General features: G+C 47.3%; 34 protein-coding genes and 11 pseudogenes. 22 read left to right on the forward strand and 23 right to left on the reverse strand.

The annotated features are described in order from the left end of the window. Positions 1 to 620 precede the first annotated feature (620 nt). From SP99_RS22765 to SP99_RS24835, 14 genes and pseudogenes are all read right to left on the reverse strand, one after another. Positions 621 to 1,988: an ATP-binding protein gene (locus SP99_RS22765; protein ID WP_047959917.1), complete on the reverse strand. Its 1,368-nt coding sequence runs from the start codon at positions 1,986 to 1,988 to the stop codon at positions 621 to 623. Then, complete coding sequence (locus SP99_RS22770) at positions 1,964 to 2,632, reverse strand: response regulator (protein ID WP_047959918.1); 669 nt, start codon at positions 2,630 to 2,632, stop codon at positions 1,964 to 1,966. Before SP99_RS22770 ends, SP99_RS22765 begins: the two co-directional genes overlap by 25 nt. A gap of 85 nt (positions 2,633 to 2,717) precedes the next feature. Further along, positions 2,718 to 3,548: a COG4705 family protein gene (locus tag SP99_RS22775; RefSeq protein ID WP_231584341.1), complete on the reverse strand. Its 831-nt coding sequence runs from the start codon at positions 3,546 to 3,548 to the stop codon at positions 2,718 to 2,720. Between the two features lie 198 nt (positions 3,549 to 3,746). Then, positions 3,747 to 4,866 (reverse strand): annotated as a pseudogene (locus SP99_RS22780) (ISNCY family transposase). Between the two features lie 401 nt (positions 4,867 to 5,267). Continuing rightward, entirely contained in the window at positions 5,268 to 6,332 is a 1,065-nt protein-coding gene (locus SP99_RS24820; RefSeq protein ID WP_156167820.1) for a hypothetical protein, read from the reverse strand. Between the two features lie 72 nt (positions 6,333 to 6,404). Further along, positions 6,405 to 6,926 (reverse strand): type 1 fimbrial protein, encoded by a 522-nt coding sequence (locus SP99_RS24825; RefSeq protein WP_156167821.1) that lies wholly within the window; start codon positions 6,924 to 6,926, stop codon positions 6,405 to 6,407. Further along, positions 6,913 to 7,611, reverse strand: coding sequence for a fimbrial chaperone (locus tag SP99_RS22785; RefSeq protein ID WP_269431375.1), 699 nt, complete (start codon positions 7,609 to 7,611; stop codon positions 6,913 to 6,915). Before SP99_RS22785 ends, SP99_RS24825 begins: the two co-directional genes overlap by 14 nt. Next, positions 7,604 to 10,075, reverse strand: a complete 2,472-nt coding sequence (gene pefC / locus SP99_RS22790) for a PefC/AfrB family outer membrane usher protein (protein WP_231584339.1) — start codon at positions 10,073 to 10,075, stop codon at positions 7,604 to 7,606. Before pefC ends, SP99_RS22785 begins: the two co-directional genes overlap by 8 nt. Before the next feature lie 61 nt (positions 10,076 to 10,136). Further along, positions 10,137 to 10,667 carry a fimbrial protein gene (locus SP99_RS24830; RefSeq protein WP_156167822.1) on the reverse strand — a complete coding sequence of 177 codons (531 nt, stop codon included), beginning with the start codon at positions 10,665 to 10,667 and terminating at the stop codon, positions 10,137 to 10,139. Between the two features lie 1,177 nt (positions 10,668 to 11,844). Further along, a complete protein-coding gene (locus SP99_RS22795) occupies positions 11,845 to 12,252 on the reverse strand; it encodes a Spy/CpxP family protein refolding chaperone (protein ID WP_047959922.1) in 408 nt (135 codons plus the stop codon). Between the two features lie 1,094 nt (positions 12,253 to 13,346). Further along, positions 13,347 to 14,285: a LysR family transcriptional regulator gene (locus SP99_RS22805; protein WP_047959924.1), complete on the reverse strand. Its 939-nt coding sequence runs from the start codon at positions 14,283 to 14,285 to the stop codon at positions 13,347 to 13,349. Between the two features lie 884 nt (positions 14,286 to 15,169). Next, positions 15,170 to 15,657 (reverse strand): annotated as a pseudogene (locus SP99_RS23365) (IS3 family transposase); the annotation flags it as partial. A gap of 80 nt (positions 15,658 to 15,737) precedes the next feature. Further along, complete coding sequence (gene ltrA / locus SP99_RS22810) at positions 15,738 to 17,246, reverse strand: group II intron reverse transcriptase/maturase (protein ID WP_047959925.1); 1,509 nt, start codon at positions 17,244 to 17,246, stop codon at positions 15,738 to 15,740. Positions 17,247 to 17,918: 672 nt separating this feature from the next. Further along, a pseudogene (locus SP99_RS24835) lies at positions 17,919 to 18,604 on the reverse strand (transposase); the annotation flags it as partial. Between the two features lie 519 nt (positions 18,605 to 19,123). On the opposite strand from SP99_RS24835, the pseudogene SP99_RS24480 reads away from it, so the two are divergent. After that, positions 19,124 to 19,624: pseudogene (locus SP99_RS24480) on the forward strand (DDE-type integrase/transposase/recombinase); the annotation flags it as partial. Between the two features lie 283 nt (positions 19,625 to 19,907). Here the strand turns inward: SP99_RS24480 and SP99_RS24220 are convergent. From SP99_RS24220 to SP99_RS22825, 4 genes and pseudogenes are all read right to left on the reverse strand, one after another. Beyond that, a complete protein-coding gene (locus SP99_RS24220; RefSeq protein ID WP_072060304.1) occupies positions 19,908 to 20,180 on the reverse strand; it encodes a YdgH/BhsA/McbA family protein in 273 nt (90 codons plus the stop codon). A gap of 189 nt (positions 20,181 to 20,369) precedes the next feature. Then, on the reverse strand, positions 20,370 to 20,927 hold the full coding sequence (locus SP99_RS24225) for a helix-turn-helix transcriptional regulator (RefSeq protein ID WP_072060305.1): 558 nt from the start codon (positions 20,925 to 20,927) through the stop codon (positions 20,370 to 20,372). A gap of 745 nt (positions 20,928 to 21,672) precedes the next feature. Continuing rightward, positions 21,673 to 22,678: pseudogene (locus SP99_RS24945) on the reverse strand (transposase). Between the two features lie 399 nt (positions 22,679 to 23,077). Further along, the gene (locus SP99_RS22825; protein ID WP_047959928.1) at positions 23,078 to 24,088 is read right to left on the reverse strand and encodes a RepB family plasmid replication initiator protein; all 1,011 of its coding nucleotides are present in this window, start codon (positions 24,086 to 24,088) and stop codon (positions 23,078 to 23,080) included. 725 nt (positions 24,089 to 24,813) lie between these two features. Here SP99_RS22825 and sopA point away from each other — a divergent pair. Beyond that, positions 24,814 to 25,980, forward strand: coding sequence for a plasmid-partitioning protein SopA (gene sopA, locus SP99_RS22830; RefSeq protein WP_047959929.1), 1,167 nt, complete (start codon positions 24,814 to 24,816; stop codon positions 25,978 to 25,980). Beyond that, positions 25,980 to 26,945 carry a ParB/RepB/Spo0J family plasmid partition protein gene (locus tag SP99_RS22835; protein WP_047959930.1) on the forward strand — a complete coding sequence of 322 codons (966 nt, stop codon included), beginning with the start codon at positions 25,980 to 25,982 and terminating at the stop codon, positions 26,943 to 26,945. The genes sopA and SP99_RS22835 overlap by 1 nt, the downstream gene beginning before the upstream one ends. A gap of 591 nt (positions 26,946 to 27,536) precedes the next feature. Here the strand turns inward: SP99_RS22835 and SP99_RS22840 are convergent. The 5 genes and pseudogenes from SP99_RS22840 to SP99_RS24235 all read right to left on the reverse strand — a co-directional run. After that, positions 27,537 to 28,409, reverse strand: a pseudogene (locus SP99_RS22840) (DinB/UmuC family translesion DNA polymerase). Next, positions 28,409 to 28,525, reverse strand: a pseudogene (locus SP99_RS25190) (peptidase); the annotation flags it as partial. The pseudogenes SP99_RS22840 and SP99_RS25190, both read right to left, overlap by 1 nt. A gap of 157 nt (positions 28,526 to 28,682) precedes the next feature. Then, positions 28,683 to 28,952, reverse strand: a pseudogene (locus SP99_RS25415) (hypothetical protein); the annotation flags it as partial. A 2-nt stretch (positions 28,953 to 28,954) separates the two neighbouring features. Continuing rightward, on the reverse strand, positions 28,955 to 29,434 hold the full coding sequence (locus SP99_RS25420) for a reverse transcriptase N-terminal domain-containing protein (protein WP_053060186.1): 480 nt from the start codon (positions 29,432 to 29,434) through the stop codon (positions 28,955 to 28,957). Between the two features lie 584 nt (positions 29,435 to 30,018). Further along, a pseudogene (locus tag SP99_RS24235) lies at positions 30,019 to 30,132 on the reverse strand (peptidase); the annotation flags it as partial. A 136-nt stretch (positions 30,133 to 30,268) separates the two neighbouring features. On the opposite strand from SP99_RS24235, the gene SP99_RS22855 reads away from it, so the two are divergent. The 19 genes and pseudogenes from SP99_RS22855 to SP99_RS22945 all read left to right on the forward strand — a co-directional run bounded on the left by SP99_RS22855 (position 30,269) and on the right by SP99_RS22945 (position 42,760). Continuing rightward, entirely contained in the window at positions 30,269 to 30,652 is a 384-nt protein-coding gene (locus SP99_RS22855) for a YgiW/YdeI family stress tolerance OB fold protein (protein WP_047959931.1), read from the forward strand. A gap of 75 nt (positions 30,653 to 30,727) precedes the next feature. Beyond that, positions 30,728 to 31,947, forward strand: a pseudogene (locus SP99_RS24240) (ISL3 family transposase). A 190-nt stretch (positions 31,948 to 32,137) separates the two neighbouring features. After that, a complete protein-coding gene (gene parM / locus SP99_RS22870) occupies positions 32,138 to 33,109 on the forward strand; it encodes a plasmid segregation protein ParM domain-containing protein (protein WP_197086118.1) in 972 nt (323 codons plus the stop codon). 2 nt (positions 33,110 to 33,111) lie between these two features. Next, positions 33,112 to 33,774 carry a plasmid partitioning/stability family protein gene (locus tag SP99_RS22875; RefSeq protein WP_047959935.1) on the forward strand — a complete coding sequence of 221 codons (663 nt, stop codon included), beginning with the start codon at positions 33,112 to 33,114 and terminating at the stop codon, positions 33,772 to 33,774. Between the two features lie 3 nt (positions 33,775 to 33,777). Beyond that, the gene (locus SP99_RS22880; protein ID WP_047959936.1) at positions 33,778 to 34,041 is read left to right on the forward strand and encodes a hypothetical protein; all 264 of its coding nucleotides are present in this window, start codon (positions 33,778 to 33,780) and stop codon (positions 34,039 to 34,041) included. Between the two features lie 28 nt (positions 34,042 to 34,069). Further along, positions 34,070 to 34,270: a hypothetical protein gene (locus SP99_RS22885; protein ID WP_047959937.1), complete on the forward strand. Its 201-nt coding sequence runs from the start codon at positions 34,070 to 34,072 to the stop codon at positions 34,268 to 34,270. Between the two features lie 90 nt (positions 34,271 to 34,360). Then, on the forward strand, positions 34,361 to 34,708 hold the full coding sequence (locus SP99_RS22890; RefSeq protein WP_047959938.1) for a hypothetical protein: 348 nt from the start codon (positions 34,361 to 34,363) through the stop codon (positions 34,706 to 34,708). Positions 34,709 to 35,228: 520 nt separating this feature from the next. Next, the gene (locus SP99_RS22895; protein ID WP_047959939.1) at positions 35,229 to 35,921 is read left to right on the forward strand and encodes a DNA methylase; all 693 of its coding nucleotides are present in this window, start codon (positions 35,229 to 35,231) and stop codon (positions 35,919 to 35,921) included. Continuing rightward, entirely contained in the window at positions 35,918 to 36,139 is a 222-nt protein-coding gene (locus SP99_RS22900; protein ID WP_047959940.1) for a hypothetical protein, read from the forward strand. Before SP99_RS22895 ends, SP99_RS22900 begins: the two co-directional genes overlap by 4 nt. 53 nt (positions 36,140 to 36,192) lie before the next feature. Next, complete coding sequence (locus SP99_RS22905) at positions 36,193 to 36,615, forward strand: DUF1380 family protein (RefSeq protein WP_047959941.1); 423 nt, start codon at positions 36,193 to 36,195, stop codon at positions 36,613 to 36,615. A 354-nt stretch (positions 36,616 to 36,969) separates the two neighbouring features. After that, complete coding sequence (locus SP99_RS22910) at positions 36,970 to 37,398, forward strand: antirestriction protein (RefSeq protein WP_032656177.1); 429 nt, start codon at positions 36,970 to 36,972, stop codon at positions 37,396 to 37,398. A 41-nt stretch (positions 37,399 to 37,439) separates the two neighbouring features. Further along, positions 37,440 to 37,637 (forward strand): hypothetical protein, encoded by a 198-nt coding sequence (locus SP99_RS22915; RefSeq protein ID WP_023337955.1) that lies wholly within the window; start codon positions 37,440 to 37,442, stop codon positions 37,635 to 37,637. Between the two features lie 752 nt (positions 37,638 to 38,389). Then, positions 38,390 to 38,662, forward strand: coding sequence for a DUF905 family protein (locus SP99_RS22920; RefSeq protein ID WP_047959942.1), 273 nt, complete (start codon positions 38,390 to 38,392; stop codon positions 38,660 to 38,662). 43 nt (positions 38,663 to 38,705) lie between these two features. Next, positions 38,706 to 39,083 carry a hypothetical protein gene (locus SP99_RS22925; RefSeq protein ID WP_047959943.1) on the forward strand — a complete coding sequence of 126 codons (378 nt, stop codon included), beginning with the start codon at positions 38,706 to 38,708 and terminating at the stop codon, positions 39,081 to 39,083. A gap of 54 nt (positions 39,084 to 39,137) precedes the next feature. Then, positions 39,138 to 41,150 carry a ParB/RepB/Spo0J family partition protein gene (locus SP99_RS22930; RefSeq protein WP_047959944.1) on the forward strand — a complete coding sequence of 671 codons (2,013 nt, stop codon included), beginning with the start codon at positions 39,138 to 39,140 and terminating at the stop codon, positions 41,148 to 41,150. A gap of 37 nt (positions 41,151 to 41,187) precedes the next feature. Beyond that, on the forward strand, positions 41,188 to 41,622 hold the full coding sequence (gene psiB / locus SP99_RS22935) for a conjugation system SOS inhibitor PsiB (RefSeq protein ID WP_047959945.1): 435 nt from the start codon (positions 41,188 to 41,190) through the stop codon (positions 41,620 to 41,622). After that, positions 41,619 to 42,365 (forward strand): plasmid SOS inhibition protein A, encoded by a 747-nt coding sequence (locus SP99_RS22940; RefSeq protein WP_047959946.1) that lies wholly within the window; start codon positions 41,619 to 41,621, stop codon positions 42,363 to 42,365. Before psiB ends, SP99_RS22940 begins: the two co-directional genes overlap by 4 nt. A gap of 214 nt (positions 42,366 to 42,579) precedes the next feature. Then, a pseudogene (locus SP99_RS25195) lies at positions 42,580 to 42,693 on the forward strand (DUF5431 family protein); the annotation flags it as partial. Further along, entirely contained in the window at positions 42,638 to 42,760 is a 123-nt protein-coding gene (locus tag SP99_RS22945) for a type I toxin-antitoxin system Hok family toxin (protein ID WP_223256846.1), read from the forward strand. The pseudogene SP99_RS25195 and the gene SP99_RS22945, both read left to right, overlap by 56 nt. The last annotated feature ends 809 nt before the right edge of the window (positions 42,761 to 43,569 follow it).

Here is a 43,569-nt window from a genome sequence, read left to right on the forward strand (position 1 = left end):
TATAACATTACGCGTAAATACTTAGACCAAACTTAGCCATTAAAAATTATCACAACTATCTTTACAGGAGGCAGACATATCCAGTCCAGCACCAAATATTTACAGTCTGGTAAGCCTGTTCGTAGGTGTGTGCTGGCCATTAAATGAATGGGAATGAACTGCTTTCGATATAAAAATGACGAACGAGCTTTAAAAATGGAAAGAATAGGTTTTATATACCGTGAGTCCGGCTTTTAAAGCAACAGTTTGCGAAAACGCTCGTTCCCCAAGATTATTATGACCTGTAAAGCGATGTTTTCTTTTTAAGAGTTATTAAATTTAATATTACAAAGCGCAGACTAACACTACCATACTAAATAATAGCTTGATTAATAAATCACATCGGAAATTAACAGACACTCCGAGCGGTATATATCTCTCATTCTTTCGGTGTCTCAGACATTTGGATAAACATGTCTATTGATTTCCGATATACTTGCTTTACAATACAAAGCAGACATTCAGACAAAGCTGTCACCAATTTCATAGTATTACTTTTTAACGTATTTATGTTCTCTTTCATTGTTAAGGACAGTATAGCGGCATTAAGTTAGGTCACACTGAGCGAACTGAATAATCACTTATCCGGAGTGATTTTTAACCGGCAGAGTTATCCTTGCCAGCAACCCGGATGGAAAATGTGAGGATGGCGCCAGAGTGATGGTTCCTCCCAGCCGGCGTACGCATGCTTTTACAATGGACAACCCCAACCCAGAGCCGGGTTTCTCGGTGCCTGCGGGTCGGTAGAATGCATCAAATACCCGTTCTCGTTGTTCTGCAGCAATTCCCGGACCATTGTCCTCGACATCGATCACCGCACAGTTATCAATAAACTGTAACCGCAGGTCAATTTGCCCGTTTTCAGGGATATAGTGAATTGCGTTTTCGACCAGGTTTTTGAGCGCCGTGTACAGGCTGTATTTTTCCGTAAAAACCTTCGACCCTGCCGGGCAAGTGGTTTCCACCACACCGATATCTATACGCTTTTTAAGTGCCAGAGGGAGCAGTGTCTCTATAACCTGCCGAAACAGTTCAATGAGAGATACCGCTTCTGTCCCTCGCGTCTGAAGAAGCTGTTGCTCTCTGGCGAGAGATAATAGCTGTTCAAGCAATTTTTTTTCTCGCGTTAACCCCAGTCTCAGGGCTGCTAAACGCCCACGGGCTTCTGCCGACATGTCCGAAGCAGATAACCGCTCAGCCTGGAGAGACAGGGCCGTCAGGGGGGTGCGTAATTCGTGCGCGGCATCGGCAATGAAGCGTTTTTGTTCCTGTATTGCGTTGTCCACTTTGAGTAAAAGCCTGTTAATACCTTCCACGAAAGGGCGAATCTCGTCCGGTATGTTATCATCCACCAGTGGCGTTAAATCCCGTTCATCGCGTCGGTATATTCCGGCAGCTAGATACAGTACCGGCCGGAAGGATTTTTTTATCAGCTCTGTGGTGACCAACAACAGTAAGGGTAAAAGCAGGATAAAAGGGATCATCGTACGTAATGCGCTAGCAGAGGCGATTTCATCCCTGACCTCGGTCTGCTGACCAACAATCACAAACCGTTCCTTCGTCAGACGGTGAACAAGAACCCGATATTGTACATTGTTGATTGTGACGTTTTGAAAACCTTCTCTCACGGGAGTGGGCAAAGGGAAGGTGATGCCCAGGCCTTGTTTTTGCGTGTCAGCAACAGTGAGATATTCCACCAGTATTTTTGCATCGCTATCATCGTCGGCCCTGTTTTGCCCCTTTTTTTCGGGCAGTGCGTTATAATCGTGGGACTTTGTGAAGTAAGCTATCTGTCTTAAGGTATCGTCCTGAAGCTCCCTAGCTTCATCCTGCGCCAGATAAAAGGTAATCCCTCCGGAAATAATGGCGGTAAGTAGAATAGCGATCCCCAGCACCAGTGATAACCGTAACTGAACGGAGGTTTTCATCCGTTTTTTGATACCAGCCATCCGACACCTCTGACATTTTTAATGGCGTCCCGCCCGAGCTTTTTTCTTAATGCATGGATCAGAAATTCGATGGCATTACTTTCGACTTCTTCGCCCCAGCCATAGATTCTGTCTTCCAGTACACTGCGGGAAAGTATTCTCCCCGGACGCAGCATAAGAGCCTCCAGCAGGGCATATTCACGATTAGAAAGCAAAAATTTTTGTCGTGTTTCGAAAATACTGACTTCATGAGTGATCGGATCCAGAGTCAGTACACCATTACTCAGGACAGGGCTCCCATTGCTGGTATTTCTTCGAACAACTGCCCGGACCCTCGCCAGTAGCTCGCTCATATCAAATGGTTTGAGAATATAATCGTCCGCGCCGCTGTCAAGCCCTTTTAACCGGTCTTCGAGCGCGTCGCGAGCGGTCAGAATTAGCACCGGTACCGTGAGCTCTTTCTGGCGGATTTCGGCCAGCACGATCAGACCGTCTTTACCAGGTAGTCCTTGGTCAAGCAAAATAACATCATATTGCCAGGTACTGAACGCGACACAGGCATCGTTGCCGTTTTGAACCCAGTCAACTGCCCAAGCGTTGTCTTTCAGTGAACTGGTGACGACCTCTCCGACCATCGGGTCGTCCTCGACAAGGAGTATTCTCATAGAATTGATTTCTCAAGGATAAGCGAAATATACCGAAGAATATACACGGTACTGGTGATTACCAACCTGTACCGCACTGAATGTCTTATCTGTTGATTTCTTTGAGTTTCATTTTATAGGTGAGGTAAACGATAAGACATGTGATGGTCAGTAGGAACAAAATGCTGGTTCTTGTTGTGCCAAGTCCTAGACCACCGCTGGTAAAGGGCTGAGACAACAAGTCCCCGCAAGAGGCTCCCAGAGGACGGGTTAAAATATATGCAATCCAGAAACAAAGTACACTGTTCGCTTTGAACAAATAGTGGTAGGCAGCGGTTAGCGCAATCAGCGCACCAAAAACAATGACTGCGTTCAGATAGCCGAGACCAAGACCTTCCGCTGCCCAGTCTCCTGCGGCAGTTCCCAGCGAGAAGGTAAACAAAATGGCAACCCAATAGAAAGCTTCCCGCTTCAGGCTGTTAATGCTGTGAATGGATAATGTTTTTTCATTTGTATACCAGTTCCAATATGTCAGAACCAGTAATCCGCCAAATACCGATGTTGACAGCGCGAGCGACACTCCAAAGTGGTCGGTCATGTTGTCAGTGATCAGCGTTCCGAACACGCTGATTAATAGTACAGTTGACCAGTAAATAGCCGGAATATAGCGATTAGTACGTAACTGAAAGGCCAGGATCAAGGCAAACAATGTGCCGGCAAGCAGAGAGGTATTAGTCAGCCCCCAGTTGAGATCCATATTCAGAAAGTCTGCTGCTGTTTCACCCACGGTAGTGGACATCATTTTTATCACCCAGAAAAAGAGAGTGACTTCAGGAACCTTATTCATTGGGAAAGCCGGGAACTTATTTTGTTGTGGTCGCATTGTTTCCTGCCAGAGATGACTGCTGTCGTATTCATCGGGTGAGTTTGTTTCCATCACAGATTAATGAGCCATACTTAGGAGTGACTTAGCGGGGACAGACAATGAATGAATAATTATCATTTTATCGGGTTTGCTCCAGTCCATTCACGTACAGCCAAGCATTATAATTTTGCTATTATAAGCGTAATGTCTGGGCTGTTTTTAAAGGCCCGCTTTCCGGCTAAATTAAAATGTCCGCATGTGGTTTATGTTTCAGCTTTTGCCAAAGATTTCCTGGCTTCTTGTCTGGAATTGCTGCATGGCTTCCAGAATGTCGTCGTGATTCAGGCTTCTTTGTGATCTCTTTCCGAGCTGTTTCTTTCTGCGTGAGGTCTGGCCATCCAGTGATGGCAGGGCCTGTGAGCGGGTGTTGTCACGCTTGTTTTGAACCAGCTTTATCATTTCCAGTTCGCATCCCAGTCGCTTGTTGTCGACGATGGCACCATGGTCCAGCTCTCCCAGACGGTCGTAGGTTATGAAGGGCAGGGAAGTATCGTTAGCCCCTGAGCTCGATGGTGCCATCCGGATACTGCCAGACATCAATATATTTCACCTGAAAACGCCGGTTTTCTTCATTATCTTCAAGCAGATTAAGCTTCTTATCGTACTGTAATGTCAGGTTTTTAGCGGCCTTACGCTGTTCGCGCCAGGTGAATGTTGCCTCCAGATTTTCATTGTTATCAAGCGGACGGTGAACGTAGAAATCGTGACGAGGTGGCTTTGCAAACCGGCGGTTGTAGTCAGCCATAAACTCTTCGGCAAAGGCGTTTGCGGCCTCTGGTGTACTGATACCACGGAGCCGCAGCTCCTTGACCAGGCGGTCCTGTAACGTGAGGTGGGCCCGTTCAACACGGCCCTTGGCTGAACTGGTGTTGGCGCAGATGCCGGTGATGTTCAGCTCGTTCATGGCACGGCCAAACTGAGTCTGGCCATCTCCGCCGGTGGCATGCTTGTTGTTGATCCTGAAGACACTGGCCTTGTCGCTGTAGAACGCCAGAGGCTTATCGTAACGCTTCAGATAGCACCGGGTGGCTTCAAAATAGGCGAAAGTGGACTCAGAACTGACGAACAGAAGCTGCATCAGCCGGCTCGTTGCATCATCAACGTAAACGAGCAGCGTGGAGGACGGAGGACGGACCACGATCCTCGAACCAACAAGTGAAAGCGGCCCATGTTCACGATAGCGCTCCAGCAACCGACGGCAGTGTCTGTCAGATATTTCAAGCCGGGTTGCTGCAAGACATGTAGTAAAACGGCGGTCAATAACGTCCTGACGGATCCTGAGTCGGTTTACATCGTTCATTGAGAAAAACTCCGTTCCGTATGCCGTCATGAGTCCTATCCTTTGAAAGCAGTGATCACTGTGGGGAGACTGTAGCGCGGACACATTGGTCTGAGGCAGACATCTCAATTAATCTACTACATGCAAAGTACGCACAACAAAGATTATGTTAAATAACTAATGATTAATATGATAAACATCAGTGGGATACGATAAAAACGCACATCCAGTAAGTGCTTTATGCCAGACAGAAACCAATCACTCAGACACATCGAAGAAAACCTGACACACAATACTTATGTTTTACTGCTTTATACTGTCTTTTATAGATTAATTTTGGCCGTAAAGAAAAAGAACAACTATCGGTGCCTATTAGCTAGCAGTTGGTCACACCGAAAGCATAGAGTCGAACCAGTTTTGAATAATGCCCAAAACTGAGTTCGTCTTATATATTAAACAACACTTACAGTAATAGTAAGATACCCAGTATAGGTACCTGCTCCGTTATCCTGTGCAACAGTCAGTTGTAAAGCACCACTGCGTCTCGTACCGATATAAACCGATGTGTTAAGTAAGTCTTCACCTGTAACCGCGTCTTTGACGTTTATTAACGAACCTGGGACGGTGACCCAATCCAATGATGCACTGATAAAAAATGTCTGCGCTACATCATCAGTAGTAATTGCCCAGTTAGCAAGACCTGAAAGAGTTGTACCCACCTCTCCGCTTAATTGAAACTTATCTTGAAATACTCTAACAGAAAATGGACTGGCTTCCCGGGTACAAGTGATCACATGCGGACCTATTAAAGTATTACCATGATTTCCTACATATTGTACACCATTCGATGTGTCATGTAAGGTTGAAGATAGATTATCTATATATGGCAAAAGATTAACAGAAATAGGAGCACCACCTACACTATCACCTGTATCTGCAGTAATCTGACGCGTGCCACTAGTAACAGCGGTAGAAGCATTGCCCCAGCCAGCGATAATGTGGGGAACCCATAGCACGCTGGTTTTAGATCCACCAATTAAATGCGTACTATCACCATCTAAACTCCATGTTGCTCTAAAATCTGTAGAGGATGTATGCGTAAGCGAAACGTTGTGTATATAATATCCTGACGCAAAAGTTTGAGGGTAAGCATTATTATTAGTTATAGTGTTATTGTAAGCGTTCTCAATGTATATAGTATTCACTACTCCATTTGTAGCTGTTTCGACCCCAGCCTCTATAGACATGCCCAAGTTCTCTGTTATTTTTTGTACTAAACTTGACATATTATTCAAAGTATTGCCATTTTGTTGGACAACACCAACGTTCCATATGGCACGACCAGATAATTCAACAGTACCATTTTGGAATGGTGTAACGTTGACTTGAGGAGAGTACAAAGTGCCTCCATAGGAAACATATGGGGTACTACAAGTATAGTTTACGTCTGCAGAAAATGCAGATGCGGACAGGAAATACACACAAGACAATGGAATTGTAATAATTTTGTTTGACATTTGAGAATCCGTTAAGTATAAAATATATTCAGAGGAATGCAATATTTAAACTACAAACCCCGCCCTTTAAACTTAAGCATATACTATACTAAAGCGAAGCACAGCCTGAGTTTGACCTCGAGGAGTATCACTGGAAATCAGTGTAGAAGGTATTAATGAGCACTGCCTTGTTTCGGAACCCTCACAAAACTGATTTGCGGGATTAGTATTCCCAGAGCCATCAATACTTATAGGCTTCCCATCTGGATCAACTAACCAGAATTGTACCGGAGAACCTGTGCTTCCGACTGGACTGATCATATCCATACGATCAACATAACCAGAAGTTAATGTACCCTGAACTATCTCTGCGTATATAGCTGAGTTTTTTATTGATGTGCAATTGATTGTTATATAGAAAGGATCATAACTATGCGTACCAGTTAGCATAGTTCCTAGATTTACTGTATCAGGAACCACAATAGAACAAGGTGGATCAATAAAGGTTACTTCAACAGGGATCGTAGCTGATGCTGAATTTGCTGAAATGGATAGTTCACTCCATATGAGAAATCCTCCACCGATAATACATTTTAGTAGATTAGTGAATTTCATAAAACTGCTCCCCTCCCCAATCATTGATGGCACCAATAGTAACATTTCCAGCCTGAACTATGCCTGTATCAACTTCATCATTAGGTTTCAGAGTGGTTAACGATGATAGCTTTTGTTTTGGAATGGTCATAGTTTTGCCATTAACTTTAACCGACGTAATAGCAAAGTAGTATGGTGTTGGGTTTTTTAGCCATAAATGTCCATTTTTGTATTCAGGCATAACTTGGCTTTCCGCATTAAGACGCTCTTTCATTATAGATTTTGGCCTATAAAGTAGCTTTACACGTGTGTTCATAGCAATAGCAATGATACTGCCATCTACTTGTTTAGGCTTTGGCGGAATTTCTTGGACATTAATATAAAAAAGAGACTCCCTATCATTCGGAAGAGATGAGTTAACATTCATTAACCTCAACACTTGTTTCCGTCCTGCATCCAGCTTAAAAAAAGGAGGCGATGGAACCATGAACACCCCTGTATTGTCTGTTGCAGAGTTATCAATCCAAACTTGGCCACCATATGTATCTTTTGAGGTATTCGTTACCTCAATGGAAATATTTTTTTTACCTTCTTCATAAATAAAACGAGTACCACTTAAAATAAAAGCAGCATTTGCAGTAGTTACTCCTCCTGCAGTAATCACACACAACAGCACAGCATAACGAAACAAACGATTTTTATTCACAAACAATCTCCTGTACGGAATCAAGACCAGGCTTAAGGATTTTAGCATTAAAATCACATATCTTTAAACCATTCCTAGTGATAGAAATGACATTAGGAGCTGTAGATAGATTTATGAGTAATATTCCATTTCTATTAATGAATCCAGCATCTAACCCGCTCTCAGTGGTTGCATTACCACCATTTAAGGGTTTACCTTTGGCATCTTTGACTCTAAGAATATAGCGTTGTATATGCTCATAATTGAATTCTTTGTAAATAATTGCTTTCCCTGTAGGAACAACATCAAATGATGTATTAACTAATTCAACATCGTCAGGCACATTTTCTGGGTTAATTTTTATTGTAGTCGGGTTATACTCAGACATGTATATAACAGTATTACCACTCTTATCGGTAGGTAATGAGTTATTAAATGTAACATCTGGTGTATCCTTGATATTTAACACTGCTACAGTTCCTGAACCTTCTTTAGTAAGTAACACTCCTGTTTCTCTTGTTGCAATAGCAGAGCCAGATAGATTTCCTGATATGGTTGTAGCATATGAGCTTTGAGCTATAGACATATTAGTCTGAATTTTATCGAATGCATAACTTACAGTAGCTCCAGCAGTATTATTACTGTGCTCATCAGCTCCAGCATTAACACTATAGTTTAGCCTATCATTTACAGTACCTGATACTGTGTTGTTAAACGAAGTACCATTATATCTGTCATACCCTATTGAACTTGAACTGAAATGCTTCAAACCCCAAAGAGTGAAAGGAATACTGACACCAATGGATGCTGAATAATCATCTTCACTAGACCAAGAGTTTCTTGACCAATTACTGCTTGCAAATAATGAAATGCCATTCAAAATAGACGTATTAGCAGATAAAGTTGCACCATACGAATCACTATCCCGATTCCAGTATGTTTGCTGCCAAAATGATGCGTTTAGATTAGCTTTATCTAAACGTTGCGTCAAACGAGCTTCATACCGAGCCTTCTCTTGCCCGTCAAACCATATATATTGTTCTGTATTCCCATCATTATTAGGATCATAGATTTTACGGCCAAATTTTTGTTTTGGATCCCAAGAAGAAAACTCTGTATAACCAGGACTTTGGTATCGATATGTCAATAATTGCAAGTCTGTTTTACTTGTAAAAGTTTTCGCATACTTTAATGTAGTACTCACACCTTGTCGATGTGAACCATCATCATAATCAGCTGTAGAGCCATTAAAATCAAGAGAAACTACTCCCCAATAGCCGAGAGGTTGAGTAACTCCTAACCCTAAGGCTTGATATTGATTATGTAATATAGCAGCTATATTTATAGTGTTAGCTTCAAAGCCCCAGTCGAAACTTGACAGAATAAATGTACCATCACCATTAGAAAACGCGTCATCTAATGTATTTGAGTTATTGCGCTCCCCTATAGCGAAATCATAATTATACTCCCCTGGCCTTAACAAAGAGGGTAATGTTGCAACAGGGTATTGAGTAACAGTTTTATGTCCACTTTCATCCTCAACGGTAACGGATAAATTGCCATTTCCTGTTGATGGAATATCATCTAATTTCCAGGGCCCGGGAGGAACAACTCGAGAATATATTGTGTATCCACCCTGATCAATTGTTATACGTGAAGTTCCACTAGCAACACCGGTAATTACAGGTGCGTAACTACGAACCTGCAAGGGTTGCATGTTGTAATTAGATCTTAGGCTAACTCCATAAAACCCAAAATCATCAAAAAGTTCCATCCTGGTTTGTGAGTAACCGAACTGTAGATCCCCTTTAACTTTGGCAATTGCAGTTGATAAAGTTAAGTTATTTGTTGTGAAGTTACTCTCATCTTGATTTCGAGTCGCATTCATGTCACTCGACAATACCCAACGACCAAAATTAAGATCAGTTTTAAAATTACCAAATGCGTCTAAAGATTCATCGCCATAATCTGATTGTACTTTCTGATTAAAATTACCGTCATATCTTATTCTTAGACCATTTACCCCATAATCCCATAAGGCCTCATCATTACTTTCGAGTAACCACGCCTGAGGAATGTTAAAGTCTAAACTCTGGCTACTTACATCAAAGACAAGATTAGTACCGCCCTTTTTTCCAAGAATGTAACACCCTCTACCAGAATCAAAAGTTTCTGCATAAGCATTAAGATTTATGTGTATATTTGAATCTTTTAGCAAATCAGGACTTATGCACAGTTGTCCTTCTGATTCATCCCGCTTGGTTATGTTTAATGCTATCCTTCCTTTACGTTCTCCATTGAGCATAACATCAACATAGTATGTGCCTGCTGGATACTTAACTCCATCCTTAAGTATAGAAGGCACATCAGTAACACCTTTTAAAAAAGTTGTATTTAATTCAGATGAGTATGTGAATGGTGAAAAAAAGAACATGGTTGCAAAACATACAACACTAACTCGAGTACAAGTCATATTTTTATACAACCTCCCTACTAATAAAAATTATTCAAGGGAGTTACCCCCCCTTGAATAATAGAGATGATAATTAATTGTAATAAACAGTATATGTCATCGTTGACTCATATGAACCAGGAACAGTTCCGCCCATTAGCTGAGCAGTGAGGTTTAATCCATCTGAATTAAACAATGGCAATGAGATTTCTGCTGTGTTATTAGATTGATCGATCGGTTGAATTCCAGCATTAGCATTCAGTACGGTCAGAAGCATGTTTGAATCTGTAGCAGTTCCCGTACTGTTACCAATTCCATTGGCATTTAATGTGTTACTATAGAAGTTAAAAACTGCGTTGTTAAGTGATGCGTCTCCACAAGTCGCGCCATTAGCAACTTTTAAAAAGAATTGAGTAACCGGACCAGTAGAAGCTGAACCATTAATAGTTGTTGCAGAACCAATATTAACAATTGAATTAGGGGCTCCATTTACATAAGGTACGATATCGCATGTTGTATCAGTTACGACACCTACGAATTGTACATCACCAGTGTTATTACCTGCAAAAGCAGACCCTGAAACCATTGCAATGCTTAACGCAGAAACCGTTAAAATTTTCTTCATAAAATATATACCCTACTTATGCCTTTAAAATATCACGGTTTTAAATTTATTAAAACCGTACCAGAATAGCACCAAAGAAAATATTGGCACCCTACTCTACCTGTGAAATTTCTTTCAATAAAATAAATAATCCAATACGAATTTTTTATTGCAGATTTCTTTAAACATTGAAAATCAATTGTATTAATGCAAATCACAAAATTTTGTATTTAAGTAATTTACTCTTCAAGTATACTCCAAACCCGCACCCCAGCAAAGGAATGAAATAATTCCAATACGGAATCATCATCACTTATTCACTTATTCACTTATTCACTTATTTTAAGTATTAGCCTACACGTGTATTATTAATCTATTTTTTAGATTTTATTGCATTATAAACATACCATGGCAATATGATTTAACAATTAATAATACACTCAAAAATTTATCTGTTGCGCAACCGATCAATTAATAATTTATTGCCCCTGTCGGGAGGTATTAAGTTATGTAAATTAAATTCTATATTGAATTGCATATATCTTGATCAATCGAGCAATGCTTATTTTAGATATCCTCCTAAGGGGAACTCTATGTATAAAATTTATTTTACTGTGTATGGGCTCAACGACATGATTAAGCTTTAAGCTTATTGAATTCGAAAGTACAATTTAATATATCCACCAAGCAGCCAGCACCAACTTTAACTGAAACACCAGATATAGCGGCAATCTAGATTTTTTTATTAAAAGTCGAGTTTGCCAGAATACGATTAGCTGTATTAAATAGACCTTGGCCGAGGCATTCTTGTACCCACCGGTTACTGGATGAAGATATCGGGAAAATGTTGCAACCTTTAATAATTTATTATCATTTGAATCATCATATTCGATAATTCAGAGTTATTCTGTAGACATTATTTTCAAACATACAATTTAGTGGGTTATTTTAACCAAAAGGGACTGTTGATTGAGATCTTTTTGGCTCTACCATACCGTATGCACGACAGTTTCGAACAAACTTAACTATCCGGTTATACTGCAAAGTATAATAGCCCGAAATCCACCATCTGCTTCTGACTTGATATATTAAATAGTCTAGGTGAACAATTCAATTTAGAAAATTTTATTGAACATTTTACGATGTTTAAAGAAAAAACAGTGCAAATTATTGATATACAATTTGCACTGACATCATGTTAATTATTTAGAATAGATTCAATGTCTTTCTTTAGTGTGGCCTTTTGTTCTGCTGATAGAACCTTGCTCACTTCGAAATAATATTTCATACGATAATATCTTACTTCTTCTTGTATTTTAGAAATTGATGAAAGTTGTTTTTTAACGGCAGCATCATCCCATTTACCAGATTGAATCACCTCTACAAGAGCGCCTTCTTTAAAATCAGCCAATGGAATTTTATCAATATCACTCTGATATTTGTCATGTAAAGATTGAATTTTATCAATCTGATCATCACTTAAATTTAATTGCTTTATGATTGCTTCATCTACAGAATCAGTCGAAGTGTTCACATTTTCAGCCTGTGCAGTATAGCACCAAAATACCATTGAAATTACACTAATATACAAAGTTAACTTCTTCATTGAGGTCCTCAACCTAATAAAATTTAAAAACAATACAAGTTTATCTTAAATGTGTTTTTTTTGGCAGAAAAAAAATGAATACTATTGTTCTTAAAGGGAATGCGCAATTTTACCGAAACCAACTACTTTATTAATATAATGAGTTAGTGAAGTGGTTGTCGTGAATAGATATGTACTTATAATACATATTACTACAATCTTCTAGGTCAAATTTAAGTATTCCCCATTATTAATAATGTGTAAATGTTCCATTACACTAATTGTTTTGAGAAAAGTTATCCGCTTACATTTTACTTAGCTCCCCAAAGTGACCATGTTCACCCCCTGCATACACTTAACTTACAGACATAAGTAAGTAATAAAATAGCAATTTTAATTTTTTATTGTTCTTCCGATTACCTTAATGCCGTAAATACATGGCACGATAATGAGACTGGATATAATAAACACAATAAAAACAACGATTTCATAAGTTAATAAAAATAGAACCTCACCGTAAATGTAAAACGCCAAAACCAAATATGCTATTGAATATACTGACAATAAAGAACACAACACAACCATAAATTCCAAGATTGCAGAAATTCGGTGCTTCTTGATTTTCATAAAACGCCCTCTAGCCCATATGTAAAAAAAACAAAAATAATCGCCATTACAAAAATGCCAATGAATGGGAATATTTCTTTGTTTTTTTCGATTTAATGATCAGTGTTATTCTTAGATACTATTTGTTATTGTGCCTCGTATCGCCGCGCCATCACAAATAATTACAAATACCAATAGAACCCTTAATCCCTAATATTCTTAAAATAAATCATCCTTGATTTTTGTAGCAACTCCGAAACTAACGAAGCTTCAAGAATAACACTGCAAATAATGTTCACATGTCACTTGACAATCATTATTTAAGGTGAGTTAATAAACACCGAAAATTATTAGAGGATTGAAGTTACATGTTATTTAACTCAATCCATATACTGCTATTCGTAGTTAATAGAAATGTTTTTAAAATTCCATACTAGTATTCATGCAACATAAGAGAAGTAAAATACGTTATCTTAATCATAGACCTATAAAAATCATAACTTTATGCACTAATAATAGAATGTATTTGATTCATCATGCCCCCCCCATTTCTGTATGATTGTATCTAAAACTGCTCTAATCCTAACGGGATATTTTTCATAATATCTGTATATCATATATACATCTATATAGGCTGCAAATTCACTATCCAGACGAGGATGGATTTGATCTGTATCACAAACCATTCCCTCAGGAAGAAACATATAACCAAGTCCTGCTTTACAACACTCATAAGCTACAATAATATTATCAAAAATGTATTTCCCATGAAGCTCGATACTTTTGTTTTCATTTGTATTATTGCTACATATTTCTATCCTTGCTAAATTATCTTGTTCTATAATTGCACTCTGCAACAAAAAGTCATACTGGAATAGTTCTTGAATTGAAGTGAACTGATGGTTTTTGTAATACTCATCGGTACAATATACGTTAAATTTAATTCTGCCAAGTTTTCTAGCTATTAAATTATGGTTATTTGGTGGTGCGTATGAGATATAAATATCACAGTCATCAGGGAATACCACTCCTTTTCGCATATCAGAAAGTGATTGATTTTGCGTCATAATTGTTACATTCATATCAGGGTACCCCTTTGATATAACGGGCATTACCTGCTGAGCCAGTGCAATCTGAAGTCCCATAGGAGCAAATATTTTTACTTTACCCGTGCAGGTACCTTGCCAGAGACGTGCAAATTCAAGTAAGTTGTTATTCTCTCTAATACAACTCTCAATATGCGGTAAGAGTACGTTGCCAAAATCAGTTAACAATACGGGCCGCGTATCTCGCTCGAAAAGCCGACCTCCAAGCTTAGATTCAATGATTGCAATAGTTTTGCTAAGAGTTGCTTGTGTTACTCCATGCCTTTCGGCTGCACGACTAAAACTACGAAGTTCGGCCATAGAGGCCACCAGAGTTAACTCATGTATTTTTAATGTTTTCATGACGAGTCTCATTAATTATTGACAACTAATTGCATACAACTAAATAGTTAGGGAGATACAAACACAATGAGATCAAACCATCTTTAGGAAAGTAATATTAATGCTACTTACATACATGCCGAAAACAGTTGTGCTTGTTAACCTTAATCTACAAAAAGTTTATATCACAACACTTCAGTTATGGAATACTCATATTTTTGTTTTAGTGATTGTTCTGAAAGGTTTCAATTACTTTTAACGCATAATCACATTCTGTTAATGAATAATTTAAATGCAATATATCCAGCATGAAATGGCCACTGCATTTAAATTAAAGTAATTAAATCAGTAGGTTATATAAACAAACCTTTGAAAATTACCCTTTTATTTTTTGTGGTTTATTTAGGGTTGCGATTACAATAAGCACTATTATTTCGAGTTGTTTTATAAAATTCGCTATAGGAATTTTATAATTCGCATTCCATGTTGTTGACTTTTCTACCATCACATGCACCGAATTAGGCGCAACCTTCAGTTAGTAATACCGTTATTTGTTCTTCTTTTCCGTTTCGCCAGTCCGTTGCAAATTCAGCTGGCGTCTGGTAACACAGTTATTAAGGGGTAGAGCATTCCATATAATCCTGTCGCAAGGTCATTTTTCCTTTCTAAACATGAAGGATATAGTTGAATCACCAGTGCTCATTCAGACACTATTCATGAAAGCATTCATAAAAGTCCCCCCCTTCTCCGTTGGCTTACTTCGCTGAATACTACGCAACTCGATATGTAGTAGCACACTGAATTTGGTCACCTAAACAGAGTTGATATGCTCACCTCCGAACAACACTGGTGCTCCAATGAAATGAAGAAATTTCAGTCCTGAATTCAAGGTCTGTTTGTAGTGGTCAACTAAAACTGGCCACCGTGTTAGAGTTTTTCCAGTATCTGTTTTCCGATTCGTTTGGTGGTAATCCACCGTTATATTCATGCGGTCTGAGCGCGCTGTAATATCCAACGATATAGTTCGTTATGGCGTGAGCTGCATCGCTGAAGCTTACGTAACCCATCACGGGTACCCATTCGTTCTTCAGACTCCGGAAGAAGCGTTCCATTGGACTGTTATCCCAGCAGTTTCCACGCCGACTCATACTCTGTTTGGTCCGGTATCGCCACAGTAACTGCGGAACTGCCTGCTCGTATAATGACTGTCCTGGTCACTATGGAACATCACTCCAATGGGCTTACCGCGCGTTTCCCATGCCATTTCCAGCGCCTTCATGGTGAGTCTGCTGTCCGGTGAGAACGACATTGCCCAGCCCACTGGTTTTCTTGCGAATAAGTCGAGAACAACGGCGATGTACGCCCAGCGCTTACCTGTCCAGAGTAGAGTAAGAGGCAGGGCGTAGTCGGACTATTTCCCTGCCTCTCCTCTCCGAACCGGACGTGCACCTTTCAGCGCATCCGGCTCTCCATTTAAACGCTGGCGAACGCCATTGCCACTTCAGTGTAGCGCGATGTATACGTGTTTCTGGTTTCCGTCCTCAGGTAAGGGTTACCTTCGGGCAGTCGCCAGCGGAACAGCTTCTTGCCTTGCCCCACCAACCGGTACAGCACTTCACCGCAGAGCTTGCCGTTATTGGTTTTACCAAATAAAACCCACGTTTTGCTCTGACCTGGTTTCGGCGATTTACACCACCACCTCATCAGGGATGCAATACCGGTACGGTATTTGCGGGCCAGCCAGTGAGCCAGCTTCCAGAACACCACTCGGTCAATATAACTGAAGACTTTGGCCTTAAAATCAACGAACTGATAGAACATGGCCCAGCCCTTCAGTTTCCGGTTGAGGGTCTCAACCATATCGACTTTGCTTTCACTGTAATTGCCCGATAACAATGCCGTCAGCGATGCGGCGAAGTTTCTGGCTTTCTCCTTCGGGATCGTCGACACCACCCGCATATCGCAGTAACGACTGCGTTTGCGGATGATCTTGTGACCCAGAAAGATAAAACCGTCGTTTACATGGGTGATTCTGGTCTTGTCCATGTTCAGCCTGAGTTTCAAGCTGTCTTCAAGCACGCCACGACACTCCTCCCTGATGGCTTCCGCCTGTGCTCTGGTGCCTTTGACGATAAGTACAAAATCATCGGCATAGCGACAGTAAGCAACGGCAGGTTTCCATTGCCAGTTTTCCCTGACTGCAGTACTCCGGCCCCGCTGGATACTGTGATTCCAGTACCAGCGATCCTTTCTGGCCTTCCCGCTCAGGTAGCGTTTATGCAGGTGCTGATCGAACTCATTGAGCATGATATTCGACAATACCGGCGATATTACGCCGCCCTGTGGCACACCCTCACTGGCAGCGCGAAAGAGGCCAACATCGATATGTCCTGCTTTGATGGTGTTCCACAGCAGAGCCATGAAACGTGCGTCACTGATCCTGCGGCGTACGACTTTCATCAGCAGTCGATGGTGTACAGTGTCAAAGTAGCTGGACAAATCACCTTCAATCACCCAGCGTCCCCGGGTTTCTCCACAGTCGGTGAGCTGTAATTTCACCGTGCGGATCGCGTGGTGGACACTGCGTTCAGGCCGGAAGCCATACGAGAGCGTATGAAAATCACTCTCCCATATCGGCTCCATCGCCATCAGCATGGCCCGCTGAACAATACGATCCCGCAACGCGGGGATACCCAGTGGTCGCAGTTTGCCGTTGCTTTTCGGGATGTAAACCCGTCTGGCAGGCAAGGGCTGGTAATGACCTGAGAGAAGTTCATCCCTGAGGATTTGCAGCTCAACAGCCAGTCTGGGCTGCAGCGTTGCTTTATTCACACCATCAATGCCGGGAGTATGTGCCCCCTTTGATGAAAGTGTGATCCGTGCCGCTTCAGCCAGCCATTCTGGTCGTGTTATCAGACGGAGCAGCCGTTCAATCCGTCGGGACGGATCGGTGGCTGCCCATGTGGCAAGCTTGCGTTGCATTTCGCTGATTATCAAAGGTCTTCACCTCATTAGGTCAGTTAGTTCTCACCGCAAACACATCTAAACTGCTCCCCTTCGCCATGTAATGGGTTTTCCCCATCGCGGACTACTACGGAAGCTCCGCCAGCCAGCGCGTCATCGGAGCCATGCCTCCTTAACATCCGTCGCTGACCTTCCCCGGTTTACCTGTCTGGACTCAAACATACTGAGGAGGCTGCCCGTCGCACTCTTTATCCTTGCTTGCTGCAAGTTGGCAGAAGTCAGCAACGCGAGTGTGATAGGCGTTGCTGTCCCGGTGTTTCGCATACATGTCAAAACACTTTCGTCCGACATTGCATATCTGTCATTGTCGGTGCCTTCTGCACGGCCTGTCAGATCACGTAGGCCGTGGTGACGTTTTCAACCCACAGAGGCGGATTAACGGGTTCATGTTCTTCAGCCTTTCAGTACTCAACCTTGAGGATCATCTCGGCTTAGTGATCTCGCCTCAATCCCCGTTGTCAGCGGGTTACATCACCCTGCAGGCATGCCGCAGGTCACTGCCGCTCAGGTTCTCCACCGTCACACCCGGTGGGATTGTTGGGCTCCTCATCGTGAGTTACCGGTTCAATATTCCAGACAGACTCGTGGTTCATTTGAGCATCCATGCTCACCCTGAACTCCGGGCACACTATAAGTAATATCGGTGACCCAGACCTGATTGACCCGGACAACAGTAAACTGCCGCTGCACACGATTAAGCGCAACCACTGAAGGTCTGCCAGCGATACGACGCGGAGTTCTATAGCCGAGTATGGCTTTAATCCGGTTCAGTGACATAATACGGCCCACCCGGTTTTTACCGCAGGCTTCCCCGATTCCGTTCAGATCGCCATGAACCCGGCGGTAACCGTATACGCCTCCGCTCAGTGAACAGGAGTCACGGATGAGCGTCAGCCGACGCTGGTTATCTTTACCCCGCGCGGAGACCGGGTTATGCAGCCACGCATAAAACCCGGCCCGGGCAACGCACAACACCCGAAACATCGTCATGACACCCCATACAGTGCGGTGTTCATTGATAAAGCGGTACTTCAGTCGGGCTCCCTTGCAAAGTACCGCGCGGCCTTTTTCATTATGTCCCGTTATTCCTCAGTGCGCTTCAGTTGGGCCCTGGGCTTCAGGATCTCGCTTTTCGCTTCCAGTAAATCACTGGCATGCTGCTCGCTGTTACCGGGTTTAATAGCCAGCAACCACTTATAGAGACTGTGTGCTGAAACGCCCAGCCGGTCAGAAACTTCGGCGACGGAATAACCGCGTTCCGTTATCTGACGGACGGCTTCATCCTTAAATTCAGGTGTAAATCGTGGTGTGCTCATACGCTCCTCCAATGCTCAAACTAAAGTGCAGGATCGTCTACCGGGGCGGGGTCAATACCAAAATGACTCTGAGACGTCTGTTAAATCCGTGGCAATTCAGCAATGAATTCTGCATCAAGCATGTTATTACAGGCACAACATTCTATAGTTGACACAAGAACTAGGTCCCCAAAATGAAGCAGCTCTAATTCCTTGAAGAGTTATGTGCAGGCCTCAAGATGCTACTCGCTGAAGCATTGCTGGATATGAAGGAGCTTCAGACCGCATTAAGCCGTAAGTCCTGTCGATACAACAGGATAGAGAAGCTGTGGAAGTTATGCATGAGGCAGAAGGTTTGTTGCAATGACTTGTCTGCTGGATGTATCCTTTCTGCCTTACGTTGTGAAGTTCAGCGCTTTGCCACTGATGTTCATGTATCGTGCGGAACACAGAACTGACTTTCGAATTCGGTATGATTACCGGCGCATTTGTCAGTTATTACGAATGGAGAGCCTTCGCGTCAATTGCAAGCATCAATATAGATCCCACGTAGGCTGGTTTTATCTTGCCGTGGGTGTTGATCTGTTCTCACGCAAAATTATCAGCTGGTCAATGTAATCCCGGATGACTAAGGATATTGTCCTGAACGCACTGCTTGGCTGTATAGCGGCGTAATCCTCAAAACAGGTGCTGGTCCTCGGTTCAGGTCAACCAGTACACAAGCCATGAGTGGCAGTCGTTCCTGAAATCACACGGCCTGGAGGGCAACATGAGCCGTCGCGGTAACTGCCACGATAATGTGGTTGCAGAAACCTTGTTCCAATTGATGAAGTGTAAACGGATAAAGAAATGATCTACGGAACGCGGGAAGAAGCTCGCAACGATATTTTTGATTACATCGAAATGTCTTATAACAATAAGCTTAGACATGGTTCTAGCAATCAGATGTCACCGAAAGAATATGATAACCACTATTATCAACGACTCGGAAGTGTCAATACTACCCGTGATGATATCACTCCGTCTTCGCGAGGATATTAATATTTTGCCCATTGGCATTTATATTCTTAATTAGGATGCCTTCATGTTACTTCAGAATACATTATAACTACGAAATATATTAATGAAAATCGGTTTGCTCAGTAATGTTCAAGCTATATTGCCTGGTCTATTTTTGTCATTAATTTTATAGTTTCCTTATTCCTCTCTTATCTAAATACTGATAGGCATAGCTTTGATATATTTATAGTTGGCATTGTTTTCTTTTGAATATCTTTATTAAGCAGCCCTTCAAAAAGAGCTGCTTCAAACTCAGGGGTAAAGTTTATTTGTAAGCTGTGACAGTTCCTGATAGTCCACCTTCAGTTTCTTTTACTGAGGTAATTACATAGTATTTACCTCCCTTTTCATCAACCCGTTTTGAAACCGCGTCTTGCAAATCAGAAGGCATTTGGAATCCATTTGGTTCAACTGCAAAACTTCCAATTTTGCTTAGCTTGTAGTGTTTTACTTGTTCTTCAGTTATCATTTGGGCTGCATGTAAAGCTGAAGAACCCAGCAGTAAACCAGTGAACAACGAAAAAGTAATTTTATTCATTTAGAACCCTCTACATTACATTTATATTTAACAGCAATAGTAAATTTAGTTGATTTAAAGTATAATTCCATTCATCTCTTATAATTAAAAAGTTCTTTTATTAAGCAGGTTGCTTCATTTATTAAGTAATATGTAATTTCAAGCAAAAATCTTAACAACATTTAAATGTTAACTTTGATGCAGTCATTATTACCTTTCAAATGAAACTCGTTTTTTATCATTTTTTTGGCAAGAATAAAATTCGTATGCTTTCCTAAAGCCTAATTTTTTGCAAGCGTTCATTCTATGCATATAAACGGTTTTTTCTGGCATATTTAATTCACGTGATATTTTTTTTACACTTATATGGCATAATGAGCGTAATAAAACATTACTTTCATTCCTTGTTAGAGTATTTACACTGTTAACATTACTCATGCCTTTTTTTAGAAAACACTCAAATATTTCCCGCGTTTCATTCAGTGATGATTTAATATGAATCTCAAAATCATGTGGAATTAACTTATATAAATTATTGTTTTTTTCAATCGAAACAATTACGATGCACTGATGAAATTCTATTTGATCAAAAAGGGTTATGTATGACTCAAGATTAAAAGTCGAATCAATAACTATAAAATCTGCAACGTTAATGCTAGTGATAGAATTAACATTTTCCTCATCAAACAGTAAAATGGCTTTATGTGGTAATACCATATTTTTTATACCTAACCATAAAAAATATGATTGAGTCAAAACATAGATCATATACACCACGCTTATAGTCTAGTATTTTTTTGAATGCTTGTTGAGTGATCTGAAAGTACGTTAAAGGCCAATCAATAAAAACACGCCTACAACATTTTAGCAACAATAATTTACTACCATTATTATCAACACTATTAGTGCCCAACTTCTTTTAAAAAAACTATAATGCTTATTATTCAATGCATTAAAGGAATCCATTTGATTTTCACAACCCATTCAGAACGGAAAATTCAAATAACGAATGTTATTATTCACTTACTTTATACATGTGTATATCATCTGTACATACTTAACATTCTTCTATGATTTCCTCTTTATGGCCTTATTAATATTGATATGTATTGTAACCACATCATTCCGATTGTACATCGGATAGTTTTCTAAGCGACAATTCAATTTTTGTTAGTTTTCATATTTTAGTTCCGGTTTATGGCATAAGTTTTTTTTCGAGTATTCTATAAGGAATTTATCATTCGCGAATAAATTTCTCTTCTAAACAATAAAAGGTACAATGGTTCTGTTAAATTAACTCTATCATTTAGTCAGACAGCCTAGAATAAACGCGACTCGGCTGATATTTAGCCATATTCAAATATCCGGCATCTAGATAAGATAATGGAAAATTGACTAAGTGAAATATATATCATGTCTAAATGAACCTATCTGATATGTAGTGACTGCCCTTCATTTTCGAGTTTTACCAGTATTGGTATTCATATTCGTTTTGGAATAAACCACCGTTATATTATTTCGACCTTAGTGAACTGAATACTTGACGATGTAGTTTGAGATCGCATGAGATGATTATCTAAAGTTTATAGTACTACCTACTAATTCTTAAGGCTCCCGCAGGAGTGTTCCATTGGGCCGTTTCTCTGCACTTTCCACGACTGTTCATGCTTTGTCTGATCTGGTAATGCCAAGTAACCACTGCTACTGTCGGCTCGTATAATGGCAGCCTTGCTTCTGTGGAACATCATTCCTACTGTTTCCTATGCCATTTCCATCGCTTTCATAGTGAATCAGCTGGACGATATTACTCAGTGCATTACTTTCCTTGTGAATAGATTGGTAACAACAGCGAGTTAAGTCCAAGGTTTTCCTGTCCTGATATACGTCACTTCATCGGCCCTGGTTAGGCTCTGTCATTGTTAACAGCCGCTCACAGTGATTCTGGATAGTATCGGTCTCATAACTGCTACGCTTATATAGGTGAATCTGCTTATGCAGCTCTTTCAGAGACTACCGTCAAGCCTGCACCCGATACTGAAGCCGCCCAGGGTTAAAATGACCACGATATTTCTTGCGTCATCAGATCCAAGGCTTATGTTATGCTGTTTAATAACTTTCCTGCATTATACAACACGCCTCCCATCTGTTTTTTCAGGCCAGTTTACCAGAATTATAACTGCTGCGATGAACCACGAATATGTGGCAAATTATGATATAGAGAATATCGCGCTTTGATTTTCCTGATTAATGTGAACTGTTCAGGGAGTCTGACGCTTTTTTAATATTTCATTTTCCTCTCAATACATTGTAACTTTTTCTTAAGTTCGAGTATTTCGATATGTACCATGGTTATGAGGGAGGATTTTGGTACTTTGCCCTGTCGTTCATTCCATAACTACTTTACCCATCAAGCCATCCATAAAACCTCACATTGGCCGCATCTTTAACGGTGTAATTCTGTTCAAGGACCAGTTGAGAGATTTACATTTATACAGTGCGCTGAAATTTTCTCCTATCATTGCGACTCTTCTATTGTTCTGGGGCAAACATATCACCTCTGTTTTGGTGACAAAATGCAGCGAGCCACTAAAATTCTTTTAAGATAGACATAATTATCCATAGGTACACAATTAACCGAGAAAAACGTTCCCTGGCCAAGTAAAAGAATAAATAGCTTGTTATTTGACCCTACGGGTAATGCAGGATGGTGACTGAAGAGTGCAATCTTACATACCTTAGTGAATATAACCTACAAATACATATCATTCCACATATGGTAGTCAATACCTGCATCCCAGCAAGCGTATAGGCATATCAAATTCAATACCGGGGAGACTCTGAACAAAGTCTATGATGTGGTCTATTGACTGCGGCATGTAGAACGCATACCGCAGTCAATAGATCAAAAAATGCATACCTCAGTCACTATCCGGTTTAATGCCAGCGAGTGCTTTTGCAAGTTTCTGAGGATCAATTCCAGCAGCCTTTAGGGCTTTAATCACTTCATCATAGTTCTGCTCAGGCGCTTCGTCTTCCTGCTCACGAGGTACAACGACCTTACTACTGATTAACTTGGGATTACGGTAATGTACACTGAAATAAGTGGCCCGACCACGTTTGAACTCGGTGTAATCTAGGTAGCCAATATCCTTTAACTGCGCCATAGCTTTCCGCACTGTGTGGTTTTGTGTGTATAGATTAGATGTCAGGTTAAGCCTGTCACGCATACGCTTCATAGAGATGGGGGCTGGATTCTGCGGCAGACTTTCGATGTAGGTATAGAGTGCCTGAGCGGATTCCTTACGTTGCAGGGCATCAATGGCCTTCAGACGCAACAGAACCCGCCTGTCCATCTGATAAAGTTCGAAGAGTTTGGGCTCAGCCTTGATCTCCACAACATCAGCAGTGATGTCATAATAGGCCGACTGGACCAAGTGCGTGGTCCACCCTTTCGTTTCGCTCTGAAATTTGAGGGTCACGGATGCCAACTTGAACAAAGAATTACTGATCCTGTCGCGCATTTTTTTATTAGAGCGCCGGGAGTCAAACCCACACATTTTAACGAATTCAACAAAAGAAAGCTTCAGCGTGTCATCCTTAACGCCAAAATCATACATTGAACGGATGATCCCGAGCCAGACTTTGAAATCCGTATCCATATCAAGGCGTGATCCGGTGATCCTAACATCGGTATAGCCTTCACTCCGGGCAATAGACAGTTGTACGAGCTCTTCAGTCGCATCTGTGACGTTTTTACGGTTAGCCTTACTCCTGGAGGTTGATTTAAGGGTAGGAACAAACAGACCGAGCCTCATGAGTGCAACAGGCTGTACAGTACTGGCGCTGTTGACATCCAGCTTAACAACTTCACCCGTTGTCTTGTTGACCTCCTGAAGGTTCAGTGGTAACTCATTATTTTCATTAGACATTTTATTAGCTCGCGGTTATCCACAAAAGAAAGTATATACACACATCTCAGTCAATGGAAATACATACCTCAGTTAGTATAAATGCATGCCGTAATAGGTGATACCACACACGACAGTCAATATAATACACCCCACAGTTAATAAAGATCGCTGCCGAGCCCAGATTTAACGGGCTGTTAAACGATCCGGGGATCTCTTTTGGATCTCACAATGATCTACTTAAGGATCATATATTGGATCGTAATAGGGAATAAGTCTCATCATCCTATACACATAACTAGCAGTGCAAAGAGATCCATGGCACAGCAGTCAGGAAATACAGGATGCCAACAGACAGTAATATTGACTGCGATATGCAGAACAAGGCATCTCGTAACTCTTCCGTCCTTTGAAACCGCTACATACCACAGTCAATAATTGCATTCCTCAGTAAAGTTATAACCTTTTCGAATCATCCCTTCCAGCTATTGAGCGTCAGCCAGACCCTGTATGTATGCAGTAATTCCGCTTCCTCGAAGCATGCGCCTGAAGGCGCATGCTTTCTGCGGCGAGCGGATGATATTGACTGAAGGATGCAGACAATTTCTGAGAGGTATACCGAACAGAGCGCGGCTGAATTTTGAACAGCTTTGCAAATTTCGACGTGGTTTGCAATTTTAATGTTGCTTTGCGTCTTTTATCAAGATTTAATAGATTAATGCAAAGATGATGACAAGGAACAGAATATGGGACTGATGGACACACTTGACCAATGCATAGCCGCCGGTCATGAAATGACGAAAGCTATCGCGATTGCTCAGTTTAATGATGATAGCCCGGAGGCAAGAAAAATCACACGTCGCTGGCGTGTGGGGGAAGCTGCCGATTTGATTGGCATTTCTTCACAGGCGATCCGCGACGCAGAAAAAGCGGGACGTCTCCCTCATCCGGACATGGAGATGCGGGGTCGAGTAGAGCAGCGAGTGGGCTACACCATCGAGCAAATTAACCACATGCGTGATGTGTTCGGAACCCGTCTGCGCCGTCCTGACGACAGCGTTCCGCCCGTCATTGGAGTGGCTGCACATAAAGGGGGAGTCTATAAGACGTCGGTATCAGTCCATCTCGCACAGGATCTGGCGCTGAAAGGACTCAGGGTACTGCTCGTGGAAGGTAACGATCCTCAGGGTACAGCTTCCATGTACCACGGCTGGGTTCCTGACTTGCACATACACGCCGAAGACACGCTACTGCCTTTTTATTTAGGGGAACGTGATGATGCAGCCTATGCCATCAAACCCACCTGCTGGCCGGGTCTCGATATCATCCCTTCATGCCTGGCCTTACACCGCATTGAAACAGAGCTTATGGGGAGATTTGACGACGGGAAACTACCCACTGAACCCCATATGATGCTCCGCCTTGCCATTGAAACAGTGGCACAGGATTATGATGTTATTGTTATCGACAGTGCTCCCAACCTCGGTATTGGCACTATCAATGTTGTCTGTGCTGCAGATGTGCTTATAGTGCCGACGCCTGCTGAGTTATTCGATTACACCTCTGCCCTTCAGTTTTTTGACATGTTACGCGATCTATTAAAAAACGTAGATCTACAAGGTTTTGAACCTGACGTCAGAATTCTGCTGACAAAGTACAGCAATAATAATGGTTCACAGTCACCCTGGATGGAAGAACAGATACGCGACGCCTGGGGCAGCATGGTACTAAAAAATGTTGTACGCGAAACTGATGAGGTTGGTAAAGGTCAAATTCGTATGAGAACGGTTTTTGAACAGGCTATTGATCAACGCTCTTCGACCGGAGCTTGGCGAAATGCCTTGGCCATTTGGGAGCCTGTTTGTAATGAAATTTTCGACCGCTTGATTAAACCTCGCTGGGAGATCAGATAATGAAGCGTGCGCCAGTCCTTCCTAAAAATAGTATAAGACAGGTCCGACCCGAAACTGAGCAGTCAGTGGCACCTGCTGCACCGATGGTAGACTCATTAATTGCTCGGGTGGGGGCTATGGCTCGAGGGAATTCGATTTTGCTTCCAGTTTGTGGACGGGAAGTTAAATTTATACTGGAAGCCATACCGGGTGATATTATTGCAACATCAACAAAAGTCTGGTCAGGTAATGAACGTGATCAGGAACTGTTGACCGAGGATGCTCTCGATGATCTGCTCCCCTCTTTTCTTCTTAGTGGCCAGCAGACTCCTGCGTTCGGACGGCGGGTGGAAGACATCGTTGAGATTGCTGATGGCAGCCGTCGCCGTAAAGCCGCGATTTTAACATCCTCGGATTATCGTGTTCTCGTGGGAGATCTCGATGACGAACAGATGATGGCTTTATCCCGGCTGGGTAATGATTACCGCCCTGTCAGTGCTTATGAACGAGGAAAACGCTATGCATACCAACTTAAAAACGTTTTTAACGGCAATGTCTCTGCTCTGGCTGAAGCCGAAAATATTTCCCGTAAAATCATCACGCGTTGCATCAATACGGCCCAGTTGCCGAAATCCGTAGTTGCCCTGTTTTCGCATCCTGGTGAACTTTCCGCCCGTTCCGGTGAGGCGCTGTACAAAGCATTTTCGGGAAAAGAAACATTATTATTGCAACAGACACAGCAACTTCATGAGCAAAAGACGGCAGGTGTTATATTTGAACCCGAGGAAGTTATCAGCTTACTGACAGATATTCTGAAAGAGCCATCAGGTAAAAAAGTTAATCTGAGTACCCGTCATCAGTTTGTACCTGGTGCAACAGCCCTTTACAAAGGTGATAAGGTGATTTTTAATCTCGATAAGTCTCGCTTGCCTGCGGAGTGTATCGAGAAGATAGAAAGCATACTGCGCGACTTACAAAAGGTTTAGCCTGCTTCATTATGCCAGCATGCTTTTTCATTAATTTTCATTGTCCCTAATGGCTTTCATGTTGCTTCGGAATATATTTACCGCGAAGCAGCGTATAGCTCAGAGTTGTTAAACAGAACTGTGTACTTTTTCCTATCAAGCGCCATGTTTCGATCTCCTACCTTATGTCAGAACTCACCCGGTAACCCGGGCCCGGTATGCTGACTCCACATTGCGGATTGAACTGGGACCACGGTCCCACCTTCTGCCTGCGGGTCTGAACTCATCCGGTAATCAGTCCCGGAATGCTGACTCCACACTCCGGATTGAACTGGGACCACGGTCCCAGTTCCTGCCTGCGGGGCAGAATTTACCCGGTAACCCGTCCCGGAATGATGGCTCCACACGCAAGATTGAACAGGGACCATGGTCCCAATATGTTCAGCTGTTTCTTTCACAATTCCGATTTTGAGAATGTTACAGTGATTCTTGTATTCGGTGCGAAAGAGGATTATGTTCGTTTTGTTCCCTGGTGCTTCCTCGCTCACTCGCGGGCTTCGCCCTGCCGTTCGGCTGCGGCGAGCACTATGGGCTCTCTCTGAAAGGCGAAATTTAACTGATCCTCGCTATGGTGATATCTTTACAGCGGGTGGCTACACAGGGGAGAGCATATCGCGTTTCATTTGCCATGCAGGTGCAATCCCTCGTCCGGCAAACCAGACCTGCCCCAGACCGGAATGATTAATGCCATCAAGTACCTTCATCAGCTCAGCACTGTGAGGACATGGCGGACGAATGTCGAACAGCTACAAAACGCCGGAGCCGGTGAAGTCGTTCAGCATTACACCGGCTTTGGCATACCGGTGCCCATCTTTCCAGATGTGCTCCAAAGCCGTTGTAGTGGCCTCAATAATGTCCCGGGTGTCCTGAAGGATGTAAGCAGTTTCTCCGTGGCCACGTTGCCGTAGTAAGGGTCTTTAACGGCTAATGGAGAAGTTTTGATGAATACGGAAATATGCCGGCAGCACTGGCGCTCTTTACGCAGCTTTTCTGAGGGCCGCTCTGCGTACTGACAGACAGCTCGGCGGAGCGAATCGTAATCCGTGATTTTTTCTCCAAAGCTGCGGCTGCAGTGAATCTGCTGTTTCGTTGCCGGGCTTCTTCAAGCAACATACAGCTTTCCCCGTTCAGTTCGCGTACTGTTTCATCCTTAGCCAACTCCTCCAGGCAGTTCATTAGGCGCGCCAATATCGATTCATAAAGTTCATAGTTGCTTGAGAACGCGTATATTTTTTCCGGGTATATCTCGTTTTTCATTTAAAACCACGGCGTGCCCATTTTGAACCAAGGCTTTGCCTCGGTACTTCTTGCGATTACGCTGCCATCGTTATTACTGAGCACCACAACCGGCTTTCCTTTCAAATCCGGGCGGAAAACACGTTCACAGCTGGCATAAAAACTGTTCACATCGGCCAGGGCAAACATCAGTACATCTCCCTGGGGCGGTGGGTTACGTGCGTGACGACGCCAAAGATATCCAGATCGTCCGGGTCGGGATAAATCGGTGAACAGGCGGTGTTCATGGGCTGCAGCGTCAGTCCACGCTCGTGCATGAACCTCTCAACCACTGGCATGCCTCATTTTCCAGAAACACCTTCGAGCGGCTGGTTATGATGAAGTCATCAGCGTAACGCACATAATTGACCTTGAGTTTTATTTCAAGGTTCTGCGCATACCGCGGACGGCCAAAGTGGGACTTTAGTCATGCTTCAAGCCCGTCGAGTGCAAGGTTTGCCAGCACCGGGGAAATAATTCCGCCCTGTGGCGTACCTGCTTCGGCGGGAAAAGCTGACGGCCTTCCATGTATCCTGCCTTGAGCCATCTGCTCGGTATTACCCTGTCTATCGGTATGTTTTCCATCAGCCACTCATGGCTGATGTTGTCAAAGCATCCCTGAATATCCCCCTCCAGCATCCACTCCGGAGCGTGTTTCTTCGACAGCACGATAAAGCACTGTTCAATCGCATTAGCTACGGAACGCTGTGGCCGGAAACGAAAGTAGCGCTGATCAGCTGTGGTCTCCGCAACGAGTGAAAGTAGAGTGCCTGCATGGCCCTGTCACGCATCGACGGAACACCGAGCGGGCGGCTTTTGCCGTCTGCTTTGGGAATGAGGGGACGCTTCAGAGGCAGGGAACGGTATCCCCGCCTCCGCAGCGACTTAATGGACCGAAATCTGGCCGCCGGGGTGGTCCATAATTTGCCGTCCACACCCGGCGTATGCATGCCCTTATTTTCGGTAACCCGTCTGACGGCAAGAGCCTTACCGCTGAACGAGTGGGTCAGCAGCCACTGCAGGGCTTTAACCCTGCCGTACCTGCCTTCCCGCGTTGCCTTTACGATACGCGCCTGCAGCCTTCGAACTTCCCGGTGGCACTGAGCCCAGTCAATGCTGTGCCATGCTTTCGGTTCGTGTGAGGGAGTACCCGCGCCTGTTGCTGACGTAGTCATCTGCTGTTTCCTCAAAAACAGTTTCTCAGGTTATCCCGTAAAGAAAGACCCGGTGGAAGTCTGCCCGCTTTCGCGTGAGGTTATGTCGCCCTTGAGGTCAACCTCTGTCTGCCCGGTTACAGGGCAGCATTCGCTTTCTCCACCATCTCATACCCGCACCGCCAACAGTGCCTCTTGCGATTTACCTGCCCCTGAGGGCAGCGATACGGGCTTACCATGTTCCACCTGAATTACGAGATGGTTTTTAGACCCTGCCTGTTCACCGGCGGTTATTATGTCCGTGTGCCTCAAGAATCGAAGTGAAGCAACCGACCGCATACCTTTTGGTTCAGGCCTGACAGCATCTTTGGCCTGTTTTATGTAACGATGTTTATCAGCAGTTCACATATGTTGGTCATATCATCCAGCCTGGCGCCGCATCCGCACGATGCTTGCAGATGTTACCTGTCCTCACGGAATCAGCCAGGTACGTAGACCCGGCTTCGTTGTCCCGGCAGCTTCACACCAGAGCGTGACCGGTAGGCTACTGATGACGGAACATCAGTTCTCAGCGGAACAATTATTCAGGCGACTTCACGTCGCATGGACTCGACATAGTCAGCAGCAGGGATGGGAAAACCGCAGCTGGCCAGGTTGGCAAACAACGGATGGGCCTGTGGCGGGAGTGCTTTCCCGGTGCTGAAAAGCTGCAGTTTCATCTTTCCTCCTGACGTCTAATTATACTGGTTATACATGGGTCTTCACCGATCATGGTGGAAAGACTTAAATCTCTTAAGATTCTGTTAAGATCTCTCCTGTAAGTTATTCAGACACACTTCACAAGGAGATGAAAAAATGAAGAAAACACTTTTGGCTGTCCTGTTAACCGGGCTTTCATTTGGAGCTTTTGCGCAGCAACAGGGGTTTGTTGCCCCAGCCGGTCAGGAATACTCTCAGGGCGGATTCAGCGGACCCAATCCGGGATTATCATCAGTTGCGCAGGCCAAATCATTTCGTGATGATGCATGGGTCATTCTTGAAGGTAATATCATCCGGCAGGTCGGTCATGAACTCTACGAGTTCCGGGATGCCAGTGGCACTGTGTATGTCGATATAGATGACAAACGCTGGCTGGGGCAAACCGTTTCCCCTGAAACAAAAGTGCGCCTTGAAGGGGAAGTTGACAAAGACTGGAACAGCGTTGAAATTGATGTAAAAAATCTTCGTGTACTGAAGTAGCCTTCCGGACACTCTTTCATCCTGACAGCGGTTTAGGCACTATCGATGGTGAGTATTTTACCGGAGACCGCTGTCATGGACGAAAAATCACTATATGCCCATATCCTTAACCTTGCTGCACCATGGCAGGTTAAATCCCTCTCTCTTGATGAAACAATCGACTCTGTTACCGCCATTGTTGGTATCGCTGAAAACGCGTCATTATTCTGCCCGACCTGTGGTAAATCCTGCCCTGTTCACGATCACCGTCATCGTAAATGGCGACACCTTGATACCTGCCAGTTCGCCACGTTCGTTGAAGCCGGTGTTCCCCGTATTATGTGCCCGGAGCATGGATGCCAGACTCTGCCTGTACCATGGGCAGGCACTGGCAGCCGGTACACGCTGCTTTTCGAATCATTTGTTCTCTCCTGGCTGAAAATCAGCACCGTTGATGCAGTCAGGAAACAACTTAAACTTAGCTGGAATGCCGTTGACGGCATTATGACCCGGGCTGTTAAGCGAGGGCTTGCCCGGATAGAAAAGCCATTATCCGCCCGTCATATGAATGTGGATGAAGTCGCCTTTAAGAAAGGTCACCGTTACGTAACGGTGATCTCCGATCGCGATGGTCGTGCGCTGGCCTTAACGGATGATCGCGGCACAGAGAGCCTCGCCAGCTATCTTCGCATACTCACTGACGGGCAGTTACTGGCTATCAAAACGCTCTCAATGGACATGACGCAGGCTATATAAGAGCAGCGCGTATCCACTTACCCAGTGCGGTTGAGAAAATCGCCTTCGAGCGCTTCCATGTTGCAAAGCAACTGGGCGAAGTGGTTGATAAAACCCGCCAGAATGAACATCCGCACCTTCCTGTTGAAAGTCGGCGTCAGGCAAAGGGGACCCGCTTCCTGTGGCAGTACAGCGATAAGTGGATGACAGAATCCAGGAAGGAGAAGCTGGTATGGCTGCGCGCGCAGATGAAGCTGACGAGCCAGTGCTGGGCGCTAAAAGAGCTGGCAAAGGACATCTGGAACAGCCCCTGGAGCGAGGAACGACGGAATGACTGGCAGAGATGGCTGGCGCTGGCGGCTAACAGTGATGTCCCCATGATGAAGAATGCAGCCAAAACGATAGGGAAAAGACTGTACGGCATCCTGAATGCCATGAGGCATGGAGTCTCAAACGGAAATGCAGAGGTGCTGAACAGCAAGATCAGACTGCTGAGAATAAAAGCCAGGGGATACCGCAACCGGGAGCGCTTTAAGATGAGAGTGATATTCCACTACGGGAAACTGAAAATGGCGTTCTGAGCCTTCCCACCATAAACGGGGAAGACCCTTATACATACAGTATATTTAACAGCGTGAGGATAATCCAGATCGCCTGCGCCATGAACAGGGTGAGTAACTTAAATTGCTCATAATAAGAAATAAGGCTTTTGTTTTTCCATTTTGCTCTTATTATTTGTATCGTATTGAGTGTAATTGAAGGAGCATAATGATAAATATTTACTGCGATGATGGTTCAACTAATGTTAAGCTGGCATGGTTCGAAGGAAACGAGCTGCAGACCCGGGTTTCTGCTAACTCCTTCCGGCATGGCTGGAAAGTGGCGGAATTCAGCGCCGCAACGTTCAACTATCAGGTGGGCACGCTGAAATACACCTGGGACAGCGTCAGCCGGGATGCCATCCCGACAACAAACGTGGAATATCAGTACGGTGATCTCAACCTGCTGGCCGTGCATCATGCGCTGCTGAACAGCGGACTTGAGCCGCAGCCGGTGAGCCTGACCGTGACGCTGCCCCTGAGCGAGTATTATGACGGGGACTGCCAGCGGAACGAGGAGAACATCCGACGCAAACGGGAAAACCTGATGCGTGAGCTGGTCCTGAATAAGGGCAGGGCATTTACCGTAACGGACGTGAAGGTAATGCCGGAATCACTGCCGGCGGCGTTCTCCCGTCTCGCGGAGCTGAAGCCCGGACCCGCTGAGACCACCCTGATTATCGATCTCGGCGGAACCACGCTCGATGCCGGCGTGATTGTCGGACAGTTTGATGATATCAGTGCGGTACACGGCAATCCGTCTGTCGGCGTGTCACAGGTCACCCGCGCAGCTGCAGGCGCGCTGCGGGCTGCAGACAGCGAAACCAGCGCGCTTATTGCTGACACGGTCATCCGCAACCGCAATGATCGTCAGTATCTGCAGCGTGTGATCAACGATGCCGGGAAAATCGACGATGTTCTGAACAAAATTACAGAGGCAATCACTTCCCTGGGCGCGCGTGTCACCAGTGAGCTGACGGCCTTCAGGAACGTTAACCGGGTATTCCTGGTCGGGGGTGGGGCATCCCTCATTGAAGAGGCTATCCGTCAGGCCTGGCCTCTGGTTCCCGACCGTATCGAGGTTATAGGCGATCCGCAGCTGGCGCTGGCCAGAGAGATTGCCCTTTACAATAAAGAGGACTAAACGTGCCGGACGGCCAGTATTCTTTCTATCTGCACAGCGACGATCGCACCGACATCGCGGCGATGGCGACCATCAGCACCATCTCACAGCCCCTGCGCGGTGACTTCATCCGGACCGCTGCCACCGCCGGGGCGGTGATGTACCAGACGGATGCCCGTTTACCGGCTCTGATCCCGGTGTTCTTTGACGGGCACCTGAGCGCCATCAGGCTTTGCGCCGTGATGGCCCTGGTCTCCGGCACCTGGTCTTCACTCTCAGGCCTTCCTGATGAGCCTGATGGTGGCGTGGCGGCTCTGGCCATGTCACCGGAGACAGAATACCAGCGCCGGCGTTACACCCTGACGCTTCAGGATGACCGGAGCAGTGAACGGGTTGAGTGTGTGCTGACGGGCGTGTCATCCCGCCTGCGTGGCGAGCTGCTGAGAAACCTGATTATTACCGGTCTGGCCCTGCATACGACCGCACCGGAGCTGCCGCGTCTGCTGGCCAGCATGCCGGTACCGCCTGGCACGGTCAGCGAGCTGCAGGTTCTGGTTCAGCAGATGGCCGGTACAGCTGGCGCGAGTAAGGCTGCAGTGCCGGAGAAACCAGCAGAGCCTGCCGCACCGGCAACCGGTGACGCGACCAGGATAAAGAAAAATATGCAACGGGTATTCGGAGACTAGAACATGTCAGTGATTAAACAGAAGGCAGAGCAGTGCATTCATGACTTTCTGCGCGCCCGGAACGTGCCTGAAGCTCAGTGGCCGGAGCGGGTCAAAAAGACCGGCAGGGGAATGATACTGGCAGGCGTGGCCGTCGTGGTTCCCGGTGTCCTGGTTGATAATATCTCCCTGCCGGTGACAATCGCGATGCAGGTCTGCTACGCCTCGCTGATCGGTCTCGGGATTCTCCTGGCGTTTGACGAGAAAAAACCAAAGGGGCGGGGATGAATATGAACATTAACCTGAAGGAAACGGTATGAAACTTGAAGAACTGTCAGGAGACGAACGCACACTGGTTATTGTGGCACTGCAGGCGCTGCACCGTGAGAGACTGACCGCATCAAATGCCGTCTTTACGGTTTGTAGTCTGGCCGGAAAGGATCAGCCACCGGAAGATATTTTTGGGCTGCGTGAAGTTCAGGATGCACTGAGACGTATTGGTGCCGCTCCTCATTGATAAAGAATGTTTCGCCGTTATCCTGTCGGCGGGTAAGCTGGTCAGGATAGTTCATCGGCCCGGAACAATGGTTCCTTGAGAAAGTTAATTATGAGCGATTTTTCTTTTGACTGTACGACCGATCCTGTTGAGACCGAGGTATCCCAGGCTCTTACGGGTTATAAAATGGCGCTAATCAACGCGCATTACCGTAATTTCTGGCACCGGTTTTTATGCAAACTTAAGGATGAAGAGGCTCTGAAAAATGAGCGTATACTCGTGATTCAGGAGAAACAGTGTCGGTTTGTTGTCAATAAAAGTCCTGAACACATCCAGGCGTTAAAAAGCCTCATTGATGAACAGTCCAACGCAGCCAGAATACGGGATAAATTCAGCAATCTGATTGAACCATCATGCCAGTCTGCGAAGTCGGGTATCGACCACGTGAAGAGGCGTTGAAAAAAGGACACCATCCGGGGAGGGGGTGTCCTGAAGTCATGCAATTCGTTACAGGCGAAAACCCTTCAGATGTTTTCGGCGCTGATAATCACACAATCACTTCTCATTTTCACCTGCCATATATCCGACTCAAAAAAAGACGTCTCCGGTCGGGGACGTCCTGAAATCAAAGGCACACATGTCAGATAACGGCGCGAATCCATTATCAGTGTGCATTCTGCCATACCCTCACGGACTCATCAGTTACCAGAACCGATACCGAAGGATGTCGGTTCCCTCCGCCTTATTGCCTCCAGCCGGCGGCGTGTTCAACGCCGTGCCTTCACGCTAACCCGGCCGCTGCGGTCGCAAGGGTTCACATTGTCTCCGTCCTCACCCGTTCGCACCTTTCACGGTGCATTCAGCCCGTGAAAGGCTTGCGCTGCGGCTTGCGGCGTCGCCCCTGCGCCCTCCGCTTTCCGCCGGGTTTTTGTGGCGGCACGGCGCAAGAGGGTGCCGCATATCAGAGAGGAGAGTGTCTATGTCCCGTTTTATTCTGGGTGACTGCGTGCAGGTGATGTCCCGTTTTCCCGCGCGTGCCGTCGATTTTATTCTTACCGATCCGCCGTATCTGGTTGGCTATAAGGACCGTACCGGCCGCACCCTGGCCGGGGACAACTCAGCCGAATGGCTCCAGCCCGCCTGCCATGAAATGTACCGCGTGCTGAAAAATGACAGCCTCATGGTGAGTTTCTATGCCTGGAACCGCGCGGATCTGTTTCTGAATGCGTGGAAAGCGGCCGGCTTCCGGGTGGTTGGCCATATCGTCTTTGCCAAGAGCTACGCCTCAAAATCGACGTTTGTGGGTTACACCCATGAGAGCGCCTACCTGCTGGCGAAGGGGAGGCCGCAAACCCCGGACTGTCCTATCCCGGACGTGATCCCCTGGAAATACACGGGCAACAGACACCATCCGACGGAAAAGGCGGTGCAGAGCCTGCGACCGCTGATCGAATCGCTCACGCGGCCGGGGGCCATTGTCCTTGACCCGTTCGCCGGCAGCGGCTCCACCTGCGTGGCCGCCGCCGAAACCAGCCGCCGCTATATCGGGATAGAGATGCTTGAGCAGTACCACGCCGCCGGCGTCCGACGTCTGGCACAGGTTGAACGGGCGAGAAGGATGCCGGCGGCCAATGACGGCGCGTTTTACCCTGACTGGCCGGAGGCAGCATGAATTACCCGGGGCTTGAACACCTGCGCGCGGACGTGGCCGCGCTCAGCAATGCCATGTGTGACGTGCGGTTGCTGCTGAACCGCCTCGAATCGCAGCACCGGCACGACGCGGCAACGCTTACTGAACGTATGGCAGCGCAGACTCTGCGCCGGATCAACACCCTGCTTCTGGAGGCCTGGCGCGAAGCCCTGGTGCTGGACGAGACCTTTCAGGACTGACTGACCCTGCCGGGCTGAAGCCCGGCCTGTAACCCCTTACAAGAGAGAAAAAAATGTACGGAACCCGCGAAGAACTTTGTGTACAGCTTGAAAACATGTTCACGTTTGACGAACCCCTGGTCCTGCTGGTCTGGACGGAAGAGGGGGTTAGCGTGGCCTGCCGTGAATCCCAGCCAGAACCGGACGGGGCTGAAATCCGGGAGGTGATGAAGGCGCTAGGTGAAATGAAAATGACGCAATACCGCCAGGAGGGGGTAAATAATCGGACTGTCAGCGAGCTTCTGACCCGTCAGCGCGAAGCGGCAAACCGCCAGGTGTGTGTACCGGCGGTACTTCTGTCCCGCGTCCTGCGTAACTATGAATGCGAGCTGGAAAACCGGAACGGTATGGCCTGGGAAGCCGGGCGGCAGGAGCCGGAATCCGTCAGAAAGGAGCTGAATAACGTTCGCGCCCTACAGGAGGTGCTGGCTGCCTGAGAGAACGCCGGGGTAACGCCCCGGCAACCGGTGGCCATCCACTGCGAAAAGGATGTCAGTGCCTTCTGCTTTTATCCGCCGCTGCCCTCCGGGCCACGTCGGGACAATGAAACTCCCCTGAAGCTCCGTGCGGTGACGGCATGCGCCGTGACTTCACGGTAGCCCGGCCGCATCGGCCACAAGGGTTCGCTGACGCCGCCGTCCTCACCCGTTCGCACCCTTCACGGTGCATTCAGCCCGTGAAGGCTTTGCGCTGCGGCTTGCGGCGTCGCCCCTGCGTCCTCCGCTTTTCGCCGGTCTTCTGTGTCGTCACGGCGATGCCGGAACCGAGAATATGTTAACCGTGGAGGATCTATGAACCAGACCGTGACCTGTGATGCTGTTCGTCTTGAGGGTGCGCAGCGCCTGACTTTCCTGCCTGATTTGTTTGGCGGCGATTTTATGACGTCCGAGGCATCCGTGTACGCATACGCCCAGCGTTACTGCCCTGAGTATCAGGGGGGATTCTGGCAGTTTTACCGGCTGCCGGAAGGCGGCGGATATATGGCGCCTGACGTGGAGAGCTTGACCCTGTGCAATCGGGAAAACTGGTTTGAGCAGACTGTCAGCGGGGAAGTGGCGGGGATCATCCTCACGGCGCTGGTACTGAATCACCGGAGCTGGCACCACAGTAACCATGACCATGAGGAGCTGTGCCGCCACTTCTGCCGCCGTTATGAGCAGCTTATGGCATTTGCTGATACCCATCCCGAAAGCGCCACCATCTGGCGTGCCCTTGACTGACTGACCGCGGGGGCGATGCCGCCCGATTTAAGGAGAAAACCATGCAACTGTCACCGGAAACCCGCAGTATCCTGCGCCAGTATAAAACGCTCATCAACGAGCGACGTCGCGAATCAGGACTCAGCCCCGTAACAACAGCGAAAGTGCTGGATGAGATCTGCGAATCGGCTACCCGACAGTGTGCCGTCTATCTTTGCGGCCACTTCATTCTCCAGGGCGGTCAGGGGGATGGACAATAAATAATCCGGGCGGGGCATATGCGCCGCCTGTTCGCGCGCGAAAACCCTGTCATCCCTTCGGGCTGACGGGCGGCAAGGCCAGCGCCTGCGGCGCTGCCCCCTCCCGCCCTGATGTAAGCCCGGGGTAATGCAGATGAAAACCCTTGTGAGGGCAAATTGTCACGGATACGGTCCGGCTTGGCTTGGCTTGGCTTGGCTTGGCTTGGCTTGGCTTGGCTTTGTCGCCGGCACTGAAACCCGATCAGCAAATCCTATGAAATTATCTTAATTCTCCCGCTTATGGCCCCCTTCGGCTCCCGGCCCGCGTGGCGGTCCGGTCGTCGAGCCCCACTCCGCCAGGTCGGCTGCTGACGCACCCGCCGGGCTCCGCCGAACCCCTTCGGGTTTCGGGCTGACGCTAGGGTCTGATGGCTGAGGTCAACCCCCTGGCTTGCACCGGCCGGAGGCCGGGCCGCCCTGACCGCGCCGGCGGAGCCGTCGCTTTAAGGCCGCCACGCCGTTCCGACGTGTCGGGTGCGTGCATCCTGTTCACCCGGTGAGGCCATCCCCCGTGCGTCCTCACGCGGAGGGCTGGTCGTAGCACCGTCGTGTCGTCATCCGAAGGGTGAAATGCACGCCGCCAAAACTTTTTGCGTGCCGCAAAAACTTTTGTCTGCGCCCTTCTCCTGCCGCCCCGCCGTTGCTCCTTTGCCCTTTGCCGCGAGAGAACTCACCAGGGAGATGGACAACCATCACCACAGGAGAAAACTAGGATGCACACACGAAACGTCAACGTCAAAACCGCCGCTCAAGAATCTTCCAGGAAGATGGGGGAAGAGCAAAAACCTGTTTCTGTGGCGCGGGAGTGGGTGGCTCAGGCCACTGCGCTGAAAGCGGGTGTCACCGTCACCCTGTCCGATGTGTCCCGATACGGCGACGTGCAGGTGGAGATCCGCACCAACGGAACGCTTAACTGGCGCGCCTGGTCGTTTGAACCGGATTTTCTTTTTGAACTGAAACGCAACCTGCAATACGTGCAGCTTTAACCGGAGGCCGGATGTCCGGCCTTAACCCAGAGAAGGAGGAAACATGCAGAACCTTAACACCCGTCCGGCGACCCGTAAGGTCGGGCAGAGCACCGAAATCGTGAAGCTGCTGCGCATTCAGGCCAGCGACACCCACGTGGTCGAGTTTGACAACGTGGATACCCGATTTAATGACTGCAACAACTGGCAGGTGATGGCAGGAGGCAAACGTGTCCTGTTCAGCAACCGCATGTATGAGCGTTTTTCAGATGTGAAATCGGGGATTCTGGCAACGATCAACGTATGTGAAAACAGCGGCAGCGTAACGGATAAAGCGATGCTGGAAGGGGCAAAAGTCATGATGCAGGTTCTTGATGGCTATCCGTCCTTTGCAGCACTGGCAGCACACCGAAACGCATTACCGGTTAACCGGGTGCCGTGACCGGAGGGCAATCCGGCCACGGCGGACCATCACTTAAACACAGGAGTAAAAATCATGGCCACCACCAATACTACGGCAAAAAAACCTGCGAAATCCACCTCTGCGAAAAAGGCAGCGGAGAAAATCGCGCAGACTACCGAGCAGAAGCTCGTTCAGCTGCTCGCTGATACGCCCGTGCAAATCTTCCCGTACTCCCGCCTGTCACGCACTGACTTAAACACGCGCATTATTCCGCATACCGATCAGGAAGTGGAAGAAATGGCAGACAGCATTCAGGCAATGGGCATCCTGCAAAACCTGATCGGTGCAGAACTGCCGGACGGTACGATCGGCATTGTCGGCGGGGAAGGTCGCCGCAGGGGCACAGGCATTCTGGTGATGCGCGGTGTGCTCGATGCAGACACACCGTTTGTTCCGGTGAAAGTCCTGCCCGTGGAGATGGCGGTGGCGGCCTCGATGATCGAGAACGGCCGACGTAAAAACATGCATCCCGCCGAGCAGATTATCGGTTTTCGTACCCTTCAGCAGGAAGGTAAAACGGCTTCTCAGATCGGCGCACTGATGGGCTATCACCCGCGCCACGTTCAGCGCTGCCTGAAACTGGCGAATCTTGCCCCCTCCCTGCTGGATGCGCTGGCGCGGGATGAAATCTCCCTTGAACAGTGTGAAGTCCTGACCCTTGCTGATACCCATGAGCGTCAGGAGCAGGTCTGGAAAGAGGCTGTTGAACAGTGGCGCGATCCTGCCGTACAGACCCTGCGCAAAATGGTGACCGATGACAAGATGGCCATCAGTCACCCGATGTTTGAGTATGTGGGCGAGGAAGCCTATACCGCCGCTGGCGGTACGCTGACAGCCGACCTGTTCAGCGACAGGGACAGCACCTTTGCCGATGCGGCGCTGGTGAAATCTCTGCTGGCTGGCAAGCTCACCGTGCTCGCCGCCCGCCTTCAGCAGGAGCAGGGCTGGGGCTGGTCAGAATTCCGTATGACGGAACTCAGCCACAGCGGCGAGGACAGGGAACAGTACCGCTTTGCCATGCCGAAAGCTGTCCTGACGGAAGAAGAACAGAAGCGCGTCAGTGAGCTGGAAGAACAAATGGAAGCCACTGAAACCTACGATGAAGAATACGCGATTCAGGAGCAGATTGATGATATCTACTGCGAGGCGACTTACCGCGAAGCCACGCCGGAATTTCGCGCCGCGCACGGAATCTGGGTGTCATGGGACGGTAGCAATTTTCAGGTTCAGCCTGGTATCCGCAGGCTGACCGACGAAGATCGGGCCGAAGAAGAACAGGCGCGTCAGGAACGTGAAAACAACGTGATCAGACACACCACGCCTGAAATACCTGCTGACGCCTATCCGGCAACGCTGGTAAAGGCCATGTCTGCGGAGCGTACTCTTGCCGTTCAGGCGGAACTGGCGGGTCGCCCCGACGTGTCGGTGGCGCTGCTGACGTGGACACTGTGCCTCAGTATGTTTGACCGCAGCTACGGCAAACGCAGCGAACCGCTGAAAGCCTATGTGACCTCGAATCAGTATCACCTTGCATCACTGGCTCCATCCGGTGAAGAAGGGAAGGCGCTGACGGCGCTCAGGGCACAGAAAAAAGCGCTTCAGGCAACGCTGCCAGAAAACTGGCATCTTGATTTCACCTGGCTGCTGTCATGGTCAGCAGAGCAGGTGAACATCCTGCTGGGATTCTGTGCCGCGCACGGTATCAACGGCATTCAGGAACGCCTGTATAACCGCACGGACACCAGTGAGCTGGACGGGCTGGAAGCGGCGCTGGACTTTGACCTGCGTAAGTGGTGGCAACCGGGTGCAGAGAGCTACTTCGGCAAGCTCACCATCGCCCAGATTGGCAAAGCCTACGAAGAAGCCGGACTGAGTGCCCGCGCCGGAGAGATTGTGAAGCTCAAGCGCCGCGATGCGGCGAAGGCCGCCGAACAGGATCTGAATGCTCAGGGCTGGCTGCCTGACTGGATGGTGCGCCCTGCGCCAGCCGCTGAGGCTGAAGAAGCCACTGAATCCGACGCTGATACCACTGACCACGCTGCTTAATTCCGGAGGCCGCCGCCTTCGGGCGGCGGGAACAGACATGACCATGCAATATGACCTGAACCGAATCAACACCCTGACCGCATCCGACCTGGAGTTTATCCGTCAGCAGGGCGAGGACGCGCGCCGCGCCCTCAGCGATGCCGTGACCGGCCTCCTGTCGACACCTGAAGGATGGCGCGTCTGCGCCGAATACCGCAGCGAGTTCGGCGGCTTCTTCCCCGTCCAGTGCCGTTTCAGCGCGGACGGCAGTGATGACTGGCATCTGTGCGTGTGCAGCCCCGGCGAAGTCTCGCCTTACTGGCTTCTGGTGCTGCTCTCCTCCGGCGGGGAAGTGGTGCGTACCCTTTACCAGAGTGACACGCTCCAGCCCGACCGGATAAACCAGCTGATCGCGCAGCTGGCTGGTATGCGCCGCTTTAACTGCACTGCCAGCACCGTGGCGAACCTGATGAGCGGCGAGGTGACAGCATGATCCCGTCCTCACACGCGCTCGTTTCCCTGAAGCCAGCCCGTCAGGCTGCAATACAGGCTATCAGCCATGTTGAATCTGCCCGCGAACGCGGTGCACGGCTGCCCGCCATGCCGTATGTGCGTACCTTTCTGCGCTTGCTCACGGGCAGCGGTCGCCTCAACGCCACGGTGGCCAATAAAATACCAGGCCTTCACTGGGTGCCAAACAATCGTCATTCGAATCTGAAACAGGTCGAGGAGGCACTTAACACGATGATCGCCACCAGTGGCGAAGCCTGCCCGCTGCCGCTCACGACTGACGTACAGGCCGAACTGTTCCCGGAAGTCATGCACACCCGTACCGGTCGACGGCTGCACAGGTCCGGCATTAAGACCACGCGTCAGCTTCGCCGCCAGTCTCGTGAGTACGAACAGCGCTGGAAACTGCGCCAGAACCTGCTGGAGCAGGCGAAAATCGACCTGAATTTTCAGTCACCTGAAACCGTCTGCGCCTGGTACACCCGGTGGAGCGACGAGTTTGACGCGGCAGAGCTTGCCGGACCGTTCTGGCGCTGGCAGTCGCGGTTCGCGTCGCTGAAGGAACTTGACTGGCTTCGCATCAGCGGTGAGCCGCTGTATGTAGTGATGTATGAAATATCATATATCGTGCATGATACGCCGGAATATATCCGTACCGCTGAACGCTGGCAGGTTCCGAATAAGTTGCAAAATCAGCAGGGGGAAGGGGCGCACCAGAAGTCATGAGGATATATACAGTTTTTGGACTGTTATTCCTGGGCAGATGATCGACAACGGGATATAATGGCCATGGCGCTTGAGGCTTTTTGCCTCATGACGTGAAGGTGGTTTGTTGTCGTGTTGTGTGGCAGAAAGCAGAAAGCCCCGTAGTTAATTTTCATTAACCCACGAGGCCCCCTGTATGTCTCAACAACAACAGTATGGCCTCTTACCGTGCTTAATGCAAGGAGGAGTAAACCATGAAACTGCCGCGAAACGCCCTTATCTGGTGCGTATTAATCGTGTGTATAACGCTCTTAATATTCACATGCCTGACCCGGAACCGCTTATGCGAACTCCGGCTAAAGGACGGGGACAGGGAGGTCGCGGCAAGCCTGGCTTACGAATCCAACGGTAAGTAGCAACCTGGAGGCGGGGGAAACCCCGCCTTTTCAGGAGCTGAGTTGCTCTGATATGCCTGAAGCGCCTTTATGAAGGGGTTGCCGGTTCGCCGTCAGCCCCTTTTTCCTTCCCGACGCGACCGCACGCCTGAACCTCCGGGAAGGGCTGTTCCCCTGCGGGGAACGGGGGAAGAGGGACGCGCCTCCGGCGCTGCCCCTCTGCTCCCTCTGCCTGATCCTCCCTCCTGCCTGTCCTGCCTGATTTTGTTGAATTCGAAACTCCGTGAGCTACCTGCTCATACCGGGCTTCGGCCTGGTGTGCCCGATGTTCTTTAGCCTGTGCGTCATATCCGGCGTCCTGCCGGTTAACTTTCGCATCTGCAGCTGCATGGCCATAACCCGAAAACAGGGCAGGGCGATGGCCCCCTTCGGCTCCCGGCCAGCGCTGCTGTCCGGTCGTCAAGCCCCACTCCGCCAGGGCGGCTGCTGCGCACCCGCCAGGCTCCGCCGAACCCCTCCGGGTTTCGGGCTGACGCTAGGGTCTGATGGCGAAGGTCAAGGGCTGCGGCTTCTCCGGCCGTGCCGTCCGGAACGCCTTCACCGCGCCGGCTGATGCCGTCGCTTTAATGGCGCCACGCCGTTCCGGCGTGTCGGGTGTGTGCATCCTGTTCACCCGGTGAGGCCATCCCCCGTGCGTCCTCACGCGGAGGGCTGGTCGTAGCACCGTCGTGTCGTCATCCGAAGGGTGAAATGCACGCCGCCAAAACTTTTTGCGTGCCGCAAAAACTTTTGTCTGCGCCCTTCTCCTGCCGCCCCGCCGTTGCTCCTTT

This window comes from Enterobacter sp. BIDMC92, assembly GCF_001030225.1.
Lineage (GTDB): Bacteria > Pseudomonadota > Gammaproteobacteria > Enterobacterales > Enterobacteriaceae > Enterobacter > Enterobacter sichuanensis.

Coding starts and splice junctions, on each gene's coding strand:
- SP99_RS22765 (WP_047959917.1), bottom strand. CDS start 1,988: ATGGCTGGTATCAAAAAACGGATGAAAACCTCCGTTCAGTTACGGTTA.
- SP99_RS22770 (WP_047959918.1), bottom strand. CDS start 2,632: ATGAGAATACTCCTTGTCGAGGACGACCCGATGGTCGGAGAGGTCGTC.
- SP99_RS22775 (WP_231584341.1), bottom strand. CDS start 3,548: ATGGAAACAAACTCACCCGATGAATACGACAGCAGTCATCTCTGGCAG.
- SP99_RS24820 (WP_156167820.1), bottom strand. CDS start 6,332: ATGTCAAACAAAATTATTACAATTCCATTGTCTTGTGTGTATTTCCTG.
- SP99_RS24825 (WP_156167821.1), bottom strand. CDS start 6,926: ATGAAATTCACTAATCTACTAAAATGTATTATCGGTGGAGGATTTCTC.
- SP99_RS24830 (WP_156167822.1), bottom strand. CDS start 10,667: ATGAAGAAAATTTTAACGGTTTCTGCGTTAAGCATTGCAATGGTTTCA.
- SP99_RS22795 (WP_047959922.1), bottom strand. CDS start 12,252: ATGAAGAAGTTAACTTTGTATATTAGTGTAATTTCAATGGTATTTTGG.
- SP99_RS22805 (WP_047959924.1), bottom strand. CDS start 14,285: ATGAAAACATTAAAAATACATGAGTTAACTCTGGTGGCCTCTATGGCC.
- ltrA (WP_047959925.1), bottom strand. CDS start 17,246: ATGCAACGCAAGCTTGCCACATGGGCAGCCACCGATCCGTCCCGACGG.
- SP99_RS24220 (WP_072060304.1), bottom strand. CDS start 20,180: ATGAATAAAATTACTTTTTCGTTGTTCACTGGTTTACTGCTGGGTTCT.
- SP99_RS24225 (WP_072060305.1), bottom strand. CDS start 20,927: ATGATCTATGTTTTGACTCAATCATATTTTTTATGGTTAGGTATAAAA.
- SP99_RS22825 (WP_047959928.1), bottom strand. CDS start 24,088: ATGTCTAATGAAAATAATGAGTTACCACTGAACCTTCAGGAGGTCAAC.
- sopA (WP_047959929.1), top strand. CDS start 24,814: ATGGGACTGATGGACACACTTGACCAATGCATAGCCGCCGGTCATGAA.
- SP99_RS22835 (WP_047959930.1), top strand. CDS start 25,980: ATGAAGCGTGCGCCAGTCCTTCCTAAAAATAGTATAAGACAGGTCCGA.
- SP99_RS25420 (WP_053060186.1), bottom strand. CDS start 29,434: ATGACTACGTCAGCAACAGGCGCGGGTACTCCCTCACACGAACCGAAA.
- SP99_RS22855 (WP_047959931.1), top strand. CDS start 30,269: ATGAAGAAAACACTTTTGGCTGTCCTGTTAACCGGGCTTTCATTTGGA.
- SP99_RS22880 (WP_047959936.1), top strand. CDS start 33,778: ATGTCAGTGATTAAACAGAAGGCAGAGCAGTGCATTCATGACTTTCTG.
- SP99_RS22885 (WP_047959937.1), top strand. CDS start 34,070: ATGAAACTTGAAGAACTGTCAGGAGACGAACGCACACTGGTTATTGTG.
- SP99_RS22890 (WP_047959938.1), top strand. CDS start 34,361: ATGAGCGATTTTTCTTTTGACTGTACGACCGATCCTGTTGAGACCGAG.
- SP99_RS22895 (WP_047959939.1), top strand. CDS start 35,229: ATGTCCCGTTTTATTCTGGGTGACTGCGTGCAGGTGATGTCCCGTTTT.
- SP99_RS22900 (WP_047959940.1), top strand. CDS start 35,918: ATGAATTACCCGGGGCTTGAACACCTGCGCGCGGACGTGGCCGCGCTC.
- SP99_RS22905 (WP_047959941.1), top strand. CDS start 36,193: ATGTACGGAACCCGCGAAGAACTTTGTGTACAGCTTGAAAACATGTTC.
- SP99_RS22910 (WP_032656177.1), top strand. CDS start 36,970: ATGAACCAGACCGTGACCTGTGATGCTGTTCGTCTTGAGGGTGCGCAG.
- SP99_RS22915 (WP_023337955.1), top strand. CDS start 37,440: ATGCAACTGTCACCGGAAACCCGCAGTATCCTGCGCCAGTATAAAACG.
- SP99_RS22920 (WP_047959942.1), top strand. CDS start 38,390: ATGCACACACGAAACGTCAACGTCAAAACCGCCGCTCAAGAATCTTCC.
- SP99_RS22925 (WP_047959943.1), top strand. CDS start 38,706: ATGCAGAACCTTAACACCCGTCCGGCGACCCGTAAGGTCGGGCAGAGC.
- SP99_RS22930 (WP_047959944.1), top strand. CDS start 39,138: ATGGCCACCACCAATACTACGGCAAAAAAACCTGCGAAATCCACCTCT.
- psiB (WP_047959945.1), top strand. CDS start 41,188: ATGACCATGCAATATGACCTGAACCGAATCAACACCCTGACCGCATCC.
- SP99_RS22940 (WP_047959946.1), top strand. CDS start 41,619: ATGATCCCGTCCTCACACGCGCTCGTTTCCCTGAAGCCAGCCCGTCAG.